The following is a 56355-nucleotide window of genomic DNA, read 5'->3' as shown; positions in this document are numbered from 1 at the left end:
GACCCAGCGCCGGCGCACCCCGTCAGCGTCAGGCAAGCGACTGCCAGCAAGGCGATCGCAGCACGGATTTTCCGTATCATGCCATCCTCATTTCCCAATTTGTTCAGCTAAAAGCCAACGCGCACAGGCGACATCGCATACGAGAAATCGCGCGAAGCCACCTCGCAGCGCGCCGAGCGCGGCCTGGTACTTCGCCGCGCCCCCGGTGATGAGCACGGTCGACGCGCAACGCCGGACGTCTTCGAGGGGCACCGACACTGTGCGATGGGGTAACTCGGTCTCCACGATCTCGCCGTTCTCGGTGAAGAACCGTCCGCCGATCTCGCCGACCGCTCCATGAGCCGTGACGGCCTTCAGCACGTCGGTATCGAGGAAACTGCCCTCGAACAGCGTCGTGGACGTGGTTACCGCACCGACCCCGAACATCATCATGTCGGCGGTCCGGCCCGCTTCGAGCGCACGGGAGATGAACGAGTCTCTCTTCAGGGAAGCCACCGTCTCGATGTCCGCATACAGCGGGGCCGGCAGACGAATCATCTTGGCCTGCAACTGTTCAGCGCATCGCCCGAGGACATACTCGGCACCCGTCTGGTAGCTGACCGTGCTCATCGCGCCGTCCAGTTGGACGATCGCCTGGCAGGTTGTCACCCCGGGGGGCAACGCTGCAGCAACCGCTACGACCTCGGGGCCCCACGTAAAGCCCAGCGTCTCCTTCGCCCCGAGGCGCCGCACCACTAGCCGGGCGGCGGCTCGCCCTATCGGCGCCCAGCTAGCTGAATTGTCAAGAGCGCCTTTGCTATCGATGCTCCCGCCGACTACGACGGCCTCGGTGAGGCCGAAGATGTGCTCAAGCTCTTGCTCCTCATCGGCGTGCAGGTCGTCTTGCTGGTCGGGCGGCACCACGACCTCGATGCGGACGAGACCGTTGGCCTTCGCCCGCGCCACCAGGCGACCCGCCGTCGGGCGCGACACGCCCAGGCGCTCCGCGACCTCCGCCTGCGTCAGTCCGTCCAGGTAGTACAACGTGGCCGCGCGCAGGGCCAGGCGCAGATCTTCCGGTGGATTCGCGACAGGCGGCGCCGATGACGGGACCGGCTCCACAGCTCCAGTGGGAGGCATCGCGTCCTCGTCCACCGCTGTGCCGGCCACGTCGCCTCCCGTCTTTCGCCCCGTGAGCAAATGCTCATGGGTGCGATGAGATGCTCATCACGCTAACATGCAACTGTGACGCAGACAACATTGCCCTTGAAGGACGCTGGTAAACCCGCGGAAATGAGAACGGCGGTGCTGATCGAACCGGGACGAGTCGAGCTCGAAAAGCGCCCGGTCCCGGCTCCCGCTCCGGGCGACGTTCTGGTCAAGGTCAGCGCTGTCGGCGTCTGCGGCTCCGACACTCACTACTACCGCGAAGGCCGGATCGGCGAGTTCGTCGTCGAATCGCCGCTCATTCTGGGTCATGAGGCGGCGGGCACGGTCGTAGCCGTAGGGACGGGCGTGCGCGACGACCTGGTCGGGCAGCGAGTGTCGATCGAGCCGCAACGTCCGGACCCCGACAGCGACGAAACCCGGCGCGGGCACTACAACCTGTGTCCGCAGATGGAGTTCTACGGGACGCCGCCGATCGACGGCGCCCTGTGTGAATACGTGACCATCGGCGCTGCGTTTGCGCATCCCATCCCTGACTCGATGTCGGATGCCGCCGCCGCGATGTGCGAGCCGCTGTCGGTGGGCATCGCCGCGCTCACCAAGGCGGGAGTGTCCGGCGGTTCGCGTGTGCTGATTGCAGGTGCAGGACCGATCGGGATCATGGCGGCGCAGGTCGCACGGGCGTTCGGCGCGACCGACGTCGTCGTCACCGATCTCGACCCGAGCCGTCGCGAGCTCGCAGCGCGGTTCGGCGCCACAGCCACGTTGGATCCGCGTGTCGACGACGTGTCCGGTCTCGGTGTGGATGCGTTCGTCGACGCGTCGGGCGCCGCCGCTGCCGTGCGCACCGGCATCTCCGCCGTCCGGCCCGCGGGCAGGATCGTGTTGGTCGGGATGGGCGCCGCGACGATGGAGCTACCGGTGCAACTCATCCAGAACCGTGAGCTGGTCCTCACGGGCGTGTTCCGGTATGCCAACACCTGGCCGACCGCGATCGAACTGGTGCGCTCCGGACGGGTAGACCTCGACGCGATGGTCACGGCACGGTATCCGTTGGAGAAGACCGCCGAGGCGCTCGAGTCCGACAGAGTCCCCGGGAGCATCAAGTCGATAGTCGAGGTGCAGCAGTGAAGCTGAACGAGAAGGCACTGCCCGAACTGAAGATCTCAGTGCCGCAGTACGACCGCAGCCAAGTCAATGTCGGCATTGCGCATTTCGGCGTCGGCGGCTTCCACCGCGCCCATCAAGCCATGTATGTCGATCGGCTGCTGAACGAGGGACTCGCCAACGACTGGGGAATCTGCGGCGTCGGGGTGCTGCCCGGCGACAAGCGGATGCGGGACGCGCTTATGGGCCAGGACGGGCTGTACACGTTGATCATCGAGCACCCGGACGGCACCCGAGAGCCGCACGTGATCGGCTCGATCGTCGACTTCCGTTATGCGCCCGACGATCCCGAAGCCGTCATCAAGCTACTCGCGGATCCCAGCATCCGGATCATCTCCCTCACCGTCACTGAAGGCGGGTACAACATTCGCGACGACGATGGCGAATTCGATACCGAAAACCCCGGTGTACGGCACGATCTCGAGGCCCGCGAGGCGCCGGTGACCGTCTTCGGGCTCGTCACCGCCGCGATGGCCCGTCGCCGAGACCGCGACGTGCCGGCCCCGACGATCGTGTCGTGCGACAACATCGTGGAGAACGGTAACGTCGCGCGCCGCGCCTTCATCTCCTACGCCGAGTTGTCCGATCCCCTACTGGCGCAATGGATGCGCGACCACATTCGCTTTCCGAACTCCATGGTTGACCGGATCACCCCGGTCACCACACCCGACATCCCGGAGCAGCTGGAAAAGGACTTCGGCGTCACCGACGCATGGCCGGTGGCCACCGAGCCGTTCACATCGTGGGTCCTCGAAGACGACTTCGCCGATGCCCGGCCACCTTTCGAGAAGGCCGGGGTGCAGCTGGTCGACGATGTCGCGCCCTACGAGATGATGAAGCTGCGTCTGCTCAACGCGAGCCATCAGAGCCTCTGCTATTTCGCCTACCTTGCCGGGTACCGCCTCGTGCACGATGCTGCTCAAGACCCCGTGATCGCCGAATTCCTGCGCCGCTATATGAATTCCGAGGCGACGCCGACGCTTGAGCCCGTGCCAGGCATCGACCTCGTCGAATACAAGCACACACTGCTGGAGCGGTTCGCCAACGCCTACGTCCGTGACACCGTCGCCCGGCTGTGCGCCGAGTCGTCCGACCGGATCCCGAAGTGGCTCTTGCCGGTGGTGCGTGACAACCTCAGCTCCGGGCGCTCGGTGCGGCTGGCCGCGGCGACCGTCGCGAGCTGGGCGCGCTACGCCGAGGGCGTCGACGAGGACGGCGAGCCGATCGAGGTGGTCGACCGGCTCGCCGAGTCACTGGTACCGCTGGCCCGCTCGCAGCGCGACGACCCGGAGGCGTTCATCGCCAACCGCGCGGTGTTCGGCGATCTCGTCGACGAGCCGCGCTTCGTCGAACCATACCTGTGGGCACTCGATTCTCTGCACCGCAACGGTTCTCGGGCAACGCTGGAGGCCTTGCTGAAGGAGTCGGAATGAACGCGCGGACGCTAGGAGCAGGACAGGACGTGCGGACGCGAGGAGCAGGACAGGACCTCGTCGCCGGCGTCGACTCGTCGACGCAGTCGTGCAAGGTGCTGATCTGCGACGCAGACACCGGCGAGGTGATCAGAGAAGGTCGTTGCGCTCATCCTGACGGCACCGAGGTCGACCCTGCGGCGTGGGAATCCGCGTTGCAGAAGGCAATTGGGGCGGCCGGCGGGCTCGACGACGTCGTCGCGGTGTCGGTCGGCGGCCAGCAGCACGGGATGGTGTGCCTGGACGCCGAGGGCCGCTCCGTGCGGCCCGCGCTGTTGTGGAACGACGTGAGGTCGGCCGAGGCCGCGGTGGAGCTGATAGACGAACTCGGTGGCCCGGGGGCGTGGGCCGAGGCCGTCGGGGTCGTCCCGCTGGCGGCGATCACCGTGGCCAAACTCCGCTGGCTCGCCGACCACGAACCCGGCAATGCCGACCGCACGGCCGCGGTGTGCCTGCCGCACGACTGGCTCACCTGGCAGCTCGGTGGCGGCTCCGACATCAGCACGCTCACCACCGACCGCAGCGACGCGAGCGGCACCGGCTACTACGACGCCGCGACAGGTGACTACCGCACCGACTTGGTCGAGCTCGCGATGCACGGCCGACGGCCCGCCCTCCCCAACGTGCTCGCCGCAGGCGCGGCGACGATGTCAGCCGACGGCCGGACGCTTGGCGCCGGATTAGGCGACAATGCCGCTGCCGCACTGGGTTTGGCGGCCGATGAAGGTGACATCGTCGTATCGATCGGCACGTCGGGAGTGGTGTCAGCGGTCTCGCCGCGACCCGTGCGCGACGACACCGGCTTCGTCGCCGGGTTCGCCGACGGAACCGGGCGATACCTCCCACTGGTGTGCACGCTGAACGCCGCGCGGGTGCTCGACGCCGCCGCGACCATGCTCGGCGTCGACCACGACGACCTGAGCCGCCTCGCGCTGTCCGCACCACCGGGCAGCGAGGGGCTGGTGCTGGTGCCCTACCTGGAAGGTGAGCGAACCCCGAACCGGCCCAATGCAACTGGCGCATTGCACGGGCTGAGGGTACCCAACGCAACGCCCGCCAACCTCGCGCGGGCGGCAGTTGAAGGGATGTTGTGCGCTCTCGCCGACGGCATCTCGCACTTGACGTCGCACGGCATCGCGATGCGCCGCGTGCTGATGATCGGAGGGGGTGCCCGCTCGCGCGCCGTGCGTGAGATCGCGCCCGCGGTGTTCGGCGTTCCCGTGCTGGTGCCGAGCCCCGCCGAGTACGTCGCCGTCGGCGCCGCGCGGCAGGCGGCGTGGGCGTCGAGCGGATCGCCACACCCACCACACTGGAAGCCGCCTCCGACCGAGCAGTTCACCGCCGACGCCACGCCGGAGGTGCGCGAACATTACGCGGCGGTGCGTGACCTGACGGAGGGAAACCGATGAGCGACAACGCATTAGTGGTCGGGGAAGCGCTGATCGACGTCGTGATGCGCGACGGTCGCACACTGGGCGAGCACGTCGGCGGCAGCCCGCTCAACGTCGCCGTCGGGCTCGCCCGGCTGGACCGGTCCGTGGACTTCCTGACATGGATCGGCGATGACGAGCGCGGCCGGCGGATCTCTGAGCACCTGCGCGCATCAGGGGCGCGGCTCGCAGACGGCAGCGTCGAGGCGGCCCGAACCGCGACAGCGCTCGCGACTCTCGATGAATCCGGCTCAGCCACATACATGTTCGATATCGAGTGGCGACTCTCGGAACGCGCCTTCGCGGTCACGCGCGAGCCCTGCGTCGTCCACACCGGTTCAATCGCATCAGTGCTGGAGCCCGGATGCGCGACCGTCGCCGCAATCGTCGACGCGTATTCGCCGATCTCGACCATCACTTACGACCCGAACATCCGGCCACCGCTGATCGACGATCCCAACGCGGCCCGCGCCCGGGTCGAGGCGATGGTCGCGCGGGCCGACGTCGTGAAGGCCAGCGACGAAGACCTACGGTGGCTCGAACCCGGGACGCCCCCAGAGCAGATCGCCGAGCAGTGGCTGGCCATGGGTCCCGCTATCGTCGCGGTCACGCGCGGCGCCGACGGAGCGTTCGCCGTGTGCGCGGCGGGCGAGCAGCGCATCCCCGCCCGTCGTGTGGAGGTGGTCGACACGGTTGGGGCGGGCGACGCATTCATGGCCGGTCTGATCGACGCGCTCTGGGACGGAGACCTGCTCGGCGGGAACCGGCGCGACGACCTCTACGGGATCAGCTACGACACGCTGGGCGACGTCCTGGGCCTGGCGGCGCTCTCGTCGGCGCTCACGGTTGCGCGTCCCGGCGCCGACCTCCCCGACCGTGCCACCCGCGATGCGGCGCTTCAGGTTGCGCCCAAACGGAAGCCAGTGCTGTAGATCCGGCGAAATCACGACGTGGAATTCCATTTCGCGGGCAAACGCCGACGGTGGGGCTGAACTACAAGACGACGATTCCAGACGACGCGCTCTCCATGCTGCCGACGCGGTCGCTCGCGTTCGCGGTACCGCCCGAATACGTGCTGCGCGCGGCGGGTGTTCCCGCGCCGCGGCCGAGCTAGAAGCGATAGACCCGCCGCGCGTTGTCCCTCAGCATCCGGTCCTCGTCGAAGCGGTCGCCGAGGATATCCCGCAACGCCCAAATGGTGTCCGATATAGAGACATTGGGCTTGTCCATCGGAAAGTTCGAGGACCAGAACGTGCGGTCCGGCCCGAACGCACGATCCAGGTGCGTGACAAGCGGCGAAATCGCATCGCGAAATTGTTCGCGCGGTAACGGTCCGAGGCCCAGCACAGGCATACCCAGCCCGCTGTGTTTGGCGACGACGTTGGGCAACTCGGCCAGCTCGGAGATGTCGTCACGCCAGCGATCAAGGATGTCCTTGCGCTCGGCGGCCGTGGCGCCCGTGTGCCTGCCGACCGGAGCGAGCGCACCGACCGGCGTCGCGTAGTGGTCGAGAACCAAAGCGGTGTCAGGGTATTCGCGTGCCAGCGTGACCGCACTCGCAAGATCGTGGCCGTAGCACCACATCTCAAAGCTCAGTCCGCGCGTCGCTACGGCCTCGAATCCGCGCAGGAACGCCGGCTCGGCCAGCAAGCTGGGCCGCTTGTCGAAATCCATGACTTTCGGATCGGGGCTGTTGGCGGCCACGCACCGCACTCCCGTAACGAGCGGGCTCGCGGCCAGGTGCGCGTCCAAGACAGCGGCCACGTCTGGTTCGGACGGATCGGCATGCGCGATGATCGCACCGAGCCTCGGGGCACCGTCCTGGCCGAACGGCAACGCGCTTACCCACCGGGTTTCGGCCACGCTGCCGCTGGGTTGCTTCGTCTGCCATCCGGCCTCGATGTGCACGATGGTGTCGACCTGCGCAGAGGCACTGTCAGCGGCATAGTCGGGGGGTAGGTACCTGTTGAGCAGGTATCGCGGATCACCAGCGAAGTCCCTCGCGGCGCGTGGGAAAAGCCTCATCAGGAGTGGACGCGTGACCGGCACGCGCTTTATCAGCTTCGCGGGCCCGGAAACGACCCGCGGCGTCGTGAACGGATCCCACTGATGGATATGCGCGTCGACGATTCCGGTCTCTGCCACCATGTCAGTCTGATAGCGGAGCCTCGACCGATCCCAGGGATCGAAAGAATTGGTCTGGGCCTGGCAAAGGATGCAAGGTGGGAAACGTGACGCGCCATGACAACGTGCTCCTGGTGCACTGGCACGACCTCGGGCGCTGCCTGGGCGCTTACGGCCACGCCGACATATCGAGTCCACGGCTCGACGAGCTCGCTGAGCAAGGCATTCTGTTCACCCGTGCACACGCCACGGCTCCGCTGTGCTCGCCATCGCGCGGGTCTCTGTTCAGCGGCCGCTACCCGCACAGCAACGGGCTGGTGGGTCTGGCCCACCACGGCTGGGAGTACTACTCAGACGTACGGACACTGCCCCAGATGTTATCTGAGAACGGCTGGTATACAGCACTTTTCGGAATGCAACACGAGACGTCGCATCCACCGCGGCTGGGCTTCGACGAATTCGACGTGTCCAACTCCTACTGTTCGCATGTCGTCACCGAATCCCAGCAGTGGCTGCGGACGCATCGCGACTTCGACAAGCCGTTCCTGCTGACAGCCGGGTTCTTCGAGACACACCGGCCCTACCCGCCCGAGCGATATCCGCCCGAGGATCCCGACTCCGTCGAGGTGCCCGGCTACCTGCCGGACGCCGCGCCAGTACGCGATGACCTGGCCGCATTCCACGGATCGATCACGGTCGCCGACGCCGCGGTAGGCGACCTCCTTGACACCCTCAGTGAGACCGGCCTGGACGCCACCACCTGGGTGGTGTTCTTCACCGATCACGGGCCCGCATTCCCCCGCGCGAAGTCGACCCTCTACGACGCGGGCACGGGGATCGCGCTGATCGTCCGACCGCCCGCGGGCCGGCACATCGCGCCGCGGGCATACGACGAATTATTCAGCGGCGTCGACCTGGTGCCGACGCTGCTGGACCTTCTCGGGATCGACGTGCCCGCGGATGTCGAGGGGATGTCGCACGCCGACGTCCTGCGCGGCGCTGCGGCTGACGAGGCGCCGGTCCGCGAGCACGTCTACACGGAGAAGAACTACCACGATTCGTTCGATCCGATTCGTGCCATCCGTACCAAGGAATACAGCTACATCGAAAACTACGCTCAGCGGCCACTTCTCGATCTGCCGCTGGACATCGCAGAGAGCCCGTCGGGTGAGGTGGTCGCCGAGAGCGTCCACGGCCAGCGGCCCGACCGCGAGCTGTACGACCTTGTGAACGATCCGGGCGAGGCTCACAACCTGCTCGCCGACGACGCGGACGGCAATGCAGAGAAGATCGCCAAGGAGCTCGCACTGACGCTGCACGACTGGCGGCTCAAGACCAACGACGTCATCCCGTCGGAGTTCGTCGGGACGCGAATCTCGGAGCGCTACACCGAGACGTACATCGCGATCCACGGGCCCAGGCTCGCGTCGCGGTCGGCGATCGCCGCAGGGCGCGGGATCGACGAGAACGTCCAGACGCCGCAATAGTTATCCTCAGCGTGAGTCGAAATCCCAGGCACACATAGCCTTTCCAGCACGGCTACGCTGCAGAGATGCCGGGTCGCAAGTCGTACGTCGTCTTGGCGTCGCAGCGCAGCGGCAGCACGCTGCTTGTCGAGTCGTTGCGCGCGACGGGCGTGGCGGGCGAACCACAGGAGTTCTTTCAGTACCTGCCGTCGACCAGCCAGGCGCCGCAACCGCGCCAGTGGTTCGCGGGTGTGACGGACGAATCGATCCTGCGACTGCTCGATCCATACGACGAAGGCAAGCCGGACCTCGCACCTGCCGAAATCTGGCGCGACTACATCCGGACCGTTGGCCGGACGCCGAACGGCGTGTGGGGCGGCAAGCTGATGTGGAACCAGACGCCGCTGCTGATGGCTCGCGCAAAAGATCTGCCTGACCGTTCGGGCGACGGTCTGCTCGCCGCGATCCGCGATGTGATCGGCGAGGAGCCCGTGCTGGTGCACGTCTATCGCCCGGATGTGGTGTCGCAGGCGGTGTCGTTTTGGCGTGCCGTTCAAACCCGCGTGTGGCGCGGGCGGCCGGACCCCATGCGTGACTCGCGCGCCGAATACCATGCCGACGCGATCGCACACGTCGTCACGATGCTGCGTGAACAGGAAAAGGGTTGGCGCACATGGTTCGACGAGGAAGGTGTCGAGCCGATCGACGTCCCGTATCCGGTGCTGTGGCGCAATCTCACGCAGATCGTCGCGACGATCCTCGAGCAGCTTGGCCTCGATCCGGCTCTCGCGCCCAAGCCGGTATTGGAGCGCCAAGCGGATCAGCGCTCTGATGAGTGGGTGGATCGCTATCGGGCGGAAGCAGAGCGAGAAGGACTACCGACATGACGGCGACCGAGGCACGCGAGGAGAGACGGGTTGACGAGCTCCGGCTGCTCGAGGCCGAGTCCGTGCACATCATCCGCGAGGTCGTCGCCGAGCTCGAGCGGCCGGTACTGCTGTTCTCGGCGGGCAAGGACTCGATCGTGTTGTTGCGGTTGGCGGAGAAGGCTTTTCGCCCCGCCGCGCTGCCGTTCCCGGTCATGCACGTCGACACTGGCCACAACTTCGACGAGGTCATCGAGTTCCGGGACCGCAGGGTCACAGGGCAGGGCCACGAGCTGATCGTCGCGTCGGTGCAGGAATCGATCGACACCGGGCGAGTAGCCGACCCGGGCCCGGGCGCGTCGCGCAACCGCCAGCAGACCCGGACACTGCTCGACGCGCTGGAAGCCGGCGGGTTCGACGCCGCGTTCGGTGGCGCGCGCCGCGACGAGGAGCGCGCCCGTGCCAAGGAACGCATCTTGAGCTTCCGTGACGAGTTCGGGCAATGGGATCCGCGTGCTCAGCGGCCCGAGCCGTGGTCGCTATACAACGGGCGTATCCGCAGAGGCGAACAGGTGCGGGTGTTTCCGCTGTCGAACTGGACCGAGCTGGATGTCTGGCGGTACATCGAGCTGGAAGGCCTTGAGCTGCCGTCGATTTACTTCGCGCACGAGCGAGAGGTCTTTGAGCGCGACGGAATTCTGCTCGCTGTGTCCGAATACGCATCGCCGGGCGACGACGAGTCGTCGTCCGTGCAGTGGGTTCGGTATCGCACCGTCGGCGACTTGACGATCACCGGCGCCGTGCGCTCGGAGGCCACCGACATCGAGCGCGTCATCGCCGAGATCTCGGCCGCGACGGTCTCCGAGCGCGGCGAGACCCGGGCCGACGACCGGACATCGGCGGCTGCAATGGAAGACCGCAAACGCGAAGGGTATTTCTGATGGCCGGGGCGAGCGAAGCGACGGGAAAAAACGGAGCCACGCGGCAGCTGCTGCGGATCACGACGGCCGGTTCGGTGGACGACGGCAAGAGCACGCTGATCGGGCGGCTGCTCCACGACACCGACAGCCTGCCACTGGATCACCTCGAGGCGGTAACCGACGAGGAGGGGGTCGCCGACCTCGCCGCGTTATCGGACGGGCTTCGCGCCGAGCGTGAGCAGGGCATCACGATCGACGTCGCGTACCGGTTCTTCTCGACCGAAACCCGCAGCTACATCCTCGCCGACACCCCCGGTCACGAGCGCTACACCCGCAACATGTTCACCGGCGCGTCGAACGCCCACGTAGCGATCCTTCTTGTGGACGCACGCGCGGGCGTGCTGCGCCAGACCCGCCGCCACGCGCGGATCGCCAAGCTGGTCGGAATCACCCACTTCGTGGCCACAGTCAACAAGATCGACCTTGTGGACTTCGACCAGCAGCGGTTCGCGGAAGTCGAAGACGAACTGCAGCAGATGACCGCTCGGCTCGGCGCCGCAGATATCACGGTGATCCCGATCGCTGCGAAGCACGGCGACAACGTGGTTCACCGTTCGGACCGGACGCCGTGGTACTCCGGTCCGACGCTGCTCGATTACTTGGAGAACGTGGAACTCGCCGCTCCCAACGCGGAGCCGCAGCGGCTGCGGTTGCCCGTACAGTGGGTGTCGCGGCCGACGTCCGAGCAACGGCGCCGGTACACGGGTCGGCTGTCAGGTGGCACGCTGTCTGTCGGGGATCCGGTGGTGTCGCTGCCCGCGGGTACTCGGTCGACGGTCACTGCCCTGGACGCCCTCGACGACGACCGGACGACAGCCGTTGCGCCGCTGTCGGTTTCAATCGAGCTGGCCGACGACATCGACGTCGGGCGTGGTGATGTGTTCGTCAGCGCCGACGACGACGCGGCGCTTCCGGTCCTCGCACGGGAACTCGACGCGACCGTCTGCTGGTTCGTGGACACGCCTCTGCGAGCCGGCGATCGCGTGGCGCTCAAGCAGGCCACGTCGACGGTACGGGCCACAGTGCAGGAACTCCAGACAAGGCTGGATCCCGAGACCCTCGGCGAGCTAGACCAGCCGGTTGAGTTGGGGCTCAACGACATTGGAACGGTGACGCTGAGAGCCAGCTCGGTCTTGGTGGCCGATCCGTACGAAGAAAACCGCGACAGTGGCGCGTTCATCCTCATCGACGAGACATCCAACGACACCGTCGGCGCGGGCATCATCCTCGAACCCCGCGAAGTGCAGCCGGGCACACATGAGCGTACCGACATCCGGTGGCATCCATCCTCGCTCGACCGCAATTACCGTTGGCAAAAGACCGGGCAGCCCGGCGCAACGATCTGGTTCACCGGACTGCCTGCTTCCGGCAAGTCGACCATCGCGGTTGCTGTTGAGCGCGCCCTGGTGGAATCGGGCCGTGTTGCCTACCTGCTGGATGGCGACAACCTCCGCCACGGACTATCCGACGATTTGGGCTTCTCGCCGGGAGACCGGGCCGAGAACATCCGTCGGGTGGGACATTTGACGCGGCTGCTGGCCGATGCCGGTGTGGTGGCACTCGCGTCCCTGGTGTCGCCGCTGAAGTCTGACCGGGAGATCGCCCGCGCGCTCAACGAGGCGGCCAAGCTGGCGTTCATCGAGGTATACGTCGCGACCTCGCTCGAAGAATGCGAGAAGCGCGACCCGAAGAAGTTGTACGCGCGGGCACGCAAAGGCGAGCTCAAGGGCCTGACAGGCATCGACGCGCCGTACGAGCCACCCGAGGACGCTGACCTGGTTGTCGACACCACCGGTGCGGACATCGACGAACTCGCGGCTCGAGTCATCGCGCTGCTGGACGACCGTAGCCCCCGCGGGTGACCGCGAGCTCATAGCCGTGTGGAATACAGTTTCGGCGATGACGACCGAAGCTGAAGACGTCCGGGAGATCTGGACGTCGCTGGGACTTCCCGGAATCGTGGACGTCCACACGCATTTCATGCCCAAGCGCGTGCTCGACAAGGTCTGGGCGTATTTCGACAGTGCCGGGCCGATGGTAGGCCGGACGTGGCACATCGAATATCGCGCCGCGGAGAACGAGCGGGTAGCGATGCTGCGCGACTTCGGCGTGCGCCGGTTCACGTCGCTGGTGTATCCGCACAAGCCGGGCATGGCGGAGTGGTTGAACGAATGGGCCGCCGAGTTCGCGGAAGCGACGCCGGACTGCCTGTCGACGGCCACGTTCTATCCCGAGCCGAGCGCTGCCGCCTACGTGTCGAATGCGATCCGTCGCGGAGCGCGAATGTTCAAGGCACACATCCAAGTCGGTGACTACGACCCCAACGACGCCGCACTCGACGACGTGTGGGCGATGATCGAGGACGCCAATCTGCCCGTCGTGATCCACTGCGGCTCCGGGCCGCAACCCGGTCGGTTCACCGGACCGCAGCCGATCACCGCTCTGCTGCAACGCTATCCACGCCTGCCGCTGATGATCGCGCACATGGGAATGCCCGAGTACCGCGAGTTCCTCGACATCGCCGACCGCTTCGAGCGGGTCCGGCTGGACACGACGATCGTGTTCACCCAGTTCACCGAGGAGATGATGCCGTTTCCGCGGGACCAATTCTCCCGGCTGCGCGATCTCGGTGATCGCATCCTGTTCGGCAGCGACTTCCCGAACATCCCGTACGCCTACGCCGAAGCGCTTCTCGCGCTCACCGAGCTGTCCGGCGTCGACGACGACTGGTTACGTCGCGTGCTCTATCACAACGGCGCCGAGCTCTTTTCGGTAAAGCCGTAATTCCGCCCTAGCCCTTGCGCCCGACGGCGAACACCCGGCGGAAGGGGTAGAGCGTTCCGTAGGGCCCTTGCGGATACGCCTTACGCAGCCCAGCGGCCAGCTTCGCGGCGTATTCACCCGCCTCGTCGGGCGAGAGGGCAGCCAAAATCGGGCGCAGGCCCGTGCCTTTCATCCACTCCAGCACGGCGTCCTCCCCCTGAAGGACGTGCACATAGGTGGTCTCCCATACGTCGGCCGTCATCCCGGCGCCCAGAAGCAACTCGGCGTAGGACTCGGGTGTGCCTATCGCCAGCTTCTGGTGCACAACGGCCTCCAGCTTGCTCCCCCACGGTGGCTGCGCTGCCAGTTCTCGCATCAGCACGTGCGATGGCGAGGTGAAGCTTCCCGGCACCTGCACCGCAAGCCACCCACCGGTCGGCAGCGCCGACGCCCATTCGGCCATCAGGTCTTGATGGTCCGGAAGCCAGTGCAGCGCAGCATTGCTGACGATGACGTCGACATCGCTTGCCGGCTGCCACGCAGCGATGTCCCCGACCGAGAAGCTCACACCCGGCGCCACACCGCTTTCCACCATCTGAAGGGCGTCGGAGATCATCTCCTGCGACGAGTCGATGCCCTGAATGATCGCGTCGGGCCAGCGAGCCGCCAAAGTGGCGGTCTGATGCCCCTGGCCACACCCGAGGTCCACGACATGGTGCGGGCTGGCCTCGATGCGCGAGGTCAGGTCGAAGAACGGGCGATCCCGTTCGGCAGCGAAGCGACTGTACTGGGCGGGATCCCATCGCATAACGGGAGCCTAGCCGCACGGCTTTTCGGCCATTTTCGAACAGCTCAGCGGGTCGGGGCTGTGTTGTTATCGCCGGTTCGCTAGTGTCGGAATGCTCGTAGGCTTTCCCGTCTCTGCGCTCGCCGCAACCACTTTCAGGAGTCGACGATATGATGACCCAGCGGGGCCTATGGCCGACGGTACTTGCGTCCCTGGTCGGGCTCGTTGTCGTCGCAGGCTGCTCGACGCCCAAACCTACGCAACCGTCGACGATCAGCTCGGTCACCCCGACCACCACGTCCGCGCCACCGCAGTCTCACGGTGTGTACGAGCAGTGCCTGACCGAACACGGCGTTCCGGCGCCCCCGGCAGGCCCAGCGCCGGGGCCCGAGCCGGTCCCACAGGGCCCGCCGCCCGGCCCGGCGCCTGAGGGCACGCCGGGCGCGGTGCCGCCGCCGCCACCGGGCGTGGACGAAACCACGTGGGCCAAAGCCACACAGGCCTGTGCGTCGTTGCAGCCGCGCCCGCCGGCCGGCAATCCGTGAGCTAGCATCCCGAGGGGCCCGACGACCAGAAAGGCCAGCTGGCAATGACGTCAAGCGCTGACCCCATCGATCCCCCCGTTCCGGTGCCGAATGTTCCGGGCGCCGACGCCGACGCCCGCGGGCTCCCCGACCGTTCCGACCTTTCTCTCGGTCAGCGCCTGATCGTCGATGCCTCGGCCGCGGCGGACATCGGTCTGCGAACGTTTGTCGCCTCGCTGGTCGGTGCGGCGATGCTGCCGCCGATCGCGGCCGAGCTGATCCGCGGCTCCGATACCAAAGGCGAACGCGACAAGATGCGCTTCTACGCCGACCTGGCCGCCGAGCACGATCCGGTCAAGTCCTTTCCCGCACCGCAGCAGCCGCCGCGGATCTCCTCGCGCCCGGCCAACCCGATCGCCGAATGGATCGCACACGGCAGGGTGAGCAACATCCATTTCGACAGCAGCTTCGAGCCCGTCAACCCCGTCATGCGGAGCCGCTGGGGCCGGCTGCAGAACAACAACGTGGTGCGCGCCCAGCATTGGCAGCACGACGACGGGCCGCATCCCACGCTGTGCCTGATCCACGGCTTCATGGGCTCGCCGTACCTGCTCAACGGGCTGTGGATGTCGCTGCCGTGGTTCTACCGGTCCGGATACGACGTTCTTTTGTACACGTTGCCTTTTCACGGCCGGCGTGCCGAAAGGTATTCGCTGTTCAGCGGATACGGCTACTTCTCGAACGGGCTGACGGGCTTCGCCGAGGCGATGGCGCAGGCCGTGTACGACTTCCGGTCGATCGTCGATTATCTCAAGGTGACCGGCGTGGGCAAGATTGCGCTAACCGGCATTTCGCTTGGCGGCTACACCTCGGCTTTGATCGCGGCGGTCGAGGACCGGATTGACGCGGTCATTCCCAATGTTCCGGTGGTGTCGATCGAGGCGGAGCTCGACGAGTGGTTCCCGGCGAACAAGCTGTTCTCGCTTGGCCGCAGGATCGGCGGTTTGAGTCGCGACGAATTACTCGCCGGGCTGGCATACACGTCGCCGCTGAACTATCCGCCGTTGGTGCCCCGCGACCGTCGGCTCATCATCACCGGTCTCGGAGACCGGCTCGCCCCACCGGAGCAAGCGGAAATGCTCTGGCACCACTGGGATCACTGCGCGCTGCACTGGTTTCCCGGCAACCACATCCTGCACGTCAGCCAGCCGGAGTACCTGCGCCGCATGACGCGCTTCATGCGCGACTTCATGTTCGACGAATCAGTGCAGGCAGGCTAGCGACCCGACGGGAACGGCGCACCCGCCTCCCACGCGGGCAGCGCACCGACCGCCGACCAGTCGAGGTCCCCACCACCGTTTGCCGCCAAGGCGATGAAACGGTCCCTCAACAGGCTGGCGATGGGCAGCGGCACACCGAGCTCTTCTGCCGCGGCCAGCACAAGGCGAACGTCCTTGGCTCCCAGAGTGGCCGCGAACCCCGGCGGCACGAATTGCTCCCCGGCGATCAGGCCGCCGTAGGTCTTGTACACAGGGGCGCCAAACAGCGTCGACGTGAGGATGTCGAGGTACTGCTTCTTGTCGACGCCGGCCTTCGCCACCAGGGCCATCGCCTCACCCAGTGACTCGATCACGGCGGCGATCAGGAAGTTGCCGCTCAGCTTGATCAGGCTGGCCGCGCTCGGCTCCTCTGCGACGACGAACGTGCGCTGGCCGATCGCGTCGAACACGGCACTCAGCCCCTCGACCACCCCGGGGTCACCAGCCGCGACGACGAACAGCTGCCCAGCCTGCGCAGCTTCCGGGCGGCCGAACACCGGCGCGGCGACAAATCCGCGGCCCGCCTCCGCGTGCGCCGCCGTCAACCGTTCGGCCAGCTCAACGCTGATAGTCGACGACGAGACATGCGTGGCCCCGTCGGCCAGGTGCGCCAGGATCCCGCCGTCTCCGAACGTGACTGCCTCGACCGCCACGTCGTTGGCCAGCATCGAGACGACGACATCGCCCGAACAGGCATCGGCGACCGAGCGTGCCCGGCTGGCCCCCTGCTCGACCAGCGGGTCAACCTTGTCCTGCGAACGGTTGTAGGCAATTACCTCATTGCCAGCCTTGAGCAGGTTCGCGGCGATGCCCGACCCCATGTTCCCGAGCCCGATAACCCCAATCTTCATGCGACAAGGCTCTCACCACGTGCTCGGTAATAACACCCATCAAATGGGCATCAGTGTTGCTCTTCGCGCAAGCGCTCATCGCATCTGTTGCTCTTCGCGCAAGCGCTCATCGACGAATTGAACGATGTCTTTGTTATCAGTCGTTAACGAAGTAGCCGAGGAATGTTGACCATGTCTAAACGGGTTTGCCCGACTACGCACGGGATCATGGGCGCAGGACCATGACTGACCTGCGCTGCGTGACCCTGAACGGCTACCGTGTCGCCTACCGCGATGAAGGCGACCGAGTAGCCCAGCCGCTGCTGCTGATTCACGGCGTCGCCGGCTGCTCGGGCGCGTGGGATCCGCTGATCGGACATCTTTCGCAGAAGTACCGCGTGATCGCACCGGATCTGTTGGGCCATGGGGAATCCGACAAGCCGCGCACCGACTACTCGCTCGGTGCCTTTGCGGTCATGCTGAGGGACTTCCTTGACGTGCTTGACATTCCGTCGGCCACGCTCGTCGGGCACTCGCTCGGCGGCGGTATCGCGTTGCAGTTGGTCCACCAGCATCGCGAGTACTGCCGTCGCCTCGTTCTGGTCAACAGTGGCGGACTCGGGTCCGACGTCGGCCTGCCGCTGCGGGTGCTCTCCGCACCAGGCGCCGAGCTGTTGCTAGCCCTGATCTCGTCACGGCCGGCGTTGTACTTCGGCTGGACGGTGTGGCCGAAGATCAGCACCAGGAGCATGGAGCCGACGAGAGCGCTGGAGCGTCGAGAGAAGTATTCGGCCCTCGCGAATCCACAAGTGCGACATGCATTTCTGCGCACACTGCGCTCCGTGGTGGACATCCGGGGTCAATCGGTGTGCGCGCTGGACCGATTGCCTGATCTCGTGGGAGACCTGCCGACGCTGATTGTCGCCGGTGCGCAAGACCGGGTGATTCCGCCCGCTCATGCGCAGGCCGCGCACGAGGTGCTCGCCGGGAGCCGCCTCGAAATCCTCGACGGCGCCGGACATCATCCCCAGCTCGACTGTCCGCTCGAGCTCGCCGACCTCATCGAAGAGTTCGTGTCCGCCGACAATGTGCGAATGCTCCCCCGTCGTGGCCTTCCGCGGCTGTGGCGTCCGACCCGGCACGGCGAGCCTAGACCAGAGGACGTCCCGTCCTCATCCGCCAGTTCAGGTCGGCCAGCATGAGGTTGAACGGGAACCGCCGAATGAATCGCGGCGCGAGGTCGTTGAAGAACCTGAACACCGCGATCCAGCGGTCGAACCGACGCTGATAGCGAGCATCCCACGGAAGTCGCATTTCGTCCCGGAAGCGTTGCGGCAGAAAACCCGTCGTCATGAGCAACGAGAACGATTCCAGCCGCCGACGGATAAATTTCGGCATCGGGAGTGCGCTGCGGTTCGCGGCGATCGGATACAGGTAGTCACGGATCGTGTCGTCGATGTGCACGAGATCAAGCGAGCGTTCCCAATACTCCGCGAATGCTGCGCGATCCTTGGGCCACATCGCCGCCGGTACCTGCAGCGTCGTGGCCAGGGTAATGCTCTCGCGGTAAAGCCGATCCGCAGTCTCGTCGTCGATGTCGCCGATGAACAGCCCGAACACGTCCTCGACGCCGCCCTTGTAAATGCATGCGGCGACCCACAACTGCAGATCGGGATCGAAGGCGTTGTACTTGACCGGACTGTCCGGCAGCGAATACACCTGCGCGTGGGCCCCGTTGACGGCGCGGCGGTAGGCGGCCTTCTGTTCTTCGGTGCCCTCCAGCGCCACGGCAAGATAGGTGAATGTCGTGCGTGCACGCTTGATCGGGTGTTTGTCGATTCGGCCGCTTTCGACGCGGCTCTCTGCCACGCCGTATCCGACGCCCGGCCGCGCGAGTTCCATGATCACGTTTGCCGGACCCGCGAGCAGGCCGACGCCCATCAGTCCGTCATCGGGCTTCGCGCCGCGCCGTCGCCTGGACAGACGCCTGCCGACGCGCCGATCGGTGACCGTCATGGGCAGCCCTTCGCTCAATGTGATAACACGCGTTTCCTAATATCCCAGGCTGCCCAAAGAGTGTCAATATTGGCGGCATGGCCAACGTCAGCGCACGTCCCTACCGCGGCATCCAAGCCGCGGACCGGCGGGCCGACCGTCGGGCCAGACTCCTCGATGCCGGCCTGACCATCCTCGGCACCGAATCGGGCCCAGATGCGCTGACAGTGCGGGGGCTGTGCGCGACGGCCGGTGTGTCCGCACGCTACTTCTACGAGAGCTTTGCCGACCGCGACGACTTCGTCGGTGCGGTCTACGACTGGGTCATCGCCGAACTCGCGACGACGACGCAGTCTGCGGTCGATGCGGTACCCGTCGCCGAACAGACGCGCGCCGCCATGACCACCATCGTGCGGACCATCGCCGGCGATCCGCGCTGGTCTCGACTGCTCTTCAGCGCCGATCTCGCCGACCCGGTGGTCGTTCGCAAGCGAGACGAGTCAGCCACTCTTCTGGCGATGCTGCTGGATCAGCACGTCAGACGGGTTCTGCAACTGCCCGAAGACGACCGGGTCAGGGCGACCTGTCACTTCACCGTCGGTGGCGTCGGCCAGGTCATCACTGCCTGGCTGGCCGGCAAGCTCGCGCTGACGTCCGACGAGTTGATCGATCAGCTGGCATCGCTGCTGGACCAGATCGCCGATCCCGCGCTCTACCGCCCGTAACCCCGAGGCCTACAGACCCGCGGCCACCCTGGGCGCGCGGTCGGCGGCGGTCTTGGGCGTCGCTTGGGGCTCTGCCTCGCTGAATTCTTTGACCCAGCAAGCGAATTCAAGCGTGATGCCGTCAGGATCGTGGAAGTAGAAGGAGCGCACGTACACACCGGGGTGCAACGTCGCGGCGATCTGCGTCTCGCTGTCGTCGTGGTTGAGCACCGGCCCCACACGCACGCCCTTGTCCTTCAGCCTGCGGCGATACTCGTCGAACTTCTCGGCGGGCACGTGAAACGCCAGGTGATTCATCGAGCTGACCGCGCTGACGATGTCGCCGATCCCCGGGATATACCGGGGCGCCGAGACTCCCGGCACACCGTCGGGCGCATCGCGGAACCAGAAGAAGGCCACGCAATCGCCGTTTCCGGCATCGAAGAAGAAATGCTGGCCCGCGTTGTTCGGCAGGTCCAACGCCTTGATCAGTGGCATGCCGAGAACGTTGCTGTAGAAGTCGACGGTGCGCTCCATGTCCGAGCACACCAACGCGATGTGGTTGATCCCGCTGAGCGCGAATTCGGTGTTTGTGTTCTGCGGCTTGATCACGTCGTGCCTCCCGGACCCTTCTCAACAGCTGCATCGAATCTACTCGCGATTTGCCAGCGGTTGCGCCCGCGCCGATGAACAATCATTCGTGGCAGTGCTTTGTTGCTCTTCGCGCAAGCGCTCATCGGCGCGATCTATGCAAGGAGACCCGATGGCGTCCCAGCCGGGTGTGGTCCGCGAGTTCGTCGGCCTGCCTTCGCCAACCGCCCGGCGCGCGGGTGCCGGCGGGCATCCATGCCAAGGCCTCTACTACCGGGGCGTCGGGCGCAAGCCGAAGGTGGCGATGATTGCCACGCACTACCAGATCGACTTCTCAGAGCACTACCTCGCGGAGTACATCGCCACCCGCGGCATCGGCTTCCTCGGCTGGAACACCCGCTTTCGCGGATTCGAGCCCAGCTTCATGCTCGATCATGCGCTCGTCGATATTGGCGTCGGGGTGCGCTGGCTGCGTGACGTGGCGAACGTGGAAACCGTGGTACTGCTGGGGAATTCCGGGGGCGGCTCGCTGATGGCTGCCTATCAGTCGCAGGCCAGGGAGCCCAACGTGACACCGCTTCCCGGCATGAGGCCTGCGGTTGGCCTTGGTGAACTGCCCGCAGCCGACGGGTACGTGGCCAGTGCCGCGCATCCCGGTCGCCCTGACGTCCTCACCGCGTGGATGGACGGCTCGGTCACCGACGAGGACGACCCGGTCGCCACCAACGCGGAACTTGACATCTTCGGCGAACGCAACGGGCCGCCGTTCTCGGCGGAGTTCGTCGAGCGGTATCGCGCAGCGCAGTTGGCGCGCAACCACGCGATCACCGACTGGGCCGAGATCGAGATGAAACGTGTTGAGAAAGCCGGGTTTTCCGACCGGCCGTTCACCGTGATGCGCACGTGGGCCGATCCCCGGATGGTCGACCCCGATCTGGAACCCACCAAGCGGCCGGCGAACGCGTGTTATGCCGGAGTGCCGGCGAAGGCCAATCGTTCCGCCCATGGCATCGCGGCCGCGTGCACGCTTCGCAATTGGCTGGGCATGTGGAGCCTGCGTCATGCCCAGACCCGCGCCGAGCCGCATCTGGCCCGGATCGACTGCCCGGCGCTGGTGATCAACGCCGAGCAGGACACTGGCGTGTTCCCGTCGGACGCGCAGCGCATCTTCGACGGGCTGGCAACCGACGACAAGACCCTCACGTCGATCGACACCGACCATTACTTCACCACGCCGGGAGCACGCAGCGAGCAGGCCGATACCATCGCCAAGTGGATCGCCAAGCGGTGGCGGTAAAGGTACTCGCGCACTTCGACCCTGGCGAGAAGGTGCTCGAATTCGTTGCGCCGCACAGCGAATGGCTAGATGTTCGGTTCTGCCCCGAGGACGACGACGACGCGTTCTACCGCGAGTTGCCAGAGGCCGAGGTGATCTGGCACGTGCTGCGGCCGCTGTCGGGTTCGGATCTGCACAAGGGCTCGCGATTGCGCCTCGTGCACAAGCTCGGTGCCGGCGTCAACACCATCGACGTGGCCACCGCCACGTCACTGGGCATCGCTGTCGCCAATATGCCCGGCGCCAACGCCCCGTCGGTGGCCGAAGGCACCGTGCTGTTGATGCTCGCCGCGCTTCGCCGGCTCACGGTTCTCGATCGCGCCACCCGCGAGGGCGCCGGCTGGCCCACCGATCCCACGCTCGGCGACACCGTCCGCGACATCGGCGGATGCACCGTCGGGTTGGTCGGATACGGCAACATCGCGAAGCGGGTCGAGGGCATCGTCAAAGCGATGGGCGCGACGGTCCTGCACACCAGTACCCGCGAGGACGGGACGGACTGCTGGCGCTCGCTGCCCCACCTGCTTGCAGAAAGCGACATCGTGTCGCTGCACCTGCCGCTGACCGCCCAGACGACCGGGCTGCTGCACCGCGAGGCGCTGGCCACGATGAAGAACGACGCGGTGCTGGTGAACACCTCCCGCGGGGCGATCATCGACGAAACGGCGCTGGTGGACGCGCTGTCCGGCGGCACGCTCGCCGCCGCCGGGCTGGACGTCTTCGCCGTCGAGCCCGTGCCTGCCGGCAATCCGCTGCTCGAGCTGGACAACGTCGTGGTTACCCCGCACGTCACCTGGTACACCGCCGACACGATGCAGCGCTATCTCACGATGGCCGTCGACAACTGCGCCCGGTTGCGCGACGGCCGGGCTCTGGCCAACGTCGTCAACGACGTCGAAGACGGTGGTCCCTAGCGGGTCGCCGTCAACTGCCGACGCAGCAGGAAGATGGTCAGGCACAGGGCGACGACGAAGATGACCACCAATGCTGCGGCGGCCCCGTAGACGTGCAGGGCGTCGTGCTGCCAGATCTGGTCCTTGAACGGGCTTGCTTGGATGTGGGGTTGTGCCTTCAGTTGTGCGTCGAGCGCGGCTTGCTGTTCGGGTGTCAGGTACTGGTCCAGCGGCAAACCGCCCGCCATTTGCCTGACCGTGACGGGACCCATGTCGATCTTCTCGAGGAGACCGCGATCCGCGCCAAACCCGGCTGACGACCAACGCGACGGTGTGAACAGCGCAACCACTCTCATCACCCCGCCGGCCCGGCCGTCGAATTGCGGTGCCACCCCTGTCATCACGACCTGCAGGGCAAGAACGCCCATCAGCACGAAGACCGCTTGCCTCAGGGACTTGGCGATCGTCGAGATCAACAGCCCGACCGCCATTGCGGCCAGCGGCAAGAGCACGCCGAACAGGAACAATCCGAACGGGTAGGGCACCACCGCGTAGGCGGGAGCCTTCGGTTTGAGCTGGAGGTAGAGCAGCGTCGACAGCACCCCGAGTATCACGGCGAACGGGGCGCAGGTAATCGCGCGGGCAAGCACAGTCGACGTCGCCGAGATCGACCATCGCGCCTCACGTTCAATGACCGCGCGATCGTCCACGACAGCCGAAAACGACTGCGCCATAGAGAAAAACGTGAGACAGACGATGTAGGCGACCATCACCATGGCGATCTTGCCCGCATTGGCCGCCAGCCCGTCCGGCGACGCCGCGGCACTGAGCAGCGCTGTCAGTAGGACGCCGACGACGAGACCGACAAGTATCGTGCGAATGCTGTTGCGCTGGCGGGCGAACTCACGGCCGATGAGATTCGGCAGGTGGCGTCTGACCGAGCGCTTGCTGCGCGGTGATGCCTTCACGTCCGCGCTGGACAGCGGCGCTTCGGTCACGTCCGGGCGGATGGCCGTCACGTGGTCCTCGCGCAACAGGTCCATGACCTCGGCGTAGTTCTGCGTACCGAAGGCCTCCAGCAAGCCTTCCGGTGGCCCGAAGTACGCGAGGCGGCCATGCCGGGTGATCGCCAGCACTTCATCTGCGCGGTCGATGTTGATCATCGTGTGGGTGACGACGATGACAGCGCGGTCCTCGTCGCGGGCCGCCGACCGAAGTGAATCCATCATCTTCCGGTCGAGCCCCTCGTCCAGGCCGGAGGTGGGCTCGTCGAGCACGAGCAGAAGCGGTTCGCTCAGCAGCTCCATCGCGGTCGAGACGCGCTTTCGTTGTCCGCCCGACAACTCATCGATCCGCTTTGTCCGGTCATTGGTCAATTCCATGGTGTCCATGACCTTTTCGACCCGCGCGGCGCGCGCCTTCGAATCGAGGTCGGAGGCCATCCGTAGTTTGGCCACCCAGGTCAGCGATTGCTCGACGCTGAGGTTCCCGAACATCGCAGGTTGTTGAGGCACGAACGACACGAGATGGCTGGCCTGCATGCGCGCCTTCCCGAGGTTCGCCTCGCCAAGCACCATCGATCCCGATTCGACCTCGACCTCGCCGAGCAGGCCGGCGCACAGCGTCGACTTGCCCGCGCCAGACGGACCAATGACAGCCAGCACCTCGCCGCGGGACAGTTCGAAGGACATGTTTTTCAGCGTCGCCTCGCTGCGGTGCTTGTAGCGCAGACTGACGTCGGTGAAGCGCAGGAGAGGGCCCTCCACGTCCGCCTTCATCGGCACCAAGGTCAGCTCGGCAGGCGCGGACACCACCAACGTGTGGTTGCCGACCATGAACTGCCCACCGACGGCCACGCTCGCGCGGACCACGGGACGCCCATTGACGAACGGGCGGGCTTGGGCCCTCAGCGATCTGATCTCAACCGCGTTTCCCGTCCACGCCACGGTCGCATGCCGCTGCGCGAGGTCCAGTCCGCTCAGCCCGATCTCGGCCGGACCGCCTTCGCGACCGATCGTGAGCGACTTATCGCTCGGAATCTGCCATTTGCACATCGCCGAGTCACGGTACCCGGGGACCGGCGACGGCGAGGCGCACTCCGAGCCTGGCTCGTGGACTGACCCGATTGTCTGCATGACCACTCCTTTCCCGCCCCGGTCCCGTCTGAACGTCCTTCCAGGTCATCATTACCGGTTCTGAGCGCGCCGAATTGCGTAGTTGACTACTCAAGTAGCTGGAGCGATTGACGCCCTTCGCGTAGCGCCTCTTCCCGCCCAGGTAACCTCGTTCCCAACCGACCGGTTATTTGAGGGAAAGCCTGCCTAGAAAGGCTCGCGTCCATGCCCATCGCAATCACATCCGAGCACAAGGATCTCGCGGACTCGGTGCGCGCCCTGGTCGAGCGGGTCGCGCCGGCCGAGGTGCTTCACGAAGCGTTGGAGACACCGATCTCGAATCCGCCGCCGTACTGGAAGGCAGCTGCCGAGCAGGGCTTGCACGGCGTGCATCTCGCGGAAGGTGTTGGCGGACAAGGCTTTGGCATCCTCGAGCTCGCAGTGGTGATCGCGGAATTCGGCCGGGGGGCGGTTCCCGGGCCGTTCGTGCCGTCGGCGATCGCAAGCGCACTCATCTCCGCGAACGACCCAGAGGCCAAGGTGCTCGGCGACCTCGCATCGGGAACGACGATCGCCGCGTACGCGCTGGAGTCGTCCCTTACCGCAACCCGGCAGGGCGACGTGTTGGTGGTGCGCGGCGAGGCGCGTTCGGTGCCGTCGGCCGCGCAGGCGTCGCTGCTCGTCCTCCCGGTCGCCGGCCTCGACCCCGAGACCAGCGGGACGGAGTGGGTGGTGATCGATGCGGACGCGCTCGAGATCGAACCCGTCGACAGCGTGGATCCGCTGCGTCCGGTCGCCCACGTCCGCGCGAACGCCGTTGAGGTCAGTACAGACAGTGTGCTGGGCAACCTGAATGCCGCACCGGTCCGCGCACTTGTCACCACTTTGCTGTCGGCCGAGGCCGTCGGCGTAGCCCGCTGGGCCACCGACACCGCCGCGGCCTACGCCAAGATTCGCGAGCAGTTCGGCAGGCCCATCGGCCAGTTCCAGGCGATCAAGCACAAGTGCGCCGAGATGGCCGCCGATACCGAGCGTGCCGTCGCCGCGGTGTGGGACGCTGCGCGAGCGATCGACGAGGGCCTCGAAAATCCCGAAGCGGCAGCGGAATTCGCGGCCGCGGTAGCAGCGACGCTTGCTCCTAGTGCTGCACAGCGCTGTACCCAGGACTGCATCCAGGTGCACGGCGGGATCGGGTTCACGTGGGAGCACGACACCAACGTCTACTACCGTCGCGCGCTCGGGATCGTCGCGGCGTTCGGGCGCGCCGCCGACTACCCGCAGGTGGTCGTCGACACGGCGACGACGACGGGAATGCGCAAGGTCGACATCGACCTTGACCCGGACACCGAGAAGCTCCGCGAGGAGATCCGCGCCGAAGTGGCTGCCCTCAAAGCGATTCCGCGCGATGAGCGCGTCACCGCAATCGCGGAGGGCGGCTGGGTGTCGCCGCACCTGCCGAGGCCGTGGGGTCGCGCGGCAAGCCCGATCGAACAGATCATCATCCAGCAGGAGTTCCTCACGGGTCAGGTCAAACGCCCGACCCTGGGCATCGCCGCCTGGCTGGTCCCGTCGATCGTCGCGTTCGGCACCGAGGAACAGAAGCAGCGGTTCTTGCCGCCGACGTTCCGCGGCGAAATAATCTGGTGCCAGCTGTTTTCCGAGCCGGGCGCGGGTTCCGACTTGGCAGGCCTGTCGACGAAGGCGACGAAGGTCGACGGCGGGTGGCGCATCACCGGACAAAAGATCTGGACGACGGGCGCCCAGTTCTCCGATTGGGGCATGCTGCTCGCGCGCACGGACCCGTCGGCGCCAAAGCACAACGGCATCACCTACTTCCTGCTCGACATGCACAGCGAGGGTGTCGAAGTACGGCCTCTGCGCGAGCTCACCGGCAACGCGATGTTCAATACCGTGTTCATCGACGACGTGTTTGTGCCCGACGATCTGGTGCTCGGCGAGGTCGACCGCGGCTGGGAGGTCAGCCGCACCACACTGACGGCCGAGCGGGTGTCGATCGGCAGCAGTGAAGCGCCCTTCCTGGCCAACCTGAACGGTCTCGTCGATTTCATGCGCGACGGACACTCCGACGCGATCGCACAGAATCGCGCGGGCAAGCTGATCGCGGAGGGGCATGCCGCGAAGGTGCTCAACCTGCGATCCACGCTGCTGACGATCGGCGGACACGATGCGATGCCCGCGGCTGCGGTGTCGAAGCTGCTGTCGATGCGAACGAGCCAGGGCTACGCCGAATTTGGAGTCGGCTCATTCGGTGTCGACGGTGCCATCGGCGATCCCGACAGCGAGCAGGGCAAGTGGGCGCAGCAGCTGCTGGCCAGCAGAGCGACGACGATCTATGGCGGCACGTCGGAGGTGCAGCTGAACATCATCGCCGAGCGGCTGCTGGGTCTGCCCCGCGATCCGTAGGCCTTCGCTGTCGCCTCGATGTTCACACCGGCCACTTTGATCACTGGCCGGAGAGCAAGTCGATTTGCCCGTATCTTAGCGACAATCGCAGTGCGAGAGCTGGTTTCGCCCGTGGCCTCACGTCGATTTCTGCACCTGGGCTGTTGAATGTGAAAAACCACAACCCATATGCAGATTTCGGTGCGCACTGCATGACGTGACGGGAGTGACGAGGCGCGCCAACGGCGCTAGTCGACCTCGATGTCGCGCAGCTCGCGCTTGAGGATCTTGCCCGTTGGGTTGCGCGGCAGCTCGTCGAGGAAGATCACCTCTCGCGGCACCTTGTACCGCGCGAGATGCTCCTTGACGTACACCTTGATGGCATCTTCGTCGACGTCTGAACCCTCTTGTCGCACAACGAAAGCCCGCAACCGCTGGCCCATCTGATCGTCGTCGACACCGAGCGCTGTCGCCTCGACGACCTCCGGATGCCCGGAGAGCAGGTCTTCCACCTCCGCCGGGAACACGTTCTCACCGCCCGACACGATCATCTCGTCGTCGCGGCCGGTGACGTAGAGCAGGTCGTTGTCGTCGAAATAGCCCATGTCCCCCGACGAGAGCAGCCCGTCGATGATCTGCTTGCCGCCTCCGCCGGTGTAGCCCTGGAACGGGAAGAAGTTGCCGACGAAGATCCTGCCGACTTCACCCTGCGGCAGCTCTTTGCCGTGCTCGTCGAAGATCTTGACTTTGGCGCCCTTGACAATTGGACCCACGGTCGCCGGATTGATCTCCAGATCCTTCGGCCGCGCGATCGTCGCGAACGCGATCTCCGTGGAGCCGTACAGGTTGTAGATCACCGGACCGAGCCGCTTGGTGGCCCGCGTGGCCAGTTCCGCGCCCAGCTGCGAGCCGGACACGAACACGATCTTCAACGAGGACAGGTCGTAGCTGCGATCGGCGCTCTCGAGTGCGTCGAGCAAGCGTGACAACATCACCGGCACCACGACAAGTGCTGTCGCGCGGTTCTTTTCGATGTCCTCAGCAACGGTGAGCGGCCGGAACTTCCGGCGCAGCACGAGGGTCGAGCCCAGCACCATCGCTATCGTGGCGTGCAGGTAGCCCAACGCGTGGAACATCGGCGCGGGCAGCGCTGTCACCTCGCCCGCCTTGAACGGGACGTGCGACAGCATTCCCCCAATCGGCGCCAGCGTCGGCGGCGCACTTCGATTGGCGCCCTTCGGTGTTCCGGTAGTCCCGCTGGTGAGGATGATCAGGGACGCGTGCTTCGACGGCTTCGGCGGAGGCTCCGTGCTACCGCGCGCAATTACCGAAGCCAGCGTCTCGTCGCCGTCGGGCGTCTCCGCGAATGCCCGCAACTTGCCCAGCTCGAAGTTCGCCCTCGACACCGCGTCGGTGTACTCCTCGTCGTAAATGAGTACCCGCGCTCCCTCGCGATCGGCGACATCGGCGATCTGCGGGCCCGAGAACTCGGTGTTCAGCAGGATCGTGCGGGCGCCCACCTTGCCGCAGGCGAAGTTCGCGATCAAAAACCACCGGTGATTGCGGGCAAGGATCGCCACACCGTTGCCACCTTTGATGCCCATCGACACCAACTCGTTGGCGACCGCGTTCACGGCGGCGTCCATTTCACCGAAGGAGATCGAGCCCTCGTCGTCGACGACGGCCGTGCGGTGGGGCGTGCGGCGGGCATTGACCGACGAGATCATGCCCATCTCGCCCCAGCGCGCGATGTCGCCGGCCATCGCCGCGATGGCCTGCGGCGACTCCAACTTCAACGCACCGGCCTCGAACATTTTCCGGACGTAATGCACCTCGGCAGCGCCGCGCTCGGCATAGAGCCGGGCCTTCGCAGCGGCCTCTGTTACCAGCTCAAAAGGGTTCAGCGTAGGCATGGACCTAGCCTATGTGACGGGCGTCTCACTGCGAGATCGAACTTACGATGACGGTATGGCCGGCCCGCTGAAGTTGGACATCTCCGGTCACGAGCTTGCGGTGACCCATCCCGACAAGGTGGTCTTCCCGGCCCAGGACGGCCATCCCGCGCGGACAAAGCTCGACCTGATCCAGTACTACCTCGCAGTGGCCGACGGTGCGCTGCGCGGCGTGGCCGACCGCCCGATGATCCTGAAGCGGTTCGTCAAGGGCCTGCACGAAGAGGCGATCTTCCAGAAACGCGCGCCCGAGAAGCGCCCGGACTGGATCGACGTCGCGGAGTTGAAGTACGCCTCGGGAACATCGGCCAAGGAAGCCGTCATTCACGAAGCCGCAGGCCTCGCGTGGGCAGTCAACCTCGGGTGCGTCGACTTGAACCCTCATCCGGTGCGCGCCGGCGACCTCGACCACCCCGACGAGTTGCGGATCGATCTCGACCCGGTGCCAGGCGTGGTGTGGGAACAGATCGTCGACGTCGCGCTGGTGGTCCGCGAGGTGCTGGCCGACCACGGGCTGATCGGCTGGCCGAAGACCTCGGGCTCGCGGGGGTTCCACATCTACGCCCGCATCTCCGCGCAGTGGCCGTATCGCCAGGTGCGGCTCGCAGGCGAGACCGTCGCACGTGAAGTCGAACGACGAGCACCGGACCTGGCCACCAGCCGGTGGTGGAAAGAGGAACGGGAGGGCGTGTTCGTCGACTTCAACCAGAACGCGAAGGACCGCACGACGGCGTCGGCGTATTCGGTTCGCGCGCGCCCCGATGCGCGGGTGTCGACACCGCTGCTCTGGGACGAAGTCGCGGGCTGCCGCCCTGAGGCGTTCACCGTGGACACGGTCCCGGAGCGGTTCAGCGCGATCGGCGATCCGTGGGAGGGGATGGACGACGCGGCAGGCTCGCTGGACGCGCTGCTCGAACTCGCCGAACGGTTGGGGCCGGCCGAAAAGGCTCCCAAGGGCGCCAGGAAGGGGACGGGCCGCCGCGAGTCGACGATGCCGCTGATCGAGGTCGCGCGGACGAAGACGAAAGACGAGGCGATGGCGGCGCTGGACACCTGGCGTGCCCGCCACCCTGAGGCAGCGGAGAAGCTCGAGCCCGCCGACGTGCTCGTCGACGGAATGCGCGGCCCGAGCTCGATCTGGTACCGGATCCGAATCAACCTGCAGCACGTGCCAGAGGAGCAACGCCCTGCGCAGGAGGAACTGCTCGCCGATTACAACCCGTGGGAGGGTTATTCGGGGCCGCGGTGGATGAGCCGCTTGCGCGAAGACCGATAGCAGGATGAGCCGCTTGCGCGAAGTCCAGTAGCCGAGTGCGCCGCTGAACGTCAGTTGCCGAGGGTGAGCGCGACGTCGTTGTTCTTCAGTTGGTCGAACGAGTATGTGAGTTCGCCGCGGTGACTCACCGTGATCAGGTAGCGGTCCTGGCCTTCGGTGAGCTCGAACGAGAAGTTGAACGCGCACCGGCTGCGAGTACCGCTGCCGGATCCGAGAGCTGAGGACGTGACCACCTCGCCCTTGCCGTTCTTGACGGTGACCTCTGTGCCGGGACCGATATCCGAATACCCACCTGAGCCCCAACAGCTCGAACCGCTGGTCGTGATCGCCGGATAATAGGTGCTTGGCGTACTGTCGACGAGAGTGAAAGTACCTCTCACCGTTGCTGTTTCGAGTACATGGAAGCCATTGGAAAACTTGGGGCAGTACACGTCGACAGCGATCTTCTCGGCAGGCATCCCCTGGGCCGGTCCGCCGTCTTCGAGGGTTCGACACGTCTTCTTCGCGGAGGCGATGGCATTGGCGTCGGAGGCGAACTGGCTCGAAAGACCTTTCGCGTTGAGCTTGTCGAGGTACGTGACGTCGGGATTGGCGGGCTGATCGCGCATCAGGAGGACGGCGATGGTGACCGCGCCGCCGACGACAACTGCGGCCACCGCGACAAGGCCCGCGACCATCCACGTCCGCCCCGAGCTCGACTGGCCGGCGGCCGCGAAGGGCCCGGAATACGGATACGGCACAGTCTGCGCAGCCATGGTCGCTGCGACGCCCCCGTGGTACCAGGTCGACCCGTGGCGCTGGGCACCACACACGGCGCAGACCGTGGCTCCCCCTGCATGCGTCCCGCAATACGTGCAGAACATTCTCAGAACGTACCCATTTTCTCCGAATTTCTGACAGGGGCCGCCCAGGATTTGGCGCACACCCCGAGGCCGAACCTGGGGCGTAGGGCAGAGTAGGAGCCATGGCTGGGCAGATACCGATGGTCGATTACCTTGTCCTCGACGACGGCGAGCCACACCTCGTCGCGCACGAGTGCACCCGCTGCGGCGCACGGTTCTTCGACCGGCGCAACGCCTGCGCCAAGTGCTTCGCCACCGAGTTCAGCTCGGTCAACATCGCGGCGGAGGGCACGGTACGGGCGTTCACCATCGTCACGTTCGCCGCGCCGGGCATTCCCGTGCCGTTCGTGGCGTCAGTGGTCGACTGCGACGGAACCCAGGTCCGTGCCAACCTGACGAACGTCGAGCCGGACGCCGAGCACGTGCGCACCGGCATGAAGGTGCGGCTCACGACGTATCCCCTCGGAGAAGACTCAGCGGGCACGACGGCGGTCGGGTTCGCGTTCGAGCCCGCAGAAAAGGAGATCGCATCATGAGCGCCAGCGACGAGGTCTGGATCCTCGGGATCAAAATGACGAAGTTCGGCAAGCACCTCGATCTCGACACCATCGACTTGGCCGCCGAGGCGGCGCTGGCAGCGCTCGACGACGCCGGCGTGACGATGTCCGACATTGGCGTGATCGCTGCCGGCAACTTGATGAACGCCAACGCCAGCATCGGGCAGCAGCTGCAGAAGCAGATCGGCCAGACAGGCATTCCGGTGTACAACGTCGCCAACGCGTGTGCCACCGGGGCGACCGCGTTGCGCACGGCGATTATGGCCGTCAAGGCCGGCGAAGTGGACTACGGCATGGCCGTCGGGGTCGAAAAGCTCGCGGGCGCAGGCCTTCTCGCGGGTGGGTCGAGGAAGGCCGATTCGCCGACGTGGACGCCGTCGGGCCGCTACGGGGCAGTGGCGGCGATCGACGGGCGGATCGGCACCGAGACCATGCCGGGTGTGTTCGCGCAAATCGGCATGGAATACGACCACAAGTACGGCGGAGCCAGCTTCGAACTCTTCGCGAAGATCAGCGAGAAGAACCATGCCCATTCGACGCTGAATCCGCTTGCGGCATACCAGAAGCGGTTCACGCTGGAGCAGATCATGAACGACGTGATGATCGCCTACCCGAACACCCGGCCGATGTGTTCGGCCAACTGTGACGGCGCCGCGGCCGCGATCGTGTGCAACGGCGAGACGCTCAAGTCGCTGTCGCTCGAACAACAACGGCGGGCGGTCAAGGTCGCGGCCTCGGTGCTGACCACCGACCCGTACGACGAGGGCTGCCAGGTGCTGCCGAACGTCAACCACCTCACCCGCAATGCCGCCACAACGGCCTACGAAAAGGCTGGCGTCGGCCCCGGCGATCTCGATCTCGTCGAGCTTCACGACTGCTTCGCCACCGCCGAGCTGGTGCACTACGACAACCTGAGGCTGTGCGAAGAGGGCGGCGCCGCAGAGTTTTTCAACTCGGGTGCGACGTGGCGCGACGGCTCGACGCCGGTGAACGTGTCGGGCGGGCTGCAGTCCAAGGGTCACCCGATCGCGGCGACGGGCATCGCCAACGTCTGGGAGATCTGCCATCACCTGCGCGGGGAGGCCGGCGACCGGCAGATCGAGAACGCGAAGGTGGGTCTGGCCCACGTCATCGGGCTCGGCTCGGCGTGCGGCGTCCACATCCTGGAGCGTTCAGCGGCGTAGGCCCCGTCAGGCCTCGTTCGGCATATTCGTCCACCCCTTGCCGTCGGCGCGCGCGTACCAGCCCGACGCGGCGAGCGTGCCGCCGTCGACCGGAATCGTCTGCCCGGTGACGAAGCGGGCGTCGTCGGAGGCGAGAAACTCGACCACGGCGGCATAGTCGTCGGGCCGGCCAAACCGCCCGACCGGTATCCAGGTTCTGATCAGGTCGGGGTCGCGGCCCCGCAGCATCAGCTCAGCCGGCGTCTGCGGGGTGTCGGCCAGGTCGGGCGCGATCGCGTTGACGCGGATGCCGTGGTGCGCGACGTCAACGGCCAGGCTTCGGGTGAAAGCGACGACGCCCGCGTTGAATGCGGCATATACGGCTGCGTACGGGATGCCGCGGAACGCCTCTACCGTGGCGTTGTTGACGATTGCTCCGCGGCCGCGCTCGACCATTGCCGGCAGGACGGCATGGCACATGCGGAAGACGTGCAGCAGGTTGAGTTCATAGAGGTCCTGCCATTGTGCTTCGGTGCTGTGCAGGAAAGTCCTTGCAGCAGGCCGGAAGTCGCCGACATTGTTGACCAGGACGTCGACGGGGCCGTCCGGAGCGCTTTGCGCGACGCGTGACACCACCCCGGGATCGCGAATGTCGCCGACAACGACGGTGCACTGCCCGCCTGCTGACGAGATGTCACGTCGCGTTTCTTCGGCGGCCTCGGCATCGATGTCGGCGACGACGACGTGCGCGCCTGCGGCGGCCAGGCGCCGGCTGATCCCTCCGCCGATGCCCAGCGCTCCCCCGGTCACGATCGCCACGTTTCCGGCCAGGCGTCCTGTGTTCATGTCGTCCTACAGTAGAGCGCGTGATCAAGATTGTTTTCTGCCTGAGGCGACTGCCGAGTCTGTCGGCGGACGAGTTCTACCGGTATTGGCTGGAAAACCATGGGCCACTTGTGCGTTCGCATGCACAAACGTTGCATATCCGCCGCTATACGCAGGGACACACCTTCACCGACCCGCGGACCGCACCCACGGTCGAGGCACGAGGTTGCGAGGCACGCGCGTACGACGGTGTCGCCGAAGTCAGTTGGGACAGTGTGGAAGAGCTCGTCGAAGCCGGGAGCACACCAGAGGGCAGGGCCGCGGGCCGGGCATTGCTCGAGGACGAGCGCAGGTTCATCGACTTGCCGAATTCGTCGATGTTCTACGTTCACGAGCACGAGCTCTTTCCCGGTCCCTAGGCGGTCTCTTCTTATCCATGTCGGGCCGCTGCTTCCCGTTCTAGGCTCCTGCCATGACCATCACCGCAAGTAAACCCGGCATTCATGCGACATCTCTGCGGGCAGGCGAGATCGTTGAGGAGAACGAGCTGGGGTCGATGAGAAGAGTGACCGCCGACAACCTGCCGATCCTGAAGGGGTTGTCGATCAAACGCGTGCTGCTCAATCCCGGCACGATGCGCACGCCGCACTGGCACGCCAACGCCAACGAGCTCACCTATTGCGTGTCGGGCACCGGGCTGGTCTCGATTCTCGACAACGGCAGCAAGTTCTCCACCTTCATCGTGACGGCCGGCCAGATGTTCCACGCCGACTCCGGTTCGCTGCACCACATCGAGAACATCGGCGAGGATGTCGCCGAGTTCATCATCGCCTTCCGCAGCGAGCGGCCCGAAGATTTCGGTCTCGGCGCCACCTTCGGTGCGTTCACCGATGCGGTGCTTGGCAACACCTACGACCTGCCTGCCTCGGACTTCGCCAAGATCCGCCGCACCACGACCGATCACCGGCTGGCCGCCCGGGTCGGCGATCCCGACATCCCCGCGGCCGCACACTTCGACGATCCGCACAAGTTCGACATCGAGAGCCTGCCCGCCGGGCTCAACTACGCCTACGGCAACGCACGCTTCGCCCGTGACCAGTTCTGGCCGGCGCTCAAGGACATCTCGATGTACTCACTGCGCATCGCCGAAGACGGCATGCGCGAACCGCACTGGCATCCCGTCACCGCCGAGATGGGTTACGTGCAACACGGCGAGGCTCGGATGACGGTCATGAATCCCGATGGCACGCTTGATACCTGGAGGATGACCACCGGCGACATGTACTTCATCCCGCGCGCCTACCCACACCACATCGAGAACATCGGCACCGACGAGTGGCACTTCCTGATCTTCTTCGACCAGCCCTTCCCTGCCGACATCGGCTACCGCGCGTCGGCCAGCGCGTACTCCCGCGAAGTGCTGGCCGCCGCCTTCAACACCCACATCGACGACCTGCCGAATTTTCCATTCACGCCGGCGGATCCGCTGATCGTTCACCGCAGCAACCCCGTTGACGCGCGAGCGGTCGGCGAGGCCGGCTGACCACACTCGCGTTCTCACCGTGCCGGTATCAGTTCGCCGCCAGCGGTGGATCGGACGGCGTCTGTGATCGCGGTGACGAGCGCGCCATCGATGCCCCAGGGGGCGTCAACGCCGACGCGTTTGTCGAGATCCCACAGCACGCATTCTTCGCCCGGTCTCGCGACGATCGACCATGCCACGATTGTTCTCCGCAACTGCTCGTCCATCGAATCGGTGCGGCCCTGGAAGCCGACGGGTGCCGCGCCCTCGGGGTGATGGTGCAGGAATGTGCCGTACGCCTGCTGGCAGAACCGCGAGTAGCGCGCCGTGCAGAGGATCAGCCCGTGCCACGCCTCGTCGACCGCGTGCGACGGCATGCCGATCACTTGGTCGTCGCGCAGCGCCGCCGCACAGCAGCGCAGCCATTGCCTCAACCCCGTATCGACCAGCGTCCGGGGCTGCCATGGGCAGGTTTTGAACACCGCCTCTGGCAAGTCGAGATCGGCGACTGCGGCGGACGCCTGAGCGACCCGGTCCACACCCCGGCGACAGAGGATGGCCATCAGCAGCCACCGCCACAGCCGCCCCCGCCACAGCCGCCGCCTCCTCCGCAGCCGCCATGCCCACCACCGCAGCCGCTGTGACCGCCACCGCAACCGCCCGTCGCGCCGCCGCCGGCTCCTCCCGCGCCCCACACATCGCGACGACGCTTCTTGGAATCCGAGGGACCTGCAAACACCCACCGCACCAGCAACGCCACCGCGAGGAAACCCGCAGCCGTCACGAGACCGAGCACTAGACCACTCATGATGACTCCTTAAGTTATTGCTTTTCAATGCGATACACAGTTCTCGGAGTTCATGCGGTGCCCTCCGTGGGCTGTGGTGCGCTCATGATTGCCAGTGGATGTGCGCCGCGGAAGGCACTGGACCTCGAACCTGAGGTTTCCTCGCACGATTCACAGATTTGAATCCTGTTTGTCGTAGCGGTTTTGCAGGCAGCGATCCACGACGGGCTATGAGCGCCGTACGGTCGGGTGCGCGAGCCGCATGCATTTGGCCGGGGGGAGCCGCGGGTGAATCTGTGGATTGTGCAAGGAAATCCTGTCAACTCCGTGCATGCGCTGCGCATGCTTTTTACGATCAGGCGCATGCGAGTGCTGCTCGTCGAGGACGATGACGGCGTCGCGTCGGCATTGGCGGAGCTTCTCGTCCAAACCGGTGCGACGGTCGTACAAACAGGCCGCGGCTCCGATGCTCTGCATCGGGTGAGGGGTTGCGACCTTGTGCTGCTGGATCTGGGGCTGCCCGACATGGACGGTCTCGATGTACTCCGCACATTGCGGCGAGCATCGGCCGTGCCGGTTATCATCATGACCGCCCGTGACAGCGACGGCGCCGTGGTGATCGGTCTTCGTGCGGGAGCTGACGACTATCTGGTCAAGCCAGTCCGAAAAGCGGTGCTGCTGGCGCGTATTCAGGCCGTCATGCGTCGCGTGCGCCGTCTCGGCGGAGAGGCCGCATCTCATCTCGCCCCCGTGATAGCGGGCCCGATCACCATTGACTCGGAACGCCACGAAGTCACGATGGCCGGGACGCCGCAGGCGCTTACCAAGACCGAGTTCCAGATCCTCGCCACGCTGGCCGCCCATCAGGGTGAAGCGGTCAGCCGCGAACAACTCATGCTCGACGTCTGGGGCACGGCCGTGGTTGGCCGCTCCCGTTCGCTGGACTTCTTCATCGGACAGATCAGGACGAAGCTCACCGGACTCCCCCTCAAGACTGTTCGCGGATTCGGATTCCGGCTGGACACGTGAAATGGGGCTACGGGTTCGGATCCTGCTGGCCGTGCTATCCCTGTTGACGATCGGGGCACTGGCAGTCCCCTTGGCCCTCTCCTTGGCCGACCGCCGTACGGCCTCGCTGGCCGAGGAGCGGGGTCGACAGCTGGAGGCGCTTGCCGATTCGGCCGCGGCATTCGGTGCCCCTCTGCAGAGCCTTGTCGACCGCTACCACGAGGTGTACGGCGAGGGTGTGCTCATTGTCGACTCCGACGGCCATGTGCTGGCCGCACGCGGCCTCGGTGCCGCCGACCCGGGCGTTGACACCGCGACTTATCGGGCTCTCGTCAACGCGCCGGCCGCGCGGTGGAAGCGCATCCTGCCCTGGCACAGGCATCGGGTTGTGGTCTCCGAAGGAGTCCGGCGCGGCGGGGAGCTCGTGGGCGCCGTCGTCGTCGCGGTCGACACGACGACGGCGACCCGCGACGTCACCTACGCCTGGCTGTGGGTGGCGTTGGGCGGTATCGCTCTGCTCATTCTGGCGGTGCTTGTTGCGCGCACGCTGACACGGTGGGTGGTACGACCACTCAACGGGCTCGAGCGTTCGGTCACAGAGATGAGAGAAGGAGTCGCGGGCCCGCCCGCCGATGTGGTCGGGCCCCCGGAACTACGCCGCTTCACGTCAGCGTTCAACACAATGGCTCAGGTAGTGCGGGCTGCACTGGAACGTCAGCAACGACTTGTCGCGGATGCCTCGCACCAACTGCGCAATCCGCTGGCCGCACTGCGGTTACGCGCGGACACGCTCGACGACTATGTAAGTCACGCAGGCCGCGCGACTTATGGGTCAATGACCACTGAACTGGACCGGCTGGAGAACTTGCTCCGGCAGCTCCTGCGATTAGCCCGGGCCGAGGAGACCAGCGACAGTCGCAAGGTTGGGTTGTTGACCGCAGCGGACGAGGTAACGAACCTCGAAGACGTTATCCAGCAACGAATCACGTTCTGGCAGGACGTTGCTCACGCGAAGAACCAGAGACTGCGCCACCTCGACGACCATGCCGGACTGTCGGTGCGGCTCAGCCGTCACAACGTTGAGCAGCTTCTCGATGTCGCCCTCGACAATGCGCTGCGCTACGCGGGACCTGACACGACAGTCACCGCGTCCGTCAGCAAGCGCGGCGAGACGGTTGACCTCGTCATCAGTGATGATGGGTGCGGCTTGCCCGACGAGGAACTCGCGCACGCCGCGGCAAGATTCTGGCGCGGGCGTGACGACGCCGACGGCACTGGACTTGGGTTGGCCATCGCCGCTGAGATTGCCGCCGGTCACGGCGGGGCGATGTCGGTTGAACACGCCCCCGAAGGCGGGCTGTTGGTTCGCTACACCCTGCCAGCGACAGCCGAATTGTCATGACGAGAACAGGACTGAAAATCAGCCGTCGCGCTTTCCTAGTCGCTAGCGCGGCGGCACTGGCTGCCGGATGTGCCGGTGGTGACCCCCGTGGCACGTGGCGGTTGGCGGCAGGCGAACCAGGCGGGTTGTACTTCGCATTCGCGGAGATCCTCGGCCAAGAATTGAAGAATCGGTATCCGGCCCTCACGCTCACTGCGCTGCCCACGGCCGGCAGTGTCGAGAACCTCGGCCTCATCCGCTCCGGTAATGTCGACATGGCACTCGCGCAAGCCGATGTCACCGAACGGGATCGAGCTCAAGGAACTAGCGGGACGGCCCCGCAAGCCGTCGCACAGCTCTACGAGGATTACCTGCAAGCGATCGTCCGTAGCTCTGCGCCCATGCAGCAATTCGCCGATCTTGAGGGTAGGCGGGTCTCGGTCGGCCCCTCTGGCTCAGGCGTTGCGGCGATAAGCGAAATCCTCTTCGCCGCAGCGGGTTTGGAAGGCCGGATCCTCCCGCTACATCTGCGACTGAAGGACGCGCTGGCCGGTCTCACGTCCGGCAGCCTGGACGCGATCGTCTGGTCGGGTGGCGTCCCGACACCGGCAATCGCCGACCTCAATGCCGTCCTACCACTACGGATGCTCGACCTCGGCAACCTGGCGGAACCAATGAGCCGCCTCTCCGGTTACCCGTACCTCGTCCGAAGAGTGCCGTCAGGAGGGTACGTCACAACGCCCGGCCTGAACTCAGTTGGCATACCGGACATGCTGCTTTGCCGTCCCGATTCTCCTTCGGACCTGGTGTCTGCGACTGTCGACGTCCTCGCGACCGATGCGCCACAACTCATGCCACCGACCATCCGTGGACTGCAATACTTGGATCCGCCGTCGATGATTCAGACAGGCTCGGTTCCACTACATCCCGGCGCTGTGAAAGCGTACGACGAACTGCACGGCTGACGGGTAAACCTTTATAGGGAAGCGGCTTTCGGCTGTCGGCAGTCACGGTGAAATCACGCAGTGCACACCCGCGGAGCCTGATCTGGCAGTCCCAGTATCTCAAAGTAGCTCTGTCCGAGCGCGATGTCCCGGAAAGCGTTGTCGTTCAGGTACTTATTTATCCGGCTGACCACGTCGAGCTCCTCTTTGTAGACCGAGAAGTCTTTCTTCCTCGCCGCGACGAAGTCTGTTCCTGGGATGATCCGCGATGAGTACTGGTTGAGGAAGGGAACATATTGATTCCTGATCGGCTCGTTGGAGAAGTATGTATCTTCCAATACGCGCCAGCTGATATCGAGGTAAAGCTTCGGGTGCTGGTCCATGAGGCGTCGGAGTGTGTCAATGTGCACCGCCGGGTCTATCGTCGTCAGCTCCTTGGACAAGCCCATGTGGGCCCATACGACCTTGTTGTCGGGGTAGAGAGTCAGCACCGCTTCCATCAAGTAGAGGAACTTGAGCGGTTCCGCGTTGTTCCCCAGATCGGAATGGATGGTTATCGGAATGTCACGCCGACGGAGTTCATCCATAAACGGTGCCCAGGCAACGATGTCGTCGAGCGCCGCCGGTTCCGCGTCGTTGTTCAATAGAGCCTGCTTCAGCAGGTTTACTTCCCCCATCCAGGTGAACTTGCCCGGGTACGTCGAATCGAGCAATTCCATCCCTTCGACAATGCTCGCGGGATTGGCCAAATCCGGGAACGTCATCGATAGCGTCACATGCACTCCGCGGATCTTGTTCTCCAACACATCGTGAGCATTTTCCAGATCGTTCTTCATACTCGGCAATACCGGCGTTCCCGGGCAGTCGAGGTAGTAGGTGCACGGGGAGTCCAATGGCAGCGACTGTCCGATGCCGTACAGGTTCACGAAGCGAACACCGGTCCTCGTCCAGTAGTCAGCCATTTCGGTCAGCGGTATGCCGGGTCCGCCGAAAGGACGGAGGTGAAGATGGCTGTCCACTACAGACGTGTATGGCTGAGCTCCGCGGTCAAAGCAATCGGCATCCGCGAGCGCAGGTCCCATCCGGGTGGAGGAAGCGACTACAGCCGCAGTTGTCGTCAACAGTGCCAGCCACTTTCGTATTTGAGTTCTACGGCGGCTAGATCGAGGGGCGCCCGGGCGGGCGCCCCTCGATGCACCGTGGTCGTGACTCAACATGAAACAGCCACGTACACGGTGGTGTACAGAACCACCTGTATCAGATCACCCCCGGATCCTGTGCGGGCCTCCGTGATCTCACGTCCGGGCCGAATCGAGGTCACCGCGCATTGATCCAACGGCGCATCGCCAAACCTGTTGAGTATCACCTTGAACCCATTTGCCTGCAGCTCGTTGATGGTGTCTTGTGCCGAACCTGTGCCCGACGGCGCCGCGACGGCGGGTGCGGCCAGGCCGAGGGACGCCACGGCCAGGACGCTGGCCGCCAGCACGGCAAATGCAGACTTTAATGACGGGTATCGTGATCGGCTAATTCCATTGGTGGACAATGGCTTCTCACGATTCAACTCGACGGGCACCCACTGTTGTGATGTCATTTCTGGGCTCCTATCCCTGGTAGGTGCGCCAATGATGTGAGGCGCAACAGGGGCAGGGAAGAGGAACAGCCCGTATCACCAGGTTTCCTAGCACAATCCGCAGATTCACCGACTCCGAACCACTCGGCAACCCAGCGGGAACTCCCTTGGTGCTCGCCCTCGCTGCCCGGTTAGCGAGCTACTTCTGGTGGCGCAGAAGCGATACGCTAGCTGTTCTGATCGCGTCGGTAATCGAGTTGATCAGAGGGCTGTCGAGCTTCCAGCACTGCCAAAACAGGGGCACGTCGAGCTGCTGATCGGTGACCGCAACGAGCGACCTGTCAACGGACTGTTCCGGAAACATGCCCCATCCCAGTCCCGCCTTCACGGCCTCGCGAAACCCCTCGGCCGTCGGGATGTAGTGAATCGGCCTGGCGACATCGCGGCGAAACACTTTGCGCACCAACCTGTCCTGCAAGGCGTCGTCACGGTTCCAGGCCAGCGATGGCGCAGTGCCCACCGACGCGAGACGGAACCCTTCGGCCAGGTAGCGCTTGACGTAATCCGTAGAGGCGACTGCGACGTAACGCATCGCGCCGAGCGGGAATACCCGGCACCCCGGCACAGGATGGCGATCGGTGGTGACCGCACCCATCACCTCCCCCTGACGGAGAAAGCGCGCGGACAGGTCCTGGTCTTCGATACGGATGTCGAACAGCACCTGCGGCAGTCGTGCGAACACCGCTGTGAACCACGTCGCCATCGAATCGGCATTGACCGCCAAGGCAACCCGAGTGCGCTCGCCGCCGTCGCGGCCCATCTCGGTCAGCGCCTCGGACTCCAGCAACGCGGTCTGCGCGGCCAACCGTAGCAGGGGTACGCCCGCTGCCGTTGCCGTACAAGGCTTTTCGCGCACAATCAACACCTGGCCGACATGTTGCTCCAACGCCTTGATCCGTTGACTCACCGCTGACGGGGTGATGTGCAACTGAGCGGCGGCCGCGTCGAAGCTACCGAACTCGACGACCGCCGCAAGCGCCGCTAGTTGTGCGGCATCGAGACGACCCGCGTATCGCGGCTCGGCCATCCGTTGCCACCTCCCCTATCATGTCGTTATGCATAATCTCTCGTCTTGCGGGAAGGGCGTTCCCGCCCACCGTTGAACCCCGATTCCGGGAGCCCACCCCGGATCCGGACGCGACAGGATATTCGCCGACAACGCCGGCCACGTCGCCACAGCTGCTGGAACCACCTCATCGTCGCGCCTCTGTGGCCTAAGCACGGCGTGAACCTGGGAACGTTGCTTCGCACCTGTGATGCGGTGGGCGCCTGCATGGCGGTGCCACATTTGCCGTGGGTGCCCGAGGCGTTGGACCGGGGTAACACGTTGCGAAAGGGCTCATGCGTGCACTGGATCTACGGCGACACCGGCCGCTGGCTGCGGCGCCAGCGCGACGGCGGCTCGTCGGTGATCGGTGTCGAACTGACCGACGAGTCGATCCGGTTGGCCGACCTCCCTGCGGCCCGTCGGCGCACGGTCGTCGTATTGGGTAACGAAGGCACGGGTATTCCGGCCGACGCGCTCGAACTTCTGGATGTGGCGGTCGAGATCCCGATGATCGGGACGGGTATCAGCCTCAACGTCGCCGTTGCCGGGTCGCTCGTGGCGTACAAACTCGCCGGGCTCGTGTAGCACATAAGCCATACTAATGTGAATGAAGAATAATTAGCTGTACTTCGTGGATTCGGGTTCCTAGTCTCGGCTACATGACCTCGCCCATGCTGATCGGCTTCGTCACGAGCCTGACGCTGATCGTGGCGATCGGCGCCCAGAACGCCTTCGTGCTGAGGCAGGGCATCCGCGGTCAACACGTCGCGACCGTCGTCGCGCTCTGCGTCGTGTCCGACGCTCTCCTGATCGCAGCAGGCGTCGCAGGCTTTGGCATCCTCGTCACCGCCCACCCGCAGGCCGTCACCGTCGCGCGCTTCGGTGGTGCCGCCTTCCTCGTCGGCTACGCCATCCTCGCCGCACTACGGGCCCTGCGTCCCGGCAGCCTCGACCCGGCCGAGGCAGCCCCCGATCGTGTCACTTCCGTCGTGCTCACCTGCGTTGCCCTGACCTTCCTCAACCCTCACGTGTACCTCGACACAGTCGTGCTGATCGGGGCACTGGCCAACCAACACCACAGCAGCCGTTGGCTTTTCGGCATCGGAGCGGTGTGCGCCAGCGCGGCGTGGTTCACAACCCTCGGGTTCGGCGCACGCCGGCTGCAATCGGTGTTCGCCACTCCGGCGGCCTGGCGCGTACTCGACGGGCTTATCGCTGCCACGATGCTGGGAATCGCAGTCGCGCTCCTCGCCTGATCGCCCGCGAGCAGACGCAAACTCGCACTATTCCGGCGCGAAATGTGCGAGTTTGTGTCTGCTCGCGCCGGAAACGGGGGCAGCCGAGCTAATCTCACGAGGATGCACAAGCTGCGCAGGCGTGACTTTCTCGCGGTGGCGGGCGCGGCTGGGTTATTAGCAACTGCGGCCTGCTCGACCGGCAAACCCGCCGACAAGTCGGCCGCAGGGGTGACCATCAAGCACCGGTTCGGCGAGACGAAGATCCCTGCGCCTCCCAAGCAGGTGGTGACCGCGGGCTTCACCGAGCAGGACGATCTGCTGGCCCTCGGCGTCATACCGATTGCGATCACCAACTGGTGGGGCGACCAGCCTTTCGCGGTCTGGCCATGGGCACAACCCAGCCTGGGACCGGCGCAGCCCACCGTGCTGTCGCTGGACAACGGCATCGACTTCGACAAAATCGCCTCGCTCAAACCCGACCTGATCATCGCGATCAACGCCGGCGTCGACCAAGACACCTACAATCGGCTCGCCGCCATCGCACCGACGATCCCCCAGGCAGGCGAGGACGCGTTCTTCGAACCATGGAAGAACCAGGCGACCGCGATCGGGCAGGCCGTTTTCCAGGCCGACAAGATGGCGTCGCTGATCACCAACACCGACACCAAGTTCGCCGACATCGCCAAATCGCGCCCGCAGTTCAAGGACAAGAAGGTCCTCATCATGCAGGGCAGCTTCTATTTGGACAATTTTGTGGCGACACTGCCGGGCTGGCGCACCGAGTTCCTGACGCAGATGGGGTTCGTAATCCCGGATGACGCCCAGCAATTCGGTGTCGACGCAAACCGCGCGCTCATCCCGCGCGATAAGGCGCCGGCCACCCTCAGTGTGGCCGACGCCGTCATCTGGACAACCCAAAGCGATGACGAGCAAGCGCGGCTGATCGCCGATCCTACATTCGCACAACTGAATTCGACGATCAGGAAACGAAATGTGTTCACCGGCAAGGATCTCGCCGGTGCGATCGCGTTCTCATCGCCGCTGAGCCTGCCGTTCGTCGCCGACCAACTTCCCCCGATGCTGGCAACGGTTATCGGCTGACAAGATTGGCGGGTGACAAGCGACACCCGCACCCAGGATGATGACCCGCCAATCGGCTACGCGGCGGTGGGGTCGCGATATTATCCGGTGCTCGTCGGCGCCTTCACCGGCCTCGTGCTGATCAGCAACATCACCGCGACCAAGGGCGTCGCTTTCGGCCCGATCATCGGCGATTGGTCACTGATCACCGACGGCGGATTCATCCTCTTTCCGCTCACCTATGTGATCGGCGACGTCCTCTCGGAGGTCTACGGCTTCCGCGCGACCCGGCGCGCGATCTACACGGGCTTCGTCATGCAGGCGATCGCCGCCACGGCGTTCTGGGTCACGATCTTCCTACCGGGGGCGCCTTTCTACACGAACCAGGAGGCGCTTCGAAACGTCGTCGGCGCGTCGACGATATTGATCATCGCCGGCCTTGCCGGCTTCATCTGCGGGCAGACCCTCAACTCATGGGTGGTCGTGAAGATCAAGGCCCGCACGAAAGAGAAACACCTGTGGGCCCGGCTGATCGGCTCCACGATCGTCGGCGAATTCGCCGACACCATCGTGTTCTGCAGCATCGCCGCGCCCGCCATCGGGATCAGCACAGTGCGAGACTTCCTGACCTACGTCATCATCGGCTGGATCTACAAGACGCTCGTCGAGGTCGTCATTCTCCCGGTCACCTACCGGGTGATCGCGGCCATCAAGCGGCGCGAACCGACGTACCGCCCCGCGGAGTGAGACTTTGCTAAGGCAGCTCTGGCAGAGCGCTCAACATTGGTTTCACGAGCTGTTCCCCCGGATACCTTGGGCAGATGAGTGTGGCAACGGATCTGCGGGTTCTCGACTACGGCGATCACGCGCTGTTGCTGGAATGTGAGAGCACCGCCGACGTGCTTGCGTGGGCCGACGCGCTGCGGCAAGAGGACCTGACGGGTGTGACCGACATCCTGCCCGCGTCGCGAACCGTGATGGTGAAGGTCGACGGGGCCCGCTATCTGCCGGTGATCCGCCAGCGCATCCAACAGCTGCGCATCGTCCCCGGCGACCACGTCGTCGGCGACAGCATCGACATCACCCTCGATGTCGTATACGACGGAGCCGATCTCGACGAAGTCGGCCGCATCACCGGACTCGGCGCCGAAGGCGTCGTCACCGCGCATACCGCCGCGCCGTGGCGGGTCGCGTTCGGCGGATTCGCACCGGGCTTCGCCTACCTCGTCGGCGGCGACCCTCGTCTCGACGTTCCCCGGCGCGACGAGCCGCGGACCGCAGTGCCAGCCGGATCTGTAGCCCTCGCAGGGGAATTCAGCGGCGTCTACCCGCGCGAATCCCCGGGCGGCTGGCAGCTGATCGGCCACACCGAGGCCGTGCTCTGGGACACCGACCGCGACAACCCCGCATTGCTCACCGCGGGAATGACCGTCCAGTTCCGGAGGGCGCAATGACGACGCTCGAGATCATGCGCACCGGTCCACTGGCGCTCGTCCAAGACCTCGGCAGGCCCGGCCTCGCGCACATGGGCGTCACCCGCTCCGGGGCCGCCGACCGCCGCTCGCACACGCTGGCCAATCGGCTGGTTGCCAATCCCGGTGATCGCGCGACGATCGAGGTGATGTTCGGCGGACTGATGGCACGGGTCCGCGGCGGCGACGTCGCGATCGCCGTCACGGGCGCCGACACCGACCCGGCGGTGGACGGAATCCCGTTCGGCACCAACAGCATTCATTACGTGCACGATGGTTCGGTGATTTCGCTCGGCGCACCGCACTCGGGACTGCGCACCTATTTGTCGGTGCGCGGCGGCATCAACGTGACGTCCGTCCTAGGGTCCCGCAGCTATGACGTGATGTCGGCGATCGGGCCGGCCCCGTTGCAGCCCGGCGACGTGCTTCCGGTCGGTGAGCACACCACCGACTTCCCCGAGCTCGACCAGGCACCGGTGGCCTCGCTGGCTGACGAGCTGATCGAACTCGCTGTGGTGCCGGGCCCGCGCGACGACTGGCTCGCCGACCCCGACGCGCTGGTCCACACCGACTGGGTGGCATCGGATCGCAGCGATCGGGTGGGAATGCGGCTTGCCGGAACACCTCTGCAACATCGGTCGCCGGGCCGGCAGCTGCCCAGCGAGGGCGCTACCCGTGGGGCCATCCAGGTGCCGCCGAACGGCCTGCCCGTGATTCTCGGCCCCGACCATCCGGTCACCGGTGGCTATCCGGTGGTCGGCGTCGTCACCGATGCCGACATCGATCGGCTCGCGCAGATCCGGCCCGGGCAGTCTGTGCGCTTCCACTGGTCGCGACCGCGCCGCCCGCTGTAACCCGTTCGGTCAGCGTTCTCGTGCCGTGCAAGAGATTGTGGTAGACCCGGATCTGTGCGCACCGCTGTCCACACAGCCCGCCTGATCCACACCGCCGATCTCGACAACGAGACCCGCGAGAGCGCACGTCAGCTTCTCATCGACGCCTTCGAAGGCGACTGGAACGCCAACGACTGGGAGCACACCCTCGGCGGCATGCATGCACTGGTCTACCACCACGGCGCGCTGATCGCGCACGCGGCGGTGGTGCTCCGCCGGCTGCTGTATCTCGGAACCCCATTGCGCACCGGCTATGTCGAAGGGGTTGCGGTGCGCGAGGACTTTCGCGGCCAAGGCCTGTGCACGGCGCTGATGAACGGCGCCGAGCAGGTGATCCGCGGCGCGTACCGGCTCGGCGCGCTCAGCCCGTCTGAGCCGGCACGGCAGATCTACCTGGATCGCGGCTGGATTGACTGGACAGGACCGAAATCGGTGCTTGGCCCAGACGGTTTGGCCCGGACACCTGATCCGGTATTCGTGCTTCCGGTCGACGTTTCGCTCGATCCGACGGCAGATCTCGTCTGCGACTGGCGAGCTGGCGACGTCTGGTAGCTCCCCGGGGTCGGGCGTAGGTTGGGTGAAGTGAGCGCACCCAACGCCTTTCAACCAAGTCCTGAAACCTTCGACAAGTTGTACCGCGGTGAGCCGATGTTCGACGGCGCGCCTCCGCCGACCGGCATTCCGTGGGATATCGGCCAGGCGCAGCCGCGGCTGATGGAACTGGAAGCACTCGGCGGAATCAGCGGCGAGGTGCTCGACATCGGCTGCGGTCTCGGCGACAACGCGATCTTCCTTGCGTCTCAGGGGTATTCGGTGACAGCGCTCGACGGATCCCCAACCGCGCTCGAGCTGGCGGGCCGCCGCGCGAGCGAGGCCGGGGTGGACGTGACGTTCGGTCTCGCCGACGCGACGAACCTGACGGGCTACGACGGACGGTTCGACACGGTCGTGGACAGCGCGCTCTACCACTGCCTCGACGACGACGGCCGACGCGCGTACACGGCGGGATTGCACCGCGCGACGCGGCCGGGTGCGCGCTGGCACTTGTACTGCTTCTCCGGCGGGAACGTCAACGGCGTGGTCTGTCCGATGAGGAGCGTGTCCGAAGACAACATTCGCGACACGCTCGGCGACAATGGCTGGCGGGTCGAGTTTCTCGGCCCCACCACCTACGTCGGGAACGCGAACGCGGCGAACCGAGATCCGAACAGCATCCCTGAGCAGCTGCGCAGTCAGATGCCGCCCGAACAACTGGAAGCGATGGCGGACATGACCCGTCGGTTTGAGGCGATCGGGCCGCTTCTGGACGGCGACCGCGTCCACCTCCCGTTCACGGTGGTCCACGCCGTTCGCGTCGATTGACCCCGTTCGACCGACGGCGAACAATTCGCGGAACTTTAGCGTGGTCGACTCAAGTTCACTCGATAGAAGGCCAGCACGCCGCTGGCTGAATTCAACGAGGAGACACTATGAGCAATCTGACCGTTTGGGGCCGTCCGGCCTGGAATCTTGACCGCTTTGTCAACGATTTCTTCGGACCCGCCACCGCCAGCGACTGGGCTTTCCGCCCAGCCGCCGAGATCACCAAGGACGGCGAAGACGCAATTGTCCGCGTCGAGCTGCCCGGCGTGGACGTGGAGAAGGACGTCAAGGTCGAGGTCGACAAGGGCACGCTGGTCATCCATGGCGAGCGTCGCGACGAGCACTCGGAGGACAAGGACGGTCGCACCCTGCGTGAGGTGCGGTACGGCTCGTTCCGTCGCTCGTTCGGCCTGCCGTCGCACGTGACCGGTGACGCCGTGAGCGCGAGCTACGACGCCGGCGTGCTGACCGTACGCGTGGCCGGTGCGTACGCGGGCACCGAGCCGCGGCGCATCGAGATCACAAGTAAATAAACGATTTCGCTCGTTCAGCGCCAGGCGGCCAGCAGCTCTTGCGAGCGTGCCGACAGCACCGCCTGCCAGAACGGGCCGAAGGTAATTCGGCCAACGCCCAACGCCGCCAACTGATTTCGATCGTCTGCGTCCGGACGGGTGGTGACGCTGATCGGCAGCGGTAGTTCACTCGTCACGCGGCGCAGCCCGTCGTCGTCACGCAGGCCTGCCGGAAACAGCGAGTCCGCGCCTGCTGTGGCACACGCACTCAACCGTGCGATCGCGCGGTCCACCCGATCGGCGTCGTCGCCGTCGCCGCGAAGGAACAGGTCAGTGCGGGCGTTGATCACGACGTGCACACCCGCAGCGTCGGCCGCTGCCCGCAGCCTTCCGACGAGCTCAGCGTGCTCCTGCACCGAACGCAATCGCTTGCCTTCCTTGTGCACGGTGTCCTCGAGGTTGAACCCAACCGCACCGACACTGAGCAGCCCGTCGATCAGCCGCTCCGCGGGTTCTCCGTACCCGGACTCGATGTCCACCGACACCGGCACGTCGACCGCAGCGGTGATCTGCGCGACGCGCGTCAAGAGGTCGTCGAACGTCATGACTTCGCCGTCGGCCTTGCCGATCGAGTCCGCCAACGGGTGGCTGCCGAGCGTCAGCGCCGCGAACCCGGCCTCGACGGCGAGCTTCGCCGACCACGCATCCCACGCGGTCGGCAACACCCCGGGGTCACCGGGGCGGTGCAGTTCGAGTAGCTCGGTGGCTCGCTGTTGCAGTTGGTCCTTGCTTTGCGCCATCGGCCAGGCCTCCCTGAGGTTCTCGTGACGGGTGTCACTCTGGGACTCCATAATGCTGTTGACAACCTGTGTCGTACTGTGATTCCTGACACCTTCAGCCCAAGGTAGGACGCCCAGGAGGGCCAATGTCCAGCTCAGCGGAGCTTGCGGAGCTGCACCACCTGATCAACGCCGTTCGGCGGTGCGCTATGTCTATGAAGGCGCGTTACGGTGACAACCCGGCGACCCAACGCATAGTCAACGACGTTGACAGGTTGCTCAACGACGTTGACCGGCTCGACATCGACGCCGCCGAACTGGATCTGGAGCGCAAGAGCGCCCAGCAGCAGACGGGAGAGAAGATTCCTGTGCCGGACACACAGTACGACCGTGACTTCTGGCGTGATGTCGACGACGAGGGCGTCGGCGGCCAGTTCGGAACCCGATGAGCGCGCCCGCTAAGCCGCGTCAAACCACTGGAGTCTTCTCCCCCACCCGTGCAGAGCTTCCGGAGCGCACGCTGCGGACAGACACGTGGTGGCTGCCGACCCTGTGGACCGACCTCGGCTTCGCCGCGTTCGTCATCTACGCCACCGTCCGCGCGTTTCTCGGCGCCAACTACTACGTCGCCCCGTTCAACTACCTCACGCCGTTCTATTCACCGTGCGTCAGCCAGGGTTGCGTGGAGGGTTCCAGCCACTTCTGGCCGCAATTCCTGCCGAACGTGTGGTGGCTTCCCTACGCGGCCGTCACGTTGCCCTTCCTGCTGGCATTCCGATTGACCTGCTACTACTACCGCAAGGCCTACTACCGGTCGGTGTGGCAGTCACCGCCGGCATGCGCTGTGGCCGAACCACATTCGGCCTACAGCGGCGAGACCAAGCTGCCGCTCATCGTCCAGAACACACACCGCTACTTCTTCTACGCGGCGTTCGTCATCTCGGTCATCAACACCTACGACGCCGTCGTGGCATTCCACTCACCCCAAGGCTTCGGGTTCGGTTTGGGCAACGTCGTTCTCGTCGTCAACGTGATCCTGCTGTGGGTGTACACGCTGTCGTGCCACTCGTGCCGCCACATCGTCGGCGGGCGCCTCAAGCACTTCTCCAAACACCCTGTGCGGTATTGGATGTGGACACAGGTGAGCAAACTCAACACGCGGCACATGCTGTTCGCGTGGATCACGCTGGGCACTCTGATGCTCACCGACTTTTACATCATGCTCATTTCGATGCATCCGGGATGGGACTTGCGATTCATTGGTCACTTGGTGTGAACGGGCGCCATCAGTGAGGTTGGCTTAAATGACTGAAGTAGAACGGCATTCGTACGACGTCGTCGTCATCGGTGCTGGCGGTTCCGGCCTGCGGGCAGTGATCGAAGCGCGCGAGCGCGGCCTGAAGGTCGCCGTCGTGTGCAAGTCGCTGTTCGGGAAGGCACACACCGTCATGGCCGAGGGTGGCTGCGCCGCAGCGATGGGCAACGCCAACGCAAAAGACAACTGGCAGGTGCATTTTCGTGACACGATGCGCGGTGGCAAGTTCCTGAACAACTGGCGGATGGCCGAGCTGCACGCCCGCGAGGCTCCCGACCGGGTGTGGGAACTGGAAACCTATGGCGCGCTGTTCGACCGGACGAAGGACGGCCGAATCAGCCAGCGCAACTTTGGCGGTCACACCTATGCCCGCCTCGCGCACGTCGGCGACCGCACCGGCCTGGAGATCATCCGCACCATGCAGCAGAAGATCGTCTCGCTGCAGCAGGAGGATTTCGCAGAGCTCGGTGACTACGAGGCCCGCATCAAGGTGTTCGCCGAATGCACGATCACCGACCTGATCAAGGACGGCGACCGGCTCGCCGGGGCATTCGCCTACTGGCGTGAAAGCGGCCGCTTCATCGTGTTCGAGGCACCCGCGATCGTGATGGCTACCGGCGGAATCGGCAAGTCCTACAAGGTGACATCGAATTCCTGGGAGTACACCGGCGACGGTCACGCGCTCGCGCTGCGGGGCGGCGCCACGCTGATCAACATGGAGTTCGTCCAGTTCCACCCGACGGGCATGGTGTGGCCTCCCAGCGTCAAAGGCATCCTCGTCACCGAGGGCGTGCGCGGCGACGGTGGCGTGCTGAAGAACTCCGAGGGCAAGCGGTTCATGTTCGGCTACATCCCGCCGGTGTTCAAGGGCCAGTACGCCGAAACCGAAGAGGAAGCCGACCAGTGGCTCAAGGACAACGACTCCGCGCGCCGCACTCCTGACCTGCTCCCGCGCGACGAGGTGGCCCGGGCGATCAACTCAGAAGTCAAGGGCGGCAGGAACTCTCCGCACGGCGGCGTGTTCCTCGATATCGCATCGAGGTTGCCCGCCGAGGAGATCAAGCGACGGCTGCCGTCGATGTACCACCAGTTCATGGAACTGGCCGAAGTCGACATCACGAAGGAGCCGATGGAGGTCGGCCCCACCTGCCACTACGTCATGGGCGGCATCGAGGTCGATCCGGACACAGGCGCTGCAAAGGTGGACGGTCTCTTCGCGGCGGGTGAATGCTCCGGCGGTATGCACGGATCGAACCGGCTCGGCGGCAATTCGCTGTCGGACCTGTTGGTGTTCGGGCGTCGCGCCGGGCTCGGTGCCGCCGACTACGTGCGTGGCCTCAAGGACCGGCCGTCGGTGTCCCAAGAGGCGGTCGACGAGGCAGCCAAACTCGCGCTGGCGCCATTCGCGGGACCGTCCAACGGGGCGGCCCCTGAGAACCCGTACACGCTGCAGCTGGACCTCCAGGACACGATGAACGGCCTGGTCGGCATCATCCGCAAGGAAGAGGAAATAGAAGAGGCGCTCTCGAAGCTCGACGAGCTGCGTGAGCGGTTCAAGAACCTCCAGGTCGAGGGCCACCGGCAGTTCAATCCGGGTTGGCACCTCGCGATCGACCTGCGAAACATGTTGCTGGTGAGCGAGTGCGTGGCCAAGGCCGCCCTGACCCGGACCGAGAGCCGCGGCGGCCACACCCGCGATGACCATCCGGGCATGGACGCCAACTGGCGCAACACTCTGCTGGTGTGCAAGGCCGAGGGGGATGCGGTGGTGCCAGACGTCGAGGTCACTCGCGAGACCCAGATTGCGATGCGGCCAGATCTGTTGGAGCTGTTCGAGATCGAGGAGCTCGAGAAGTACTACACCGACGACGAGTTGGCCGACCACCCGGGACGGAGTGCGTAATGGCTTACGACGCAACTATGCGGGTCTGGCGTGGTGACGAGGACAGCGGCGAGCTGAAGGACTTCACGGTCGAGGTCAACGAGGGCGAGGTGGTGCTCGACATCATCCACCGCCTGCAGCAGACGCAGACGCCGGATCTCGCCGTGCGCTGGAACTGCAAGGCCGGCAAATGCGGATCGTGCTCGGCCGAGATCAACGGCAGGCCCAAGCTGATGTGCATGACGCGGATGTCGACCTTTGAGCCGGACGAGGTCGTCACGGTCACGCCGTTGCGCACCTTCCCGATCATCCGCGATCTCGTCACCGACGTGTCGTTCAACTACGAGAAGGCCCGCGAGATCCCGTCGTTCATGCCGCCAAAGGACCTGCAGCCGGGCGAGTACCGGATGATGCAGGAGGACGTGAACCGGTCGCAGGAATTCCGCAAGTGCATCGAGTGCTTCCTGTGCCAGACCACCTGCCACGTGATCCGCGACCACGAGGAGAACAAGGAGGCGTTCGCCGGTCCGCGGTATCTGATGCGCCAAGCGGAACTGGACATGCATCCGCTGGACACGCTCAAACGTCGTCCTGAACAGGCAGTGGAAGAAAACGGCCTGGGCTTCTGCAATATCACCAAGTGCTGCACTGAGGTGTGCCCCGAGCACATCAACATCACCGACAACGCGCTGATCCCCATGAAGGAGCGCGCGGTGGACCGCAAGTACGACCCGGTGGTGTGGCTGGGGAGCAAGATCCTCCGCGGACGCCGGTAGCCGCTAGTCGCTAGTCCCAGCGTTCTGCCTCGACCTCGGGTGGCAGCGGCGGGTGCAGAGGTACGTCGAGGCCGTCGTAGATGCCCGGCTTCTGCACCGCCAACCATGAGATCGCGCCGAGCAGGCGGTTCGCTGCGGTGGTGTTGCCGCCGTCGGCCCTGGTGCCGCCGGGCAGGTCGGCGCGGCTGACGAGGCTGAGTTCGGGATCCCCGTGTACGACGACGCGGTGATCGCCCGCGCCCTGGTCGGGCTGCGGCCAGTCCGTGGCACACGACGGGTGAATGCGAGTGATGTGGTCGACGACGATCCGTTCGCGGCCGCCTGATTTTCCGATCACCTTCAGCCAGAAGGCGCCCTGGGTTCCCTGATCGAAGCGCCCCATGACGGTGTCGACCGACGTTTCCAGCGGGCGCCGCTCCAGTTCCTCGGTGATCTCGTCGATCTCCATTCCGAGGCCGCGGCCGATCAGCCGGATATTCCCGCCCCAGATCATCGTCGGGACCGACGGCAGGAGCATCATCGGCACGTCGTCCATCGACCCGCCGAACCCACAGGCCACCTTGACCGCGAACGGCTGGTCATAGGTCGAGTAGTCGAAGATCTCCTGGCAGTGGATCGACCGGATCCGCGTGCACAAGCCCGCCGCGATCACCGCGAGCGCGTCGTTGCCCCAGCCCGGGTCGACCCCGCTGACAAGCAGCGTCGATCCGCCGGCGTCGGCTGCGGCGGTCAGTCGCTGGACCCACTCCGGCGGCGCGGAACGCGGGTCGTACATCGAATACAGCGACGGCGTGACGACGTGCGCCCCGGCTCGCAGGCAGCGCTCGATGTCATCGACGGCCTCCTCTGGCCGGATGTCCCCCGACGCCATATAGGCCACCGCGTCGCAGTCGGCCAGGGCGGCGTCGACGTCGGTGGTGGCCACGACCCCCGTCGGGGTGTCCAGCCCGACGAACTCGGCCGCGTCGATCCCTGCCTTTGACTCCGACGAGGTGATGATCGCGCACAGGGCGAGGCCTGGAAATGCCAGCGTCGAGCGGATGGCCGTCGACCCCATGTTGCCCGTTCCCCACACCGCCACGCGTTGTTGCATACGTCGACCCTAGTGGTGGATGTGACGACTCTGTGGCAGGTATCACAATCCGGTGAACGCCCACGTCAATCCCCGTTTTGGCCGGTCACTCAAGCCCCAATCAACCGCTGGGTTAGTTAGTCGACGGAAATTGCTCGTGGCGGGTTTGCGTTGATGTTACTAGCGGGTATAGTTCGGCCCAGTTACTGGTGGGTAACTTAGCGAAAAGTACCCAACCAAGTGTGTTTCTCAACGAGGAGGAAACGTGAGCCACTACAAGAGCAACGTACGCGATCAGGAATTCAACCTGTTCGAAGTGCTCGGCGTTGACAAGGCACTAGGCGAGGGCGAGTACAGCGAGCTCGACGCGGACACCGTCCGCGAAATGCTGGCCGAGATCGCCCGCCTCGCCGAGGGCCCGATCGCCGAATCCTTCGTCGAGGGCGACCGCAATCCCCCGGTCTTCGACCCCAAGACTTTTTCGGTGACACTGCCCGAGGGCTTCAAGAAGTCAATGCGGGCCGTCATCGACGGCGGCTGGGACAAGGTCGGCCTCGAAGAGGAGCTCGGCGGCATGCCGATGCCCAAGGCGATCATGTGGGCACTGCACGAGCACATCCTCGGCGCCAATCCCGCCGTCTGGATGTATGTGGGCGGCGCCGGCTTCGGCAACATCCTCTACCACCTCGGCACCGAGGAGCAGAGGAAGTGGGCCGTTTTCGCGTCCGAGCGCGAGTGGGGCGCCACCATGGTTCTCACAGAGCCCGATGCCGGCTCTGACGTCGGCGCCGGTCGCACCAAGGCCGTCAAGCAGGACGACGGGTCGTGGCACATCGAGGGCGTGAAGCGGTTCATCACCTCGGGTGACTCCGGCGACATGTTCGAAAACATCTTCCACCTGGTGCTGGCACGCCCCGAGGGCGCAGGCTCGGGCACGAAGGGGCTGTCGCTGTTCTTCGTGCCGAAATTCCTCTTCGACCCCGAGACCGGCGAACCCGGCGAACGCAACGGCGTGTACGTCACCAACGTCGAGCACAAGATGGGCCTGAAGGTGTCGGCCACGTGTGAGCTTTCGCTGGGCCAGCACGATGTGCCGGCCAAGGGGTGGCTCGTCGGCGAGGTGCACAACGGCATCGCCCAGATGTTCGACGTTATCGAGCAGGCCCGAATGATGGTGGGTACCAAGGCGATTGCCACGCTGTCGACCGGTTACCTGAACGCGCTCGAGTACGCCAAGAGCCGCGTGCAGGGCGCCGACATGACGCAGATGACGGACAAGACCGCTCCGCGGGTGACCATTACCCATCACCCCGATGTGCGTCGCAGCCTGATGACCCAGAAGGCCTACGCCGAGGGTCTGCGTGCGGTGTACCTGTTCAACGCGACCTACCAGGACGCGGCGGTCGCCAAGGCCGTGCATGGAATCGACGCCGATCTGGCGGTGAAGGTCAACGACCTGCTGCTGCCGGTGGTCAAGGGTGTCGGTTCCGAGCAGGCCTACGCGAAGCTGACCGAGAGCCTGCAGACCTTCGGTGGTTCGGGCTTCCTGCAGGACTACCCGATCGAGCAGTACATCCGCGATGCCAAGATCGACTCGCTGTATGAGGGCACCACGGCCATCCAGGCGCAGGACTTCTTCTTCCGGAAGATCGTCCGCGACAAGGGTGTTGCGCTTGCGCACGTGGCAGGCCAGATCGAGCAGTTCGTCCGCAACGAGGACGGCAACGGCCGGCTCAAGACCGAGCGCGCTCTGCTGGAGACCGCATTGCAGGACGTCCAGGGGATGGCCGCGTCGCTGACCGGGTACCTGATGGCCGCGCAGGAAGATCCGACCAGCCTCTACAAGGTCGGCCTGGGTTCAGTCCGCTTCCTGATGTCCGTCGGCGATCTCATGATCGGCTGGTTGCTGCAGCGTCAGGCCGCGGCAGCTATCGCCGCGCTCGACGTGGGCGCTGCCGGTGCGGATCGCGACTTCTACGAGGGCAAGATCGCCGTGGCCTCGTTCTTCGCGAAGAACATGCTGCCGCTGCTGACCAGCACCCGCACCGTGATCGAGAACATCGACAACGACGTGATGGAGCTGTCCGAAGCGGCCTTCTGATCCCGTCGAAACGCTGAAGCCCCCG

Annotated in this window: 57 protein-coding genes (1 of these 57 only partly in view); 39 read left to right on the top strand and 18 right to left on the bottom strand. The window is 65.4% G+C overall.

Translation table 11 applies throughout. The features are described 5' to 3' along the window. Both QOH60_RS12445 and QOH60_RS12440 read right to left on the bottom strand, forming a co-directional pair. Positions 1-80 carry the 5' end (the start) of an ABC transporter substrate-binding protein gene (locus QOH60_RS12445; RefSeq protein ID WP_526420661.1) on the bottom strand. Its footprint begins 1276 nt before the window's first position, so only the first 80 of its 1356 coding nucleotides appear in the window; it begins with the start codon at positions 78-80; its stop codon lies off the left edge, out of view. 7 nt (positions 81-87) lie between these two features. Then, positions 88-1119, bottom strand: coding sequence for a sugar-binding transcriptional regulator (locus QOH60_RS12440; RefSeq protein WP_526420669.1), 1032 nt, complete (start codon positions 1117-1119; stop codon positions 88-90). Between the two features lie 153 nt (positions 1120-1272). Between QOH60_RS12440 and QOH60_RS12435 the strand changes: the two genes are divergently transcribed. The 5 genes from QOH60_RS12435 to QOH60_RS12415 are packed head-to-tail and all read left to right on the top strand — an operon-like array spanning position 1273 to position 6329. Beyond that, positions 1273-2277 carry an NAD(P)-dependent alcohol dehydrogenase gene (locus QOH60_RS12435; RefSeq protein ID WP_526420667.1) on the top strand — a complete coding sequence of 335 codons (1005 nt, stop codon included), beginning with the start codon at positions 1273-1275 and terminating at the stop codon, positions 2275-2277. Beyond that, complete coding sequence (locus QOH60_RS12430; protein ID WP_526420659.1) at positions 2274-3746, top strand: mannitol dehydrogenase family protein; 1473 nt, start codon at positions 2274-2276, stop codon at positions 3744-3746. The genes QOH60_RS12435 and QOH60_RS12430 overlap by 4 nt, the downstream gene beginning before the upstream one ends. Further along, a complete protein-coding gene (gene xylB / locus QOH60_RS12425) occupies positions 3743-5194 on the top strand; it encodes a xylulokinase (RefSeq protein WP_526420657.1) in 1452 nt (483 codons plus the stop codon). Before QOH60_RS12430 ends, xylB begins: the two co-directional genes overlap by 4 nt. Then, positions 5191-6147 (top strand): carbohydrate kinase family protein, encoded by a 957-nt coding sequence (locus tag QOH60_RS12420; RefSeq protein ID WP_526420655.1) that lies wholly within the window; start codon positions 5191-5193, stop codon positions 6145-6147. The genes xylB and QOH60_RS12420 overlap by 4 nt, the downstream gene beginning before the upstream one ends. A 50-nt stretch (positions 6148-6197) precedes the next feature. Continuing rightward, positions 6198-6329 carry a hypothetical protein gene (locus tag QOH60_RS12415; RefSeq protein WP_526420653.1) on the top strand — a complete coding sequence of 44 codons (132 nt, stop codon included), beginning with the start codon at positions 6198-6200 and terminating at the stop codon, positions 6327-6329. Here the strand turns inward: QOH60_RS12415 and QOH60_RS12410 are convergent. Continuing rightward, complete coding sequence (locus QOH60_RS12410) at positions 6326-7360, bottom strand: amidohydrolase family protein (protein ID WP_526420651.1); 1035 nt, start codon at positions 7358-7360, stop codon at positions 6326-6328. The two genes, QOH60_RS12415 and QOH60_RS12410, sit on opposite strands and share 4 nt — an antisense overlap. A 77-nt stretch (positions 7361-7437) precedes the next feature. Between QOH60_RS12410 and QOH60_RS12405 the strand changes: the two genes are divergently transcribed. The 5 genes from QOH60_RS12405 (at position 7438) to QOH60_RS12385 (ending at position 13435) form a co-directional block, all read left to right on the top strand. Then, on the top strand, positions 7438-8826 hold the full coding sequence (locus tag QOH60_RS12405; protein ID WP_526420649.1) for a sulfatase family protein: 1389 nt from the start codon (positions 7438-7440) through the stop codon (positions 8824-8826). 65 nt (positions 8827-8891) lie between these two features. Beyond that, a complete protein-coding gene (gene stf0 / locus QOH60_RS12400; protein WP_526420647.1) occupies positions 8892-9692 on the top strand; it encodes a trehalose 2-sulfotransferase in 801 nt (266 codons plus the stop codon). Beyond that, positions 9689-10612, top strand: a complete 924-nt coding sequence (cysD, locus tag QOH60_RS12395) for a sulfate adenylyltransferase subunit CysD (RefSeq protein WP_526420645.1) — start codon at positions 9689-9691, stop codon at positions 10610-10612. The genes stf0 and cysD overlap by 4 nt, the downstream gene beginning before the upstream one ends. Next, positions 10612-12513 carry a sulfate adenylyltransferase subunit CysN gene (gene cysN, locus QOH60_RS12390; RefSeq protein ID WP_526420643.1) on the top strand — a complete coding sequence of 634 codons (1902 nt, stop codon included), beginning with the start codon at positions 10612-10614 and terminating at the stop codon, positions 12511-12513. Before cysD ends, cysN begins: the two co-directional genes overlap by 1 nt. Before the next feature lie 37 nt (positions 12514-12550). Continuing rightward, the gene (locus QOH60_RS12385; RefSeq protein WP_526420641.1) at positions 12551-13435 is read left to right on the top strand and encodes an amidohydrolase family protein; all 885 of its coding nucleotides are present in this window, start codon (positions 12551-12553) and stop codon (positions 13433-13435) included. Positions 13436-13442: 7 nt separating this feature from the next. On the opposite strand, the gene QOH60_RS12380 is transcribed toward QOH60_RS12385, so the two are convergent. Next, positions 13443-14222, bottom strand: a complete 780-nt coding sequence (locus QOH60_RS12380; protein ID WP_526420639.1) for a trans-aconitate 2-methyltransferase — start codon at positions 14220-14222, stop codon at positions 13443-13445. A 149-nt stretch (positions 14223-14371) separates the two neighbouring features. On the opposite strand from QOH60_RS12380, the gene QOH60_RS12375 reads away from it, so the two are divergent. Continuing rightward, entirely contained in the window at positions 14372-14746 is a 375-nt protein-coding gene (locus tag QOH60_RS12375; RefSeq protein WP_526420637.1) for a hypothetical protein, read from the top strand. Positions 14747-14790: 44 nt separating this feature from the next. Continuing rightward, positions 14791-16005, top strand: a complete 1215-nt coding sequence (locus QOH60_RS12370; RefSeq protein WP_526420635.1) for an alpha/beta hydrolase family protein — start codon at positions 14791-14793, stop codon at positions 16003-16005. Here the strand turns inward: QOH60_RS12370 and QOH60_RS12365 are convergent. After that, positions 16002-16895 carry an NAD(P)-dependent oxidoreductase gene (locus QOH60_RS12365; RefSeq protein ID WP_526420633.1) on the bottom strand — a complete coding sequence of 298 codons (894 nt, stop codon included), beginning with the start codon at positions 16893-16895 and terminating at the stop codon, positions 16002-16004. The genes QOH60_RS12370 and QOH60_RS12365 overlap by 4 nt on opposite strands. A 221-nt stretch (positions 16896-17116) precedes the next feature. Between QOH60_RS12365 and QOH60_RS12360 the strand changes: the two genes are divergently transcribed. Continuing rightward, positions 17117-18076, top strand: a complete 960-nt coding sequence (locus tag QOH60_RS12360) for an alpha/beta fold hydrolase (RefSeq protein WP_526420631.1) — start codon at positions 17117-17119, stop codon at positions 18074-18076. Here QOH60_RS12360 and QOH60_RS12355 read toward each other — a convergent pair. Beyond that, positions 18024-18890, bottom strand: a complete 867-nt coding sequence (locus tag QOH60_RS12355) for an oxygenase MpaB family protein (protein WP_526420629.1) — start codon at positions 18888-18890, stop codon at positions 18024-18026. The genes QOH60_RS12360 and QOH60_RS12355 overlap by 53 nt on opposite strands. Before the next feature lie 77 nt (positions 18891-18967). On the opposite strand from QOH60_RS12355, the gene QOH60_RS12350 reads away from it, so the two are divergent. Beyond that, entirely contained in the window at positions 18968-19594 is a 627-nt protein-coding gene (locus tag QOH60_RS12350; RefSeq protein WP_526420627.1) for a TetR/AcrR family transcriptional regulator, read from the top strand. 9 nt (positions 19595-19603) lie between these two features. Here QOH60_RS12350 and QOH60_RS12345 read toward each other — a convergent pair whose 3' ends face one another. Beyond that, entirely contained in the window at positions 19604-20185 is a 582-nt protein-coding gene (locus QOH60_RS12345; RefSeq protein WP_526420625.1) for a VOC family protein, read from the bottom strand. 151 nt (positions 20186-20336) lie between these two features. Between QOH60_RS12345 and QOH60_RS12340 the strand changes: the two genes are divergently transcribed. Further along, a complete protein-coding gene (locus QOH60_RS12340; protein WP_526420623.1) occupies positions 20337-21461 on the top strand; it encodes an alpha/beta hydrolase family protein in 1125 nt (374 codons plus the stop codon). Then, positions 21437-22414: a 2-hydroxyacid dehydrogenase gene (locus QOH60_RS12335; protein WP_526420621.1), complete on the top strand. Its 978-nt coding sequence runs from the start codon at positions 21437-21439 to the stop codon at positions 22412-22414. Before QOH60_RS12340 ends, QOH60_RS12335 begins: the two co-directional genes overlap by 25 nt. Here the strand turns inward: QOH60_RS12335 and QOH60_RS12330 are convergent. Next, a complete protein-coding gene (locus QOH60_RS12330) occupies positions 22411-24528 on the bottom strand; it encodes an ATP-binding cassette domain-containing protein (protein ID WP_526420619.1) in 2118 nt (705 codons plus the stop codon). The genes QOH60_RS12335 and QOH60_RS12330 overlap by 4 nt on opposite strands. A gap of 204 nt (positions 24529-24732) precedes the next feature. On the opposite strand from QOH60_RS12330, the gene QOH60_RS12325 reads away from it, so the two are divergent. After that, positions 24733-26931: an acyl-CoA dehydrogenase family protein gene (locus QOH60_RS12325; RefSeq protein WP_526420617.1), complete on the top strand. Its 2199-nt coding sequence runs from the start codon at positions 24733-24735 to the stop codon at positions 26929-26931. A 227-nt stretch (positions 26932-27158) separates the two neighbouring features. Here QOH60_RS12325 and fadD2 read toward each other — a convergent pair whose 3' ends face one another. Then, entirely contained in the window at positions 27159-28823 is a 1665-nt protein-coding gene (fadD2, locus tag QOH60_RS12320) for a long-chain-fatty-acid--CoA ligase FadD2 (RefSeq protein WP_526420615.1), read from the bottom strand. A 55-nt stretch (positions 28824-28878) separates the two neighbouring features. On the opposite strand from fadD2, the gene QOH60_RS12315 reads away from it, so the two are divergent. Then, positions 28879-30138, top strand: a complete 1260-nt coding sequence (locus tag QOH60_RS12315) for a DNA polymerase domain-containing protein (protein ID WP_526420613.1) — start codon at positions 28879-28881, stop codon at positions 30136-30138. A 50-nt stretch (positions 30139-30188) separates the two neighbouring features. Here QOH60_RS12315 and QOH60_RS12310 read toward each other — a convergent pair whose 3' ends face one another. Then, entirely contained in the window at positions 30189-30893 is a 705-nt protein-coding gene (locus tag QOH60_RS12310) for a DUF732 domain-containing protein (RefSeq protein WP_526420611.1), read from the bottom strand. A 209-nt stretch (positions 30894-31102) separates the two neighbouring features. Between QOH60_RS12310 and QOH60_RS12305 the strand changes: the two genes are divergently transcribed. Further along, positions 31103-31516, top strand: a complete 414-nt coding sequence (locus QOH60_RS12305) for a Zn-ribbon domain-containing OB-fold protein (protein ID WP_526420609.1) — start codon at positions 31103-31105, stop codon at positions 31514-31516. Then, on the top strand, positions 31513-32721 hold the full coding sequence (locus QOH60_RS12300) for a thiolase family protein (protein ID WP_526420607.1): 1209 nt from the start codon (positions 31513-31515) through the stop codon (positions 32719-32721). Before QOH60_RS12305 ends, QOH60_RS12300 begins: the two co-directional genes overlap by 4 nt. Positions 32722-32727: 6 nt before the next feature. Here the strand turns inward: QOH60_RS12300 and QOH60_RS12295 are convergent, their stop codons facing one another. After that, a complete protein-coding gene (locus tag QOH60_RS12295; protein ID WP_526420605.1) occupies positions 32728-33546 on the bottom strand; it encodes an SDR family NAD(P)-dependent oxidoreductase in 819 nt (272 codons plus the stop codon). Positions 33547-33566: 20 nt separating this feature from the next. Between QOH60_RS12295 and QOH60_RS12290 the strand changes: the two genes are divergently transcribed. Beyond that, the gene (locus tag QOH60_RS12290; RefSeq protein ID WP_526420603.1) at positions 33567-33944 is read left to right on the top strand and encodes an EthD family reductase; all 378 of its coding nucleotides are present in this window, start codon (positions 33567-33569) and stop codon (positions 33942-33944) included. A gap of 53 nt (positions 33945-33997) precedes the next feature. Next, positions 33998-35068, top strand: coding sequence for a cupin domain-containing protein (locus QOH60_RS12285; RefSeq protein WP_526420601.1), 1071 nt, complete (start codon positions 33998-34000; stop codon positions 35066-35068). A gap of 14 nt (positions 35069-35082) precedes the next feature. Here QOH60_RS12285 and QOH60_RS12280 read toward each other — a convergent pair whose 3' ends face one another. Together QOH60_RS12280 and QOH60_RS12275 are read right to left on the bottom strand one after the other, a co-directional pair. Further along, positions 35083-35610, bottom strand: coding sequence for a UCP032817 domain-containing protein (locus QOH60_RS12280; protein ID WP_526420599.1), 528 nt, complete (start codon positions 35608-35610; stop codon positions 35083-35085). Continuing rightward, positions 35610-35855 carry a hypothetical protein gene (locus QOH60_RS12275; RefSeq protein WP_526420597.1) on the bottom strand — a complete coding sequence of 82 codons (246 nt, stop codon included), beginning with the start codon at positions 35853-35855 and terminating at the stop codon, positions 35610-35612. Before QOH60_RS12275 ends, QOH60_RS12280 begins: the two co-directional genes overlap by 1 nt. 342 nt (positions 35856-36197) lie before the next feature. Between QOH60_RS12275 and QOH60_RS12270 the strand changes: the two genes are divergently transcribed. The 3 genes from QOH60_RS12270 to QOH60_RS12260 are packed head-to-tail and all read left to right on the top strand — an operon-like array spanning position 36198 to position 39188. Further along, positions 36198-36863, top strand: coding sequence for a response regulator transcription factor (locus QOH60_RS12270; protein WP_526420595.1), 666 nt, complete (start codon positions 36198-36200; stop codon positions 36861-36863). Between the two features lie 31 nt (positions 36864-36894). After that, entirely contained in the window at positions 36895-38244 is a 1350-nt protein-coding gene (locus QOH60_RS12265; RefSeq protein ID WP_526420593.1) for a sensor histidine kinase, read from the top strand. After that, positions 38241-39188, top strand: a complete 948-nt coding sequence (locus QOH60_RS12260) for a TAXI family TRAP transporter solute-binding subunit (RefSeq protein ID WP_526420591.1) — start codon at positions 38241-38243, stop codon at positions 39186-39188. Before QOH60_RS12265 ends, QOH60_RS12260 begins: the two co-directional genes overlap by 4 nt. Before the next feature lie 53 nt (positions 39189-39241). Here QOH60_RS12260 and QOH60_RS12255 read toward each other — a convergent pair whose 3' ends face one another. From QOH60_RS12255 to QOH60_RS12245, 3 genes are all read right to left on the bottom strand, one after another. Beyond that, the gene (locus tag QOH60_RS12255) at positions 39242-40186 is read right to left on the bottom strand and encodes an amidohydrolase family protein (RefSeq protein ID WP_526420589.1); all 945 of its coding nucleotides are present in this window, start codon (positions 40184-40186) and stop codon (positions 39242-39244) included. Between the two features lie 191 nt (positions 40187-40377). Beyond that, positions 40378-40761, bottom strand: coding sequence for a hypothetical protein (locus QOH60_RS12250; RefSeq protein ID WP_526420587.1), 384 nt, complete (start codon positions 40759-40761; stop codon positions 40378-40380). A gap of 178 nt (positions 40762-40939) precedes the next feature. Beyond that, positions 40940-41827, bottom strand: coding sequence for an ArgP/LysG family DNA-binding transcriptional regulator (locus QOH60_RS12245; RefSeq protein WP_526420585.1), 888 nt, complete (start codon positions 41825-41827; stop codon positions 40940-40942). 198 nt (positions 41828-42025) lie between these two features. Here QOH60_RS12245 and QOH60_RS12240 point away from each other — a divergent pair, with 198 nt between their 5' ends. The 9 genes from QOH60_RS12240 (at position 42026) to QOH60_RS12200 (ending at position 48426) form a co-directional block, all read left to right on the top strand. Further along, entirely contained in the window at positions 42026-42433 is a 408-nt protein-coding gene (locus QOH60_RS12240; protein WP_526420583.1) for a TrmH family RNA methyltransferase, read from the top strand. Between the two features lie 74 nt (positions 42434-42507). Continuing rightward, positions 42508-43104, top strand: coding sequence for a LysE/ArgO family amino acid transporter (locus QOH60_RS12235; protein WP_526420581.1), 597 nt, complete (start codon positions 42508-42510; stop codon positions 43102-43104). A 102-nt stretch (positions 43105-43206) separates the two neighbouring features. Then, complete coding sequence (locus tag QOH60_RS12230) at positions 43207-44187, top strand: ABC transporter substrate-binding protein (RefSeq protein WP_526420579.1); 981 nt, start codon at positions 43207-43209, stop codon at positions 44185-44187. Between the two features lie 12 nt (positions 44188-44199). Next, positions 44200-44913, top strand: a complete 714-nt coding sequence (locus QOH60_RS12225; protein ID WP_526420577.1) for a queuosine precursor transporter — start codon at positions 44200-44202, stop codon at positions 44911-44913. A gap of 74 nt (positions 44914-44987) precedes the next feature. After that, positions 44988-45620, top strand: coding sequence for a 5-oxoprolinase subunit B family protein (locus tag QOH60_RS12220; protein WP_526420575.1), 633 nt, complete (start codon positions 44988-44990; stop codon positions 45618-45620). After that, positions 45617-46492 (top strand): 5-oxoprolinase/urea amidolyase family protein, encoded by an 876-nt coding sequence (locus tag QOH60_RS12215; protein WP_526420573.1) that lies wholly within the window; start codon positions 45617-45619, stop codon positions 46490-46492. The genes QOH60_RS12220 and QOH60_RS12215 overlap by 4 nt, the downstream gene beginning before the upstream one ends. A 54-nt stretch (positions 46493-46546) precedes the next feature. Beyond that, the gene (locus QOH60_RS12210; protein WP_526420571.1) at positions 46547-47083 is read left to right on the top strand and encodes a GNAT family N-acetyltransferase; all 537 of its coding nucleotides are present in this window, start codon (positions 46547-46549) and stop codon (positions 47081-47083) included. A gap of 30 nt (positions 47084-47113) precedes the next feature. Beyond that, positions 47114-47893, top strand: a complete 780-nt coding sequence (locus QOH60_RS12205; RefSeq protein WP_526420569.1) for an SAM-dependent methyltransferase — start codon at positions 47114-47116, stop codon at positions 47891-47893. A 107-nt stretch (positions 47894-48000) separates the two neighbouring features. Next, entirely contained in the window at positions 48001-48426 is a 426-nt protein-coding gene (locus tag QOH60_RS12200; RefSeq protein ID WP_526420567.1) for an Hsp20/alpha crystallin family protein, read from the top strand. A 14-nt stretch (positions 48427-48440) separates the two neighbouring features. On the opposite strand, the gene QOH60_RS12195 is transcribed toward QOH60_RS12200, so the two are convergent. Next, entirely contained in the window at positions 48441-49205 is a 765-nt protein-coding gene (locus tag QOH60_RS12195) for an isocitrate lyase/PEP mutase family protein (RefSeq protein ID WP_526420565.1), read from the bottom strand. Positions 49206-49330: 125 nt separating this feature from the next. Here QOH60_RS12195 and QOH60_RS12190 point away from each other — a divergent pair, with 125 nt between their 5' ends. The 4 genes from QOH60_RS12190 to QOH60_RS12175 are packed head-to-tail and all read left to right on the top strand — an operon-like array spanning position 49331 to position 53157. Beyond that, on the top strand, positions 49331-49633 hold the full coding sequence (locus QOH60_RS12190; protein ID WP_526420563.1) for an Rv0250c family protein: 303 nt from the start codon (positions 49331-49333) through the stop codon (positions 49631-49633). Beyond that, positions 49630-50460 (top strand): succinate dehydrogenase subunit SdhC, encoded by an 831-nt coding sequence (gene sdhC / locus QOH60_RS12185; RefSeq protein WP_526420561.1) that lies wholly within the window; start codon positions 49630-49632, stop codon positions 50458-50460. Before QOH60_RS12190 ends, sdhC begins: the two co-directional genes overlap by 4 nt. 28 nt (positions 50461-50488) lie before the next feature. Further along, complete coding sequence (locus QOH60_RS12180; RefSeq protein ID WP_526420559.1) at positions 50489-52402, top strand: fumarate reductase/succinate dehydrogenase flavoprotein subunit; 1914 nt, start codon at positions 50489-50491, stop codon at positions 52400-52402. Further along, the gene (locus QOH60_RS12175; RefSeq protein ID WP_526420557.1) at positions 52402-53157 is read left to right on the top strand and encodes a succinate dehydrogenase/fumarate reductase iron-sulfur subunit; all 756 of its coding nucleotides are present in this window, start codon (positions 52402-52404) and stop codon (positions 53155-53157) included. Before QOH60_RS12180 ends, QOH60_RS12175 begins: the two co-directional genes overlap by 1 nt. 10 nt (positions 53158-53167) lie before the next feature. Here the strand turns inward: QOH60_RS12175 and QOH60_RS12170 are convergent, their stop codons facing one another. Continuing rightward, positions 53168-54250 carry an NAD(P)H-dependent amine dehydrogenase family protein gene (locus tag QOH60_RS12170; protein WP_526420555.1) on the bottom strand — a complete coding sequence of 361 codons (1083 nt, stop codon included), beginning with the start codon at positions 54248-54250 and terminating at the stop codon, positions 53168-53170. Positions 54251-54494: 244 nt separating this feature from the next. On the opposite strand from QOH60_RS12170, the gene QOH60_RS12165 reads away from it, so the two are divergent. Further along, positions 54495-56330, top strand: a complete 1836-nt coding sequence (locus QOH60_RS12165) for an acyl-CoA dehydrogenase family protein (protein ID WP_526420553.1) — start codon at positions 54495-54497, stop codon at positions 56328-56330. The last annotated feature ends 25 nt before the right edge of the window (positions 56331-56355 follow it).

Origin of the sequence: Mycobacterium sp. (genome assembly GCF_032159765.1) — a bacterium.
GTDB lineage: Bacteria > Actinomycetota > Actinomycetes > Mycobacteriales > Mycobacteriaceae > Mycobacterium.
The sequence above is the reverse complement of the archived record's forward strand: the minus strand, read 5'-3'. Positions and strand labels throughout refer to the sequence as shown.

Excerpts from the sequence above, each read along its gene's own strand:
- QOH60_RS12440 (WP_526420669.1), bottom strand. The coding sequence starts at position 1,119 with ATGCCTCCCACTGGAGCTGTGGAGCCGGTCCCGTCATCGGCGCCGCCT.
- QOH60_RS12435 (WP_526420667.1), top strand. The coding sequence starts at position 1,273 with ATGAGAACGGCGGTGCTGATCGAACCGGGACGAGTCGAGCTCGAAAAG.
- xylB (WP_526420657.1), top strand. The coding sequence starts at position 3,743 with ATGAACGCGCGGACGCTAGGAGCAGGACAGGACGTGCGGACGCGAGGA.
- QOH60_RS12420 (WP_526420655.1), top strand. The coding sequence starts at position 5,191 with ATGAGCGACAACGCATTAGTGGTCGGGGAAGCGCTGATCGACGTCGTG.
- stf0 (WP_526420647.1), top strand. The coding sequence starts at position 8,892 with ATGCCGGGTCGCAAGTCGTACGTCGTCTTGGCGTCGCAGCGCAGCGGC.
- cysD (WP_526420645.1), top strand. The coding sequence starts at position 9,689 with ATGACGGCGACCGAGGCACGCGAGGAGAGACGGGTTGACGAGCTCCGG.
- cysN (WP_526420643.1), top strand. The coding sequence starts at position 10,612 with ATGGCCGGGGCGAGCGAAGCGACGGGAAAAAACGGAGCCACGCGGCAG.
- QOH60_RS12385 (WP_526420641.1), top strand. The coding sequence starts at position 12,551 with ATGACGACCGAAGCTGAAGACGTCCGGGAGATCTGGACGTCGCTGGGA.
- QOH60_RS12380 (WP_526420639.1), bottom strand. The coding sequence starts at position 14,222 with ATGCGATGGGATCCCGCCCAGTACAGTCGCTTCGCTGCCGAACGGGAT.
- QOH60_RS12375 (WP_526420637.1), top strand. The coding sequence starts at position 14,372 with ATGATGACCCAGCGGGGCCTATGGCCGACGGTACTTGCGTCCCTGGTC.
- QOH60_RS12370 (WP_526420635.1), top strand. The coding sequence starts at position 14,791 with ATGACGTCAAGCGCTGACCCCATCGATCCCCCCGTTCCGGTGCCGAAT.
- QOH60_RS12365 (WP_526420633.1), bottom strand. The coding sequence starts at position 16,895 with ATGAAGATTGGGGTTATCGGGCTCGGGAACATGGGGTCGGGCATCGCC.
- QOH60_RS12360 (WP_526420631.1), top strand. The coding sequence starts at position 17,117 with ATGACTGACCTGCGCTGCGTGACCCTGAACGGCTACCGTGTCGCCTAC.
- QOH60_RS12355 (WP_526420629.1), bottom strand. The coding sequence starts at position 18,890 with ATGACGGTCACCGATCGGCGCGTCGGCAGGCGTCTGTCCAGGCGACGG.
- QOH60_RS12350 (WP_526420627.1), top strand. The coding sequence starts at position 18,968 with ATGGCCAACGTCAGCGCACGTCCCTACCGCGGCATCCAAGCCGCGGAC.
- QOH60_RS12340 (WP_526420623.1), top strand. The coding sequence starts at position 20,337 with ATGGCGTCCCAGCCGGGTGTGGTCCGCGAGTTCGTCGGCCTGCCTTCG.
- QOH60_RS12330 (WP_526420619.1), bottom strand. The coding sequence starts at position 24,528 with ATGCAGACAATCGGGTCAGTCCACGAGCCAGGCTCGGAGTGCGCCTCG.
- QOH60_RS12325 (WP_526420617.1), top strand. The coding sequence starts at position 24,733 with ATGCCCATCGCAATCACATCCGAGCACAAGGATCTCGCGGACTCGGTG.
- fadD2 (WP_526420615.1), bottom strand. The coding sequence starts at position 28,823 with ATGCCTACGCTGAACCCTTTTGAGCTGGTAACAGAGGCCGCTGCGAAG.
- QOH60_RS12315 (WP_526420613.1), top strand. The coding sequence starts at position 28,879 with ATGGCCGGCCCGCTGAAGTTGGACATCTCCGGTCACGAGCTTGCGGTG.
- QOH60_RS12310 (WP_526420611.1), bottom strand. The coding sequence starts at position 30,893 with ATGGCTGCGCAGACTGTGCCGTATCCGTATTCCGGGCCCTTCGCGGCC.
- QOH60_RS12305 (WP_526420609.1), top strand. The coding sequence starts at position 31,103 with ATGGCTGGGCAGATACCGATGGTCGATTACCTTGTCCTCGACGACGGC.
- QOH60_RS12300 (WP_526420607.1), top strand. The coding sequence starts at position 31,513 with ATGAGCGCCAGCGACGAGGTCTGGATCCTCGGGATCAAAATGACGAAG.
- QOH60_RS12295 (WP_526420605.1), bottom strand. The coding sequence starts at position 33,546 with ATGAACACAGGACGCCTGGCCGGAAACGTGGCGATCGTGACCGGGGGA.
- QOH60_RS12285 (WP_526420601.1), top strand. The coding sequence starts at position 33,998 with ATGACCATCACCGCAAGTAAACCCGGCATTCATGCGACATCTCTGCGG.
- QOH60_RS12280 (WP_526420599.1), bottom strand. The coding sequence starts at position 35,610 with ATGGCCATCCTCTGTCGCCGGGGTGTGGACCGGGTCGCTCAGGCGTCC.
- QOH60_RS12275 (WP_526420597.1), bottom strand. The coding sequence starts at position 35,855 with ATGAGTGGTCTAGTGCTCGGTCTCGTGACGGCTGCGGGTTTCCTCGCG.
- QOH60_RS12270 (WP_526420595.1), top strand. The coding sequence starts at position 36,198 with ATGCGAGTGCTGCTCGTCGAGGACGATGACGGCGTCGCGTCGGCATTG.
- QOH60_RS12260 (WP_526420591.1), top strand. The coding sequence starts at position 38,241 with ATGACGAGAACAGGACTGAAAATCAGCCGTCGCGCTTTCCTAGTCGCT.
- QOH60_RS12250 (WP_526420587.1), bottom strand. The coding sequence starts at position 40,761 with ATGACATCACAACAGTGGGTGCCCGTCGAGTTGAATCGTGAGAAGCCA.
- QOH60_RS12245 (WP_526420585.1), bottom strand. The coding sequence starts at position 41,827 with ATGGCCGAGCCGCGATACGCGGGTCGTCTCGATGCCGCACAACTAGCG.
- QOH60_RS12235 (WP_526420581.1), top strand. The coding sequence starts at position 42,508 with ATGACCTCGCCCATGCTGATCGGCTTCGTCACGAGCCTGACGCTGATC.
- QOH60_RS12230 (WP_526420579.1), top strand. The coding sequence starts at position 43,207 with ATGCACAAGCTGCGCAGGCGTGACTTTCTCGCGGTGGCGGGCGCGGCT.
- QOH60_RS12220 (WP_526420575.1), top strand. The coding sequence starts at position 44,988 with ATGAGTGTGGCAACGGATCTGCGGGTTCTCGACTACGGCGATCACGCG.
- QOH60_RS12215 (WP_526420573.1), top strand. The coding sequence starts at position 45,617 with ATGACGACGCTCGAGATCATGCGCACCGGTCCACTGGCGCTCGTCCAA.
- QOH60_RS12200 (WP_526420567.1), top strand. The coding sequence starts at position 48,001 with ATGAGCAATCTGACCGTTTGGGGCCGTCCGGCCTGGAATCTTGACCGC.
- QOH60_RS12195 (WP_526420565.1), bottom strand. The coding sequence starts at position 49,205 with ATGGCGCAAAGCAAGGACCAACTGCAACAGCGAGCCACCGAGCTACTC.
- QOH60_RS12190 (WP_526420563.1), top strand. The coding sequence starts at position 49,331 with ATGTCCAGCTCAGCGGAGCTTGCGGAGCTGCACCACCTGATCAACGCC.
- sdhC (WP_526420561.1), top strand. The coding sequence starts at position 49,630 with ATGAGCGCGCCCGCTAAGCCGCGTCAAACCACTGGAGTCTTCTCCCCC.
- QOH60_RS12180 (WP_526420559.1), top strand. The coding sequence starts at position 50,489 with ATGACTGAAGTAGAACGGCATTCGTACGACGTCGTCGTCATCGGTGCT.
- QOH60_RS12175 (WP_526420557.1), top strand. The coding sequence starts at position 52,402 with ATGGCTTACGACGCAACTATGCGGGTCTGGCGTGGTGACGAGGACAGC.
- QOH60_RS12170 (WP_526420555.1), bottom strand. The coding sequence starts at position 54,250 with ATGCAACAACGCGTGGCGGTGTGGGGAACGGGCAACATGGGGTCGACG.